Origin of the sequence: Psychrobacter glacincola (assembly GCF_965118485.1) — a bacterium.
GTDB lineage: Bacteria > Pseudomonadota > Gammaproteobacteria > Pseudomonadales > Moraxellaceae > Psychrobacter > Psychrobacter glacincola_D.
This window is the reverse complement of record NZ_CBCPJH010000007.1, coordinates 57,672-115,342: the sequence shown is the minus strand read 5'-3', so window position 1 is coordinate 115,342 and position 57,671 is coordinate 57,672. Positions and strand designations below refer to the sequence as shown.

At 41.6% G+C, this 57,671-nt stretch carries 47 protein-coding genes and 1 pseudogene (2 of these 48 cut by a window edge); 25 read left to right on the top strand and 23 right to left on the bottom strand.

Going from position 1 to position 57,671, the window contains the following annotated elements:
- The 3 genes from ACMHKH_RS04070 to radC form a co-directional block, all read right to left on the bottom strand.
- A protein-coding gene (locus tag ACMHKH_RS04070) for a dicarboxylate/amino acid:cation symporter (RefSeq protein WP_413519383.1) crosses the window boundary here: on the bottom strand, positions 1–614 show its beginning. 760 nt of this gene lie to the left of the window's left edge; 614 of the gene's 1,374 nt are visible here — the first part of the coding sequence; the start codon lies at positions 612–614; the stop codon falls past the left edge of the window.
- A gap of 410 nt (positions 615–1,024) precedes the next feature.
- On the bottom strand, positions 1,025–3,952 hold the full coding sequence (locus ACMHKH_RS04065) for an acyl-CoA dehydrogenase (RefSeq protein WP_413519382.1): 2,928 nt from the start codon (positions 3,950–3,952) through the stop codon (positions 1,025–1,027).
- Between the two features lie 301 nt (positions 3,953–4,253).
- The gene (radC, locus tag ACMHKH_RS04060) at positions 4,254–4,937 is read right to left on the bottom strand and encodes a RadC family protein (RefSeq protein WP_413519381.1); all 684 of its coding nucleotides are present in this window, start codon (positions 4,935–4,937) and stop codon (positions 4,254–4,256) included.
- Between the two features lie 127 nt (positions 4,938–5,064).
- Between radC and coaBC the strand changes: the two genes are divergently transcribed.
- Both coaBC and ACMHKH_RS04050 read left to right on the top strand, forming a co-directional pair.
- The gene (gene coaBC, locus ACMHKH_RS04055) at positions 5,065–6,447 is read left to right on the top strand and encodes a bifunctional phosphopantothenoylcysteine decarboxylase/phosphopantothenate--cysteine ligase CoaBC (protein ID WP_413519380.1); all 1,383 of its coding nucleotides are present in this window, start codon (positions 5,065–5,067) and stop codon (positions 6,445–6,447) included.
- Positions 6,448–6,552: 105 nt separating this feature from the next.
- Positions 6,553–7,335 (top strand): sulfite exporter TauE/SafE family protein, encoded by a 783-nt coding sequence (locus ACMHKH_RS04050; RefSeq protein ID WP_413519379.1) that lies wholly within the window; start codon positions 6,553–6,555, stop codon positions 7,333–7,335.
- Positions 7,336–7,360: 25 nt separating this feature from the next.
- On the opposite strand, the gene ACMHKH_RS04045 is transcribed toward ACMHKH_RS04050, so the two are convergent.
- The 3 genes from ACMHKH_RS04045 to ACMHKH_RS04035 all read right to left on the bottom strand — a co-directional run bounded on the left by ACMHKH_RS04045 (position 7,361) and on the right by ACMHKH_RS04035 (position 10,468).
- Positions 7,361–8,302, bottom strand: coding sequence for a histone deacetylase (locus ACMHKH_RS04045; RefSeq protein ID WP_413519378.1), 942 nt, complete (start codon positions 8,300–8,302; stop codon positions 7,361–7,363).
- A 121-nt stretch (positions 8,303–8,423) separates the two neighbouring features.
- Positions 8,424–9,302 (bottom strand): hypothetical protein, encoded by an 879-nt coding sequence (locus tag ACMHKH_RS04040; protein ID WP_413519377.1) that lies wholly within the window; start codon positions 9,300–9,302, stop codon positions 8,424–8,426.
- 71 nt (positions 9,303–9,373) lie between these two features.
- A complete protein-coding gene (locus ACMHKH_RS04035) occupies positions 9,374–10,468 on the bottom strand; it encodes a hypothetical protein (RefSeq protein ID WP_413519376.1) in 1,095 nt (364 codons plus the stop codon).
- 76 nt (positions 10,469–10,544) lie between these two features.
- On the opposite strand from ACMHKH_RS04035, the gene ccmA reads away from it, so the two are divergent.
- From ccmA to ccmE, 5 genes are all read left to right on the top strand, one after another.
- A complete protein-coding gene (ccmA, locus tag ACMHKH_RS04030; RefSeq protein WP_413519375.1) occupies positions 10,545–11,174 on the top strand; it encodes a heme ABC exporter ATP-binding protein CcmA in 630 nt (209 codons plus the stop codon).
- A gap of 139 nt (positions 11,175–11,313) precedes the next feature.
- Complete coding sequence (locus ACMHKH_RS04025; protein ID WP_413519403.1) at positions 11,314–11,970, top strand: heme exporter protein CcmB; 657 nt, start codon at positions 11,314–11,316, stop codon at positions 11,968–11,970.
- A gap of 208 nt (positions 11,971–12,178) precedes the next feature.
- On the top strand, positions 12,179–12,967 hold the full coding sequence (ccmC, locus tag ACMHKH_RS04020; protein ID WP_413519374.1) for a heme ABC transporter permease CcmC: 789 nt from the start codon (positions 12,179–12,181) through the stop codon (positions 12,965–12,967).
- A 32-nt stretch (positions 12,968–12,999) separates the two neighbouring features.
- Positions 13,000–13,224, top strand: coding sequence for a heme exporter protein CcmD (gene ccmD / locus ACMHKH_RS04015; RefSeq protein ID WP_413519373.1), 225 nt, complete (start codon positions 13,000–13,002; stop codon positions 13,222–13,224).
- Positions 13,225–13,465: 241 nt separating this feature from the next.
- Complete coding sequence (gene ccmE / locus ACMHKH_RS04010) at positions 13,466–13,966, top strand: cytochrome c maturation protein CcmE (RefSeq protein ID WP_413519372.1); 501 nt, start codon at positions 13,466–13,468, stop codon at positions 13,964–13,966.
- A gap of 116 nt (positions 13,967–14,082) precedes the next feature.
- On the opposite strand, the gene ACMHKH_RS04005 is transcribed toward ccmE, so the two are convergent.
- From ACMHKH_RS04005 to ACMHKH_RS03975, 7 genes are all read right to left on the bottom strand, one after another.
- Positions 14,083–14,931: an aldo/keto reductase gene (locus ACMHKH_RS04005; protein WP_413519371.1), complete on the bottom strand. Its 849-nt coding sequence runs from the start codon at positions 14,929–14,931 to the stop codon at positions 14,083–14,085.
- 356 nt (positions 14,932–15,287) lie between these two features.
- Positions 15,288–16,253, bottom strand: coding sequence for a MetQ/NlpA family ABC transporter substrate-binding protein (locus ACMHKH_RS04000; RefSeq protein WP_413519370.1), 966 nt, complete (start codon positions 16,251–16,253; stop codon positions 15,288–15,290).
- Positions 16,254–16,516: 263 nt separating this feature from the next.
- Positions 16,517–17,203 carry a methionine ABC transporter permease gene (locus tag ACMHKH_RS03995; protein ID WP_413519369.1) on the bottom strand — a complete coding sequence of 229 codons (687 nt, stop codon included), beginning with the start codon at positions 17,201–17,203 and terminating at the stop codon, positions 16,517–16,519.
- Positions 17,204–17,222: 19 nt separating this feature from the next.
- Positions 17,223–17,993: a methionine ABC transporter ATP-binding protein gene (locus tag ACMHKH_RS03990; RefSeq protein WP_413519368.1), complete on the bottom strand. Its 771-nt coding sequence runs from the start codon at positions 17,991–17,993 to the stop codon at positions 17,223–17,225.
- Between the two features lie 330 nt (positions 17,994–18,323).
- A complete protein-coding gene (locus tag ACMHKH_RS03985) occupies positions 18,324–20,399 on the bottom strand; it encodes an ATP-binding protein (RefSeq protein WP_413519367.1) in 2,076 nt (691 codons plus the stop codon).
- Between the two features lie 168 nt (positions 20,400–20,567).
- Positions 20,568–21,290, bottom strand: a complete 723-nt coding sequence (locus ACMHKH_RS03980; RefSeq protein WP_201561987.1) for a response regulator transcription factor — start codon at positions 21,288–21,290, stop codon at positions 20,568–20,570.
- 273 nt (positions 21,291–21,563) lie between these two features.
- The gene (locus ACMHKH_RS03975; protein ID WP_413519366.1) at positions 21,564–22,658 is read right to left on the bottom strand and encodes an HlyD family efflux transporter periplasmic adaptor subunit; all 1,095 of its coding nucleotides are present in this window, start codon (positions 22,656–22,658) and stop codon (positions 21,564–21,566) included.
- A gap of 741 nt (positions 22,659–23,399) precedes the next feature.
- Between ACMHKH_RS03975 and pilG the strand changes: the two genes are divergently transcribed.
- The 9 genes and pseudogenes from pilG to ACMHKH_RS03930 all read left to right on the top strand — a co-directional run bounded on the left by pilG (position 23,400) and on the right by ACMHKH_RS03930 (position 36,629).
- Complete coding sequence (gene pilG, locus ACMHKH_RS03970; protein ID WP_011514416.1) at positions 23,400–23,777, top strand: twitching motility response regulator PilG; 378 nt, start codon at positions 23,400–23,402, stop codon at positions 23,775–23,777.
- A gap of 157 nt (positions 23,778–23,934) precedes the next feature.
- The gene (locus tag ACMHKH_RS03965) at positions 23,935–24,297 is read left to right on the top strand and encodes a response regulator (RefSeq protein ID WP_413519365.1); all 363 of its coding nucleotides are present in this window, start codon (positions 23,935–23,937) and stop codon (positions 24,295–24,297) included.
- A gap of 3 nt (positions 24,298–24,300) precedes the next feature.
- On the top strand, positions 24,301–24,834 hold the full coding sequence (locus ACMHKH_RS03960; RefSeq protein ID WP_413519364.1) for a chemotaxis protein CheW: 534 nt from the start codon (positions 24,301–24,303) through the stop codon (positions 24,832–24,834).
- Positions 24,835–25,377: 543 nt separating this feature from the next.
- A pseudogene (locus tag ACMHKH_RS03955) lies at positions 25,378–26,376 on the top strand (methyl-accepting chemotaxis protein); the annotation flags it as partial.
- A 184-nt stretch (positions 26,377–26,560) separates the two neighbouring features.
- Positions 26,561–27,562 carry a CheR family methyltransferase gene (locus ACMHKH_RS03950; protein WP_413519363.1) on the top strand — a complete coding sequence of 334 codons (1,002 nt, stop codon included), beginning with the start codon at positions 26,561–26,563 and terminating at the stop codon, positions 27,560–27,562.
- A gap of 30 nt (positions 27,563–27,592) precedes the next feature.
- Positions 27,593–34,513, top strand: a complete 6,921-nt coding sequence (locus ACMHKH_RS03945) for an Hpt domain-containing protein (protein ID WP_413519362.1) — start codon at positions 27,593–27,595, stop codon at positions 34,511–34,513.
- The gene (locus ACMHKH_RS03940) at positions 34,503–35,516 is read left to right on the top strand and encodes a chemotaxis protein CheB (RefSeq protein WP_413519361.1); all 1,014 of its coding nucleotides are present in this window, start codon (positions 34,503–34,505) and stop codon (positions 35,514–35,516) included. The genes ACMHKH_RS03945 and ACMHKH_RS03940 overlap by 11 nt, the downstream gene beginning before the upstream one ends.
- Positions 35,513–36,016 carry a hypothetical protein gene (locus tag ACMHKH_RS03935; RefSeq protein WP_413519360.1) on the top strand — a complete coding sequence of 168 codons (504 nt, stop codon included), beginning with the start codon at positions 35,513–35,515 and terminating at the stop codon, positions 36,014–36,016. The genes ACMHKH_RS03940 and ACMHKH_RS03935 overlap by 4 nt, the downstream gene beginning before the upstream one ends.
- A gap of 85 nt (positions 36,017–36,101) precedes the next feature.
- On the top strand, positions 36,102–36,629 hold the full coding sequence (locus tag ACMHKH_RS03930) for a cytochrome b (RefSeq protein ID WP_413519359.1): 528 nt from the start codon (positions 36,102–36,104) through the stop codon (positions 36,627–36,629).
- An 89-nt stretch (positions 36,630–36,718) separates the two neighbouring features.
- Here ACMHKH_RS03930 and minE read toward each other — a convergent pair whose 3' ends face one another.
- The 5 genes from minE to ACMHKH_RS03905 form a co-directional block, all read right to left on the bottom strand.
- Entirely contained in the window at positions 36,719–37,009 is a 291-nt protein-coding gene (gene minE / locus ACMHKH_RS03925) for a cell division topological specificity factor MinE (protein ID WP_413519358.1), read from the bottom strand.
- Between the two features lie 2 nt (positions 37,010–37,011).
- Positions 37,012–37,824, bottom strand: coding sequence for a septum site-determining protein MinD (gene minD, locus ACMHKH_RS03920; RefSeq protein ID WP_413519357.1), 813 nt, complete (start codon positions 37,822–37,824; stop codon positions 37,012–37,014).
- Between the two features lie 367 nt (positions 37,825–38,191).
- The gene (minC, locus tag ACMHKH_RS03915; RefSeq protein ID WP_413519356.1) at positions 38,192–39,070 is read right to left on the bottom strand and encodes a septum site-determining protein MinC; all 879 of its coding nucleotides are present in this window, start codon (positions 39,068–39,070) and stop codon (positions 38,192–38,194) included.
- A gap of 104 nt (positions 39,071–39,174) precedes the next feature.
- Positions 39,175–40,302: a hypothetical protein gene (locus tag ACMHKH_RS03910; protein ID WP_413519355.1), complete on the bottom strand. Its 1,128-nt coding sequence runs from the start codon at positions 40,300–40,302 to the stop codon at positions 39,175–39,177.
- 171 nt (positions 40,303–40,473) lie between these two features.
- A complete protein-coding gene (locus ACMHKH_RS03905) occupies positions 40,474–41,442 on the bottom strand; it encodes an acyltransferase (protein WP_413519354.1) in 969 nt (322 codons plus the stop codon).
- Positions 41,443–41,775: 333 nt separating this feature from the next.
- Between ACMHKH_RS03905 and ACMHKH_RS03900 the strand changes: the two genes are divergently transcribed.
- From ACMHKH_RS03900 to ACMHKH_RS03870, 7 genes are all read left to right on the top strand, one after another.
- Positions 41,776–42,429, top strand: coding sequence for an OmpA family protein (locus tag ACMHKH_RS03900; protein WP_413519353.1), 654 nt, complete (start codon positions 41,776–41,778; stop codon positions 42,427–42,429).
- Between the two features lie 298 nt (positions 42,430–42,727).
- Positions 42,728–44,176, top strand: coding sequence for an imelysin family protein (locus tag ACMHKH_RS03895; RefSeq protein WP_413519352.1), 1,449 nt, complete (start codon positions 42,728–42,730; stop codon positions 44,174–44,176).
- A 264-nt stretch (positions 44,177–44,440) separates the two neighbouring features.
- Positions 44,441–46,144, top strand: coding sequence for a di-heme oxidoredictase family protein (locus ACMHKH_RS03890; RefSeq protein ID WP_413519351.1), 1,704 nt, complete (start codon positions 44,441–44,443; stop codon positions 46,142–46,144).
- Positions 46,145–46,264: 120 nt separating this feature from the next.
- On the top strand, positions 46,265–47,425 hold the full coding sequence (locus ACMHKH_RS03885) for an imelysin family protein (protein WP_413519350.1): 1,161 nt from the start codon (positions 46,265–46,267) through the stop codon (positions 47,423–47,425).
- A gap of 3 nt (positions 47,426–47,428) precedes the next feature.
- Positions 47,429–48,997 (top strand): DUF1513 domain-containing protein, encoded by a 1,569-nt coding sequence (locus ACMHKH_RS03880; RefSeq protein ID WP_413519349.1) that lies wholly within the window; start codon positions 47,429–47,431, stop codon positions 48,995–48,997.
- A gap of 2 nt (positions 48,998–48,999) precedes the next feature.
- Entirely contained in the window at positions 49,000–49,677 is a 678-nt protein-coding gene (locus ACMHKH_RS03875) for a M48 family metallopeptidase (RefSeq protein ID WP_413519348.1), read from the top strand.
- Positions 49,678–49,785: 108 nt separating this feature from the next.
- Positions 49,786–50,391 (top strand): methyltransferase domain-containing protein, encoded by a 606-nt coding sequence (locus tag ACMHKH_RS03870; RefSeq protein WP_413519347.1) that lies wholly within the window; start codon positions 49,786–49,788, stop codon positions 50,389–50,391.
- Here the strand turns inward: ACMHKH_RS03870 and ACMHKH_RS03865 are convergent.
- Positions 50,369–51,040 carry a hypothetical protein gene (locus tag ACMHKH_RS03865; RefSeq protein ID WP_413519346.1) on the bottom strand — a complete coding sequence of 224 codons (672 nt, stop codon included), beginning with the start codon at positions 51,038–51,040 and terminating at the stop codon, positions 50,369–50,371. The two genes, ACMHKH_RS03870 and ACMHKH_RS03865, sit on opposite strands and share 23 nt — an antisense overlap.
- Before the next feature lie 62 nt (positions 51,041–51,102).
- The gene (locus tag ACMHKH_RS03860) at positions 51,103–52,011 is read right to left on the bottom strand and encodes a hydrogen peroxide-inducible genes activator (RefSeq protein WP_413519345.1); all 909 of its coding nucleotides are present in this window, start codon (positions 52,009–52,011) and stop codon (positions 51,103–51,105) included.
- Between the two features lie 292 nt (positions 52,012–52,303).
- On the opposite strand from ACMHKH_RS03860, the gene ahpC reads away from it, so the two are divergent.
- Positions 52,304–52,870, top strand: a complete 567-nt coding sequence (ahpC, locus tag ACMHKH_RS03855) for an alkyl hydroperoxide reductase subunit C (protein WP_413519344.1) — start codon at positions 52,304–52,306, stop codon at positions 52,868–52,870.
- A gap of 163 nt (positions 52,871–53,033) precedes the next feature.
- Here the strand turns inward: ahpC and ACMHKH_RS03850 are convergent, their stop codons facing one another.
- Entirely contained in the window at positions 53,034–53,282 is a 249-nt protein-coding gene (locus tag ACMHKH_RS03850; RefSeq protein WP_413519343.1) for a YdcH family protein, read from the bottom strand.
- Between the two features lie 515 nt (positions 53,283–53,797).
- Between ACMHKH_RS03850 and ahpF the strand changes: the two genes are divergently transcribed.
- Positions 53,798–55,378 (top strand): alkyl hydroperoxide reductase subunit F, encoded by a 1,581-nt coding sequence (gene ahpF / locus ACMHKH_RS03845; RefSeq protein WP_413519342.1) that lies wholly within the window; start codon positions 53,798–53,800, stop codon positions 55,376–55,378.
- 205 nt (positions 55,379–55,583) lie between these two features.
- Here ahpF and ACMHKH_RS03840 read toward each other — a convergent pair whose 3' ends face one another.
- Positions 55,584–56,786, bottom strand: coding sequence for a reverse transcriptase domain-containing protein (locus ACMHKH_RS03840; protein WP_413519341.1), 1,203 nt, complete (start codon positions 56,784–56,786; stop codon positions 55,584–55,586).
- A gap of 648 nt (positions 56,787–57,434) precedes the next feature.
- Positions 57,435–57,671: the end of a bile acid:sodium symporter family protein gene (locus ACMHKH_RS03835; RefSeq protein WP_413519340.1), read on the bottom strand. The gene runs 621 nt beyond the window's last position; only the last 237 of its 858 coding nucleotides appear in the window; its start codon lies beyond the right edge, outside the window; its stop codon occupies positions 57,435–57,437.

Genomic DNA, 57,671 nt, shown 5'->3' with positions numbered 1-57,671 from the left:
AAGACACCATACGGCGCTAAATTCATAATGATGGTCACCATTTTTAAGATGACTTCATTAATCAGCTCTAAGCTTTGTACCAAACCTTTTGCAGGCTTACCCACCATCAGAATACTAATACCGATTAACATTGCAAAAAAGATAATCGATAGCATATCGCCATTTGCCATCGCGCTGATGGGGTTAGAGGGGATAATATTGGAGAAAACGTCAAGAAGTGGTGGTGCTGACTCTGCTTCGAATACCGCTTCGGTTTCGATTTGCATGCCTTTACCAATACCAAATAGTGAACCAAGCCCGATAGCCGTAGTAATCGCTAGTGCTGTGGTCACCATATAGATAAAGAATGTTTTGCCACCAATACGTCCCAATAGACGAATATCACCGATACCGCACACGCCACAGATAAGCGAAATCAAGACCAGTGGCACAACGAGCATTTTGAGTGAATTAACAAACAGCTTACCGATGATGGCAAAAAAACCATTGGTAATATAAGTATTAACGAAGCTACCTTCAGCGTTCAAGCCAAAGTAGTTTATAAATAGACCCAATATAATACCCAGTACCATGGCAACTATAATCTTGCCGGTCAGACCCAAATTTTTCCACATAAATTCTTTCCTTGGTGTTCATTACGTACAACAGTCACGCACAGTAATACAGGCAATAACGCCATCAATATGAGTGCAATATCGCTGTTACTATGGCTTTGGTGACGTCTATAAGTTTATTATCTGACCATCAAGCCAGATTTTGGGGACAATATAAAAGAATAGTTAGGGGTACTGCAAGAATTTTTTATGATTTAAATAGCGTGACATTACAGGATTAATATGTGTATTATTTTTAACCAATCAAAATTTTAGATAAACCAAAGTGAAAAAGATGTCAAAGACATACTAAAAAATAATATAAGTGGCTAAATAAAAAAGCGAGATGGCTCTAATGAGACCATCTCGCTTACATAAATTAATAAAGATACATGAATATAGATAGATACCGATAGTTAAACGAATCCTAGTTAGATATTGTCGTTTTCGTCACGTTGCAACCCATCTTTCCAAGTAGAGTCGCTATGTTCCATTATCTGCGTTTGCTCAGCGCTGTGAGCTTGTATATTATCAGAGCTAACCGAACCATCTTTATTTAAGCGATGGTTATAGCTCATGCGCTCGCTTAAGTGTGACTCTGCATCACGGTGACGAGGGTCAAGTGCCTGTGCTTTGGGATTTGAGTCGCCAAAATCGGTTTGTGCGCTAACTTCTTTAACCGTGTCTTGCTCGTCAACCATTTTCACATCACCATCGCTCTCATAGCCATGATTAGGATTGGCATCACCTGTTAAATCATTGTCCGTTGAATCTACGCTATCTGCTACTGGAGCGATATTGTCATGTGTTTGGTTCGTAGCTATACCATTCCTTGCATGAGCAGCATTTTTCAATTGTGCATAGTTAGTAAGCTTATTTACCGCATTCTCTAACGTATGTGGATTAATACGTTCTTGAGCTTTAGATAAATGCTCATCAAAAACATCGGTTAATAATGAATCAAAGCGCAAGGCATTGTAGCTAATTAGCTGCTCGGCTTCCTCTTCGGTAATATCACCGTTTTGACTGGCATAGACCACATGATCTTCAAAGGTCAGGCCCTCAAAGCTGTCTTTATGTTCTGCTTTTTTAAACTTCTGCCACAAGGGTTCAACGTCGAGCAGGGTTTGATAGGCGTGTTCAATACGTCCAGTGACATCATCTGGTTCAGTATTATAATACACCATGGTTTTAAGGTAATCGCGGAATGGATTGGCTTCGAAATCATCCATAAAGGTATCGCCCAATTCGCATTTCAACTCATCGCTCACTGGCGAAAAAATACGACCACTTGGGAATGTTACAAAGCTGACTAGACCGGCTGCCATACGGTTAGGGAAATTGGCAAACAAAGACATAAAGGCTTCTTGAATAGTATAAAGGCTATTTTTTAATGCGACTTCCGCATGTAAGCGTTCGGCTTTTGATTTAGTACCATATTGATAAAACTGTAAAATTGCAGTACAAATAAATAGATGTGAATGAATGTCTGCTAAGCGCCCAGAGAGCATCTCTTTGCGTTTTAAGTCCCCAGCGAGTAAGCCCAAAGACATATCCGCTGTTAAGGCAAAACCTGCGCTAAGACGGTTGATGTGCTTATAGTAAGGACGGGTAAAGCTATCGGCAAAACTTGGCGCATGATTGCTACCACCGACATAACCTGCGACAAATGCTTTTGCCCCGCGATTAAAGGTATAACCTAAGTGTTTAAAGAATAAATTATCGAACTGTTTAAGCGCGCCTTCTTTATCCTCGCTTTGCAGCAGTTGTAGTTCATCAAACAGATAAGGATGACAACGCATGGCGCCCTGACCAAAAATCATCAATGAGCGCGTCAGTATATTGGCACCCTCAACGGTAATGGAGACAGGAATGGCCTGATAAGGAGTCGCTAAAAAGTTACGAGGTCCCATTTGTACGGCGCGACCACCAACGACATCCATACCATCATTAATCACTGAACGCATGGTCTCAGTGGCATAGTATTTTGCCATGGCTGTCATAACCGATGGCGTACCACCTTGGTTTAAACCACAGGTGACCAAATGACGAAAGGCCTCTAACATATAGGTGTTACTGGCCATACGACTAGTGGCATCTTGTACGCCTTCGAATTTACCGACGGAGATTTTAAATTGTTCACGAACTTTTGCAAAAGCACCAACCGTTAAATAGGTCATTTCGCTCGCTGAAGTGGATAAAGCTGGCAACGAAATACCGCGCCCAACGCCCAAACATTCCATCAGCATACGCCAACCGCGTCCGGCATTTTCCACGCCACCGATAATATAGTCTAACGGTATAAAGACATCTGTACCATCGACCGTACCATTCATAAAAGGTGAGCCAATTGGGTTATGGCGCGGACCTGTAATGACGCCTTCATGGCTGGCAGGGACTAGCGCACAAGTGATACCGTAATCAGTCTTTTGAGGATTACCGAGCAATCCTTCTGGGTCATGCATTTGAAAGGCTAAACCAACGACCGTTGCAATAGGGGCTAACGTAATCCAACGTTTAGAGAAGTTCATACGCAGACCGAGGACCTGCTCGCCTTCATGCAACCCATAACAAACCACACCGGTATCAGGAATAGCGCCTGCGTCAGAGCCAGCTTCTGGACCGGTTAAGCCAAAGCAGGGAATTTCATCACCTTTAGCAAGACCAGGTAACCAACGTTGCTTTTGCTCATCGGTACCGTAGTGCATCAACAGCTCACCAGGACCAAGTGAATTGGGCACCATGCAAGTGACTGCTGCGGTCGGCGAGCGCGAAGCAATTTTACTCATCACGCGACTTTGAGCATAAGAGCTAAATGCTAAACCGCCGTATTCTTTCGGTATAATTAAGCCTAAAAAGCCATTAGCTTTGATAAATTGCCATGCTTCTGGTGACAATTCTTTATCTTCATGTTGGATTTGCCATTCATCAAGCATCATACATAGTGCTTCTACTTCGTTATCAATGAAGCTTTGCTCTTCTGCTGACAATTCTGGATAGGGATATTTTGCAAAAGTATCCCAATCAGGCGCACCCATAAACAGCTCTTTTTCCCACCAGCTAGTACCAGCATCAAGCGCTTCACGCTCCGTATCACTCATACTCGGCATCGCACCGCCCAATACTTTATAGACACGCTTGGTAATCAGGCTTTGACGAATAGGGTCAACGAGCAGCACTAAGCAAAGCAGCGCAAGTGATATCCCTAAAATAAGTGACCAAGGACTGATAAAGGCGGTAACAAGGACAGTAATAAGTGCAACAACACTGCCAGTGACGCGTGATAAAGACAACAAAAAGATGGCCAAGACCATGGCTAATTGAATGATGACTGCCAAAATAAATAAGCCAATGGCCATGATTGCCCCCTTTATAACGCTTTATAGAAAAGCGTCAAAATATAAGTGAATAAGAAAGTTTAAAATAACTATGATTGTTGTTTTATATTCCAACCGTTCTTTTTTATAGTAAATATTGGTTCTAAATATAGCCGCTCTAAAATAAAAACTTCATATTGGTAATAAATAAAAGCTTTCCCAAAAATAAAGTTAACTACTAATATGAAACAGTTGTTTATAACTATCAAGAGTGAAAACGCTACGCTGTGTCGATAATATGTATCAAGATTTGTGTATATAACGAAATACTATACATCAGCCGTTAGCCAAAAGGCGCTAAACAGCTTTCGGCATAAGATAAAGTCTCATTACGCCCAACAATAATGTGGTCGACCAAGGATAAATCTATGAGGTCGCAAGCTTTCTTTAGCTCATAGGTCAATAAGTTGTCTGCTGTCGATGGCGTGGCATCTGTATGCGGATGATTGTGAGCAATAATAAGCTGGCTTGCTGCGTGGCTTAACGCATGACGTAGCACATGCTTGATACAGACTGAGCAAGAAGAGATACCGCCTGTAAACAATATCTCAAAATTGATTAAATTTAATGCATTGTCCAAACAGAGTACCGCAAAGACTTCTCGCGGCTCACCACGCAGCTGAGTGCTGATATAGTCTTTGACCATTTGCGAGCGTCCGAGTGCTTTACCAGTTTTAAGCTGACTGTCTAAATAGCGCGTACCCATCTCAAGTGAGGCAAGTATCTGGGCGTATTTGGCTGGACCAATACCGTGACAGGCAAGAACCGTCTCTTGCGGTGCAGCTAAAAGTTCTGCGAGGCTACCAAACTGGTCTATCAAATGACGTGCTAGCTCGATTGCTGACTGCGACTGCGTACCTGTGCGTAAAAATATCGCTAATATTTCGGCATCAGATAAGTGAGCTGCGCCAAATTTCAGTAGTTTTTCACGCGGTCTATCATCTTCATGCCAGTCTTTGATGGCCATTGTCACTCCTTGAGAAGGGTTTGCTGCTTGATAAATAAGATAACTTCAGAAAACTCTCCCTAACTTATCGCATAATTGATACTATAAGCGCAATTTTATCTTTCAATTTTTTGTTGATGCCACGCTTATGTCAAATATCCTGCTTGCTATCACCGGCGGTATTGCCGCTTATAAATCTGCTGTATTTGCCCGCCTATTAATTAAGGCAGGCTTCGAGGTTCGCGTGATTATGACCTCAGGTGCTCAAGCTTTTATAACTCCGCTCACATTACAGGCTTTGACTGGTAATGAGGTGCATATCTCGTTACTCGATGAAAAAGCGGAAGCGGGAATGGGTCATATCGAGCTTGCCAAGTGGGCGGACCTTGTGGTCATCGCACCAGCCTCTGCCAACACTTTGGCGCGTCTAGCGATGGGTATGGCTGATGATTTACTGACGACCGTATGCCTTGCAACGACGGCACCGGTTATTATTGCACCAGCGATGAATCAGCAAATGTGGGCACATTCTGCAGTTAATTTAAATGTACAAACCTTGCGTGATATGAATTATCAAATCATTGCGCCTGCAAGTGGCGAGCAGGCGTGTGGTGATATAGGTGCAGGACGTTTGCCTGAGCCAGAAGCATTATTAGCCGAAGTGCTTTTGTTTAACGCCATGCAAACGACACCGCAGCTATTAGCAGGTAAAAGAGTGGTGATTACCGCCGGTCCAACGGTCGAAGCAATCGACCCCGTGCGTTATTTGTCCAACCACTCTACTGGTAAGATGGGTTTTGCGTTAGCGCGTGCTTGTGTTGCTGCTGGTGCAGACGTTATTTTGATTGTTGGTGGCAAAGTGGCACTACCGACACCGCTTAATGTCACGCGTATTGACGTACTGTCAGCTGCAGATATGCTACTAGTCGCGCAGCAATGTGTGACAGGTACGCATAGCGCGTTACAGTATGTGTTTGAAGACGAGAATGAGCATTCTCATAGCCATAAACATCATCATGCTGACTGTGGCTGTGATGATGAACACGGTGATGACCATACGAATTTGGCTCATGATGGCTCTGCTAGCGCTAATGAATCTTCGGCGCGTGCCGCCGATATCTTTATAGCCACAGCAGCAGTAGCAGACTATCGTACTGAGGAAGCCGCTCCGCAAAAAATCAAAAAAACCCAAGACGCTATGACCCTGAGCTTGGTCAAAAACCCTGACATCTTAGCGACGATTTCGCTTGCTCATCCAGAATTATTTGTCGTTGGTTTTGCCGCAGAAACGCAAGATGTCGAACGTTATGCTCGTGGTAAGCTGCTTTCAAAAGACCTAGATTTAATTGCTTGTAATGATGTATCTCGTGCAGATATTGGCTTTGCCAGTGATGACAATGCCATGGAAGTGTTTTTCTCAACCCGTTATGAGCACGATAGCATCACGCTTGATAAAGCTAGTAAGGATAAAATCGCCGAGCAGTTAGTCAGTATTATTGGCGAGGCAATTTGGCAACGTCACAATGCTTAATATCATTCCTAGAGCAGTTGTTAGTGTGATGGCCAATGCAATAATGACTGGTCATATAAGCATAGGTATAGAACAAGACATTAACCTTTGATTGGCAAGTCTAATATGACAGACATGATAGATGATGATAGCACGCAGACCTTATTGCTAATAGCTATCTTTGCGCTTGCGTCGCTATTGCATGGCATCAGCGGGCTAGGTGTGACCTTGGTGACTACCACCGCGCTTGCCAGTATGTATCCTTTGCCACATGCCATTGTTTTGGTTATTTTTCCCTCATTATTACTTAATGCGATGACTTGGCTGGCAGGTGGCGGCCGCACGATTTGGGAAAACTTTATTTATTATGGTAGGCGCTATTGGTTGCTTGCTTTAACCAGCTTACTTGGCAGTATGTTGGGGGCTAAATTATTGCTGTGGGTCGATAGCGCTTATATCTTGTTAGTATTGGCAGCTGTGATTGGATTTTATGTGATCAGTAGCTTGCTGGGTAAGCAAATTCGACTGCCTGCTACTAAGCCTATACTGATTCTCGTTGGGTTTAGTGCTGGCGTTATTGGCGGCGCGACCAATGCTATGTCGACTATATTGATGATGTATTTATTATCTGCCAGCAAAGATAAGAACACCATCGCTAAAGTCGGCAACATGTGCTATTTCTTGGGTAAAATTGCTCAAATAATTGTCCTGCGCGAGCCTATTATGGCGCTTAGTAGTGGGGAATGGCAACTGATTGCTTTATTTAGTGTCTTGTCTATCGCGATGCTTTTAGTCGGTATTCGCTTACGCCGTTATTTACCGCAAGCACGCTTTCGTCATCTTATTTTAGTGATTCTAACGGTGCTTGGTATACGTGTAGGCTGGCAAGGTATCAGCGCTTTTTTATAACCTAGCTAGCTTGGCAACTGGTTTTTTAGTTTGTATCTTGTACCGCTCTCGATTGAGATGACTCATCAAAAAATATCTGTTGCGCCAGTCGAAAGGTATTGCAATGCGCTTCAACCACATCGTTGATATCTTCTGAATAACCGCCGCCCATGACGATAGCGATTGGAATCTGTGCATTCTTTGCTTGGCGTAGTACATATTCGTCCCGCGCCTTACAGCCTGCAATTGTCAGTCCAAGCTTTCCTAGTTTATCAGTTGCTAGAACATCTACTGCAGACTGATAAAAAATTATATCAGGTGCAAAGTCCGCTATCAGTCTTGGTAGAGTTTGCGTTAAAATCTGTAAATATTTCTCATCATCGGTATCATTATCTAGCTCAATGTCCAAATCTGATATTTGCTTGCGAAATGGATAGTTCTTTGCGCCATGCATACTAAAGACAAAAACCCGTGGCTCATCTGTCATGATACTGGCATTACCATTACCTTGATGGACGTCCAAATCAACGACCAAAATCCTTTTTGCTTGTCCGCGATTTAATAATAAGTTGCTCGCGACACAGACATCATTAAAGACGCAAAACCCCTCACCATGGTCAGCAAAGGCGTGATGAGTGCCTCCTGCGACATTCATAGCAACGCCATATTGCTGTGCAAAAAGCGCGCATTCATAAGTAGCGTGAGCAATATAGCGCCCACGTTCTACCAGCTCAGGCGTCATCTCAAAGCCGATCGCTCGCACTTCTTTTCGTGGTAGCGTTTGGGTCTTAAGCTGATACCAATAGTCCGCAGTGTGCGTCGTTAAAATTTCATCTTCGCTTAAGCGTTTTGGCGCAAAAAAGTTATCAGCACTGATGGTTCCTTCTGCTAATAGGCGCTCAGGAATCATGGTATATTTTTGCATTGGGAAGCGATGTTTTTCGGGTACTGAATAACGGAAAATGTCAGAGTAGGCGATTTTTAGCATAGTGTTTCTAATATTGTATTGTTACTTTTATAAAAAATAAATTGTTGAAAAAGGTGTTTTAAAGCAAACTAGACGCTTGTTTTATAAGACATCAAGCACAGCTATTAATAGTAGTGCCTTCCTACTGAACAAACTGAGTGGGTAAAAAGAAGGTTCGTGAGTCTACTTGTTGGCGTAACTGTGACAGTAGATCTGGTAATTCTTCCGCTGGGTCTTGGTTATTAACCAAATCACTAAATATCTCATGAGCAACTGTTGTCATGGCAATGACACTTTGCAATAAATGCTCAAGTATATCGTCATCAAGCCCGACCGCTTCGATATCAATGGCGTTTTTATAACGTATTTCGCCATCATCAACATCCATCTCTAAATTGCCTATCATCATGTCGTAGTTAATTTGAGTAATCAATAACATAGCGGCACTTTGATGACTCTCTGGTATCAAAAATGGCAAGATACCATAGACTGCTAGCAGCTTATTCCTCTCTTGTACTCGAAACAGATAACCACAATCGAGTTGCTTATTACGCATTCTTAAAGACAAATAGTGTGATTTTTGGCTGTCTCTTATTTTGGGTTGATAATGATTATAGGGCCAGTCTTTATCGTCGAAATATTGTTTTAGAAAATCGACAATGAGCATGTCGCTCTCACTCTTTTGCGCTGCAATATGCTCAAAACCCTCACCAAAAGCTATTTCAGTCTCAATAGGCTCATTCATATCATTGTCGTTATCGGCAGAATTTGCCTCTTCGTAAGACTCATTTTTAGTGCTGAGAGTGCTATCAGTATTGCTAGGGTCAATATTTTTACTATCAGTATTCAGTTTATCAGTTGCGACTTGTGTAGCGTTCACCTGACTATTAGTCTCATTATCAAAATCAGCGATTGGTAAATGCTTAGACGATTTAATCTTATCGATAACAGAGCGTACAGTTGACCTTGTCAGCAGCTGTTTGATTTTTTGCCCTAAGCTGAATTTGTGACGTTGACTCATAGATAGTATGCTAACCAATAAATGAATAATAAGAGTTAATAAAAAATACGCATAAACAAGTAGTTAAAAAATTACTGGTCGTTAAAATTAAAAATGTTTTTGATATTGGGCTGGCTATAAAACTCTTGTAGCATTTCATGCAGATGCGCCGTCAACCATTGGCTTTCAAGGGCATCATATACGATAGGTAAGAGCGCCGTATTTAATTGCGTCATTACCTGTTCATCAATATATAAGCTTGCTGCTACGCAAGCAATAGTATCGGATTGATGATTGCGATACCAAGTATCAACGCTCGCCGCCACTAAGTTATGCAAATAGGGTGATAGGCGCAGTCGGTTATAGCTTTGTTGGATACTGGCTTCGATATGCTCAATGCTGCTATCGTTCGGCTCATCCCGTAAATAGGTTTGGATCTCGCTAATCGGTTGCTCTTTAATTCGTGCCCAACCTGTTATGAGTAAGCGTGCGACTTCTTCATTTGATAAGTGTTCTTGCGCGTTGGCTTCTGCTCGATGTGCCAAATCTTTAATATTGCGATGTAGATACGCCTGCAGTTTTTCATCAAGGTTTCTGTTGGTTGCTTTTTCAAACGAGCTGCGCCCAAGCTTCATGAGTTTACCAACACCGCCTGCTTTGTCTAGTGTAGTTTCCATGAAATCATTGATGGCATGATAAAGCGTTTGGGTCAGTAAATCTGCGAAAGTTTCGTTACCGACCAGCGTATGAATCAATATATTGCGCTGCTGCTCATGACTGCCAATATAGCTGGCAAGAATCTCAACTTGTGTGTCATCGACCAGTTCCGATAAAGGGACATTGTCATTGACTGGATGATAGATAATAGTATGCAAGATATCGCGGATATCGCTACGCACTACCTCGCTTAGTGGGTGATTCAATAGCCAGTCATTAATCAGATGCTGCAAGTTCTCGGCACTGACATACTTACTGAGTGGCTGATCGGCAAACCAGTGCCAGGCTTCGAAACTAAGCGGTTCGGCTTGCTTACGTAACCATTGCTGCATAAAAGTGACTTGCGCATCGATTAAGCTGTTTATGGTTAACATGTGCTGGTCTGAGTTTTGGATATCTTTTGAAGTCTGCATAGGTTTTGAGGTCATAGTAATCGACAATTTGTTATACTGTGTGGTTGTGGTAAGCATAAAGTATTATGCCATGAACATCGTCTTTGTTTGTGATGAATATTGACTGTTGCTTAATAAATAATGAGAGGTTTCGATGACGGCTCTGAATACCGCCTTACTTGCGCTTGATGAGCTGACCGTTCAGCGTGGTGAAACGCCTTTATGTGAAGGGGTGACGCTCAATTTACCTGCAGGCAGTATTTGCCATTTAGTTGGTGCTAATGGTACTGGTAAGACGACGTTACTCATGCAACTGGCTGGATTATTGCCGGTGCTAACAGGCGAGACTTACTATCAAGGGTCAGTCAGTTTACCTATTCAGCCTTTGTATGTCTCGCATCAATTGGGTATTCATCCTAATCTGACCGTTGCTCAAAACCTGACCTTTTTGCTCAATTTATATGGTATCTCGCCAAACGCTGCTGATATTGATAACGCCCTTACTTGGGTAGGGTTACAAGGCTTTGAAACCATCAGCTCAAGTCATTTATCTGCCGGTCAAACTCGGCGAATTACTCTTGCACGCTTATATTTATTGACGCCTGAAGTAACGCCATTATGGTTACTTGATGAGCCATTTACCGCGCTTGATGTCGATATGGTTGCACGCATGGAAGACAGATTACGTGATTTTGCCCATGAAGGCGGTGCGATACTAATGACCAGTCACCAAGCGGTGGGTGTTGCCAATAAAGTGCTCGATTTATCCGATTACATGGTATAAACGCTATCAGTATCATTGTCAGTATAAATGCGACAAGCATCAGTGGAAGAGTTAATAAATGACAGAGTCCCATACTCAGGTACAAACCGTGAATACCAGCTCAAATGCTAATACAGCTACTGTGCGTGGCATCAGTTTTATGCAGCTTTGGCGCCGTGAATGGCAAGTCAAGCAGCAAGGGGCAGTGCAGTGGTTGTATCCACTGATATTGTTTTTAGTCATTATTACCTTATTTCCGCTAGCGGTTGGTAGTGAGCCTGCATTATTGCAACGCCTTGGTGTATCGGCGGTATGGATTGCCGCTTTATTATCATTGGTAATGGGTGTCGATGGTTTATTCAAGCCCGCGCTTGATAATGGCACCTTAGCACAATTGGTCGTCGCTAAAGCCTCGCTGCCCTTATGGGTGCTGATTCGTTTGGTGATTCATTGGATTTTTAGTAGCGGTATTGTGGCAGCATTAAGTTTGCTCGCTGTACCTTTATTTCAGCTAAGCTGGTTTGAGGCGTGGATATTGATGGCATCGATTGTAGCCGGCAGCCCGATTCTACTAATGCTATCAGCGGTTGCGAGTAGTTTGACGCTATCATTAAAGAATGGCGCGGTTCTCGTGCCTTTAATCGCTTTGCCAATGCAGTTGCCGGTATTGATTTTTGCCACCGGTGCGGTCGATTTATTTGCCACGGGTCTTAACGGCTTGCCTATTTTGGCGTTGTTGCTGGCAGGCAGTATTATTTCAGTTTTAGTGATGCCATGGGTGATTGCCCTGACGCTAAAAATGTCGTGGCTCAATTAACAAATCATAATGGCAGATTGTTCATTCTGTTATTAAAGCCTTTTATATTAACAACATGATGAAAACGAGCAACTTTGCTATAATAGGCTATTAAACAAACAGTCACGTGTAGATTCTATCCAGCGTTTAACGCCAGTAGGTTAGCAGATAGTTTTATGAATCATGCGTTTTACTCGATAACCACCAGCTGCGCAATAGGTTTATGTCCATGCCCAACCTGAATAATGTCTCATCTCCTAGCCTGTGGCAACGCATTTGGCAAGTTTTCTTGACCACAGTGGGCACCAAGGAGTTCTTTCGTATCTTCTCGCCTTGGGTCAAGTGGCTGGCGATACTGGCGAGCCTTTGCCTGCTTATAGGCAGTGTTTGGGGTTTGGCTTTTGCGCCGCCCGATTATTTGCAAGGTAACAGCTACCGTATTATCTTTATCCATGTACCAGCGGCGAGTCTAGCTATTTCAATCTATTTCTCCTTAGCGGTACTTGGAGTTATTTATTTAGTCTGGAAAATTAAGACAGCAAGCCTTGTGGCGCAAGCACTTGCCCCTCTAGGGTTTTTATTGTGCGTCATTAGCTTGCTGACGGGTTCTATTTGGGCGAAACCGACTTGGGGTACCTATTGGGTTTGGGATGCACGCTTAACGTCGATGCTGATTTTAGCGTTTTTATATGCGGGTGTCATGGCATTGTTTGCCGCTTTCGAACACACCGCCAATCGTGGTAAGGCGGCGGCTATTTTATCCATCGTAGGTGCTGTCAACCTACCTATTATCAAGTATTCAGTACAGTGGTGGAATACCTTACATCAAGGCTCGACTTTTACTTTAACTGCCGCACCAAAAATGTCAGCAGATATGTGGATGCCATTGTTATTGATGATTATCGGTAGCTATTTACTAGTCGCAACATTAGCGATTTATCGTACGAACACGCTAATTTTGTATCGTGATCAAGGTAAAGCGTGGGTGAAAGAATACATTCGCGGGCAAGCCAAATAAACGTCGACAAACCAAATAATGGTTAGGAAAATATGATGCAACCTTACTTTTATAGCGTTTCTGAATTTATCGCCATGGGTGAGCATGGTGTTTTTGTTTGGTCATGCTGGGCAATTACTATTGGCATGATGCTGGTTTTTATCCTATATAGCCGTCGTCAACGACAAGCTTTGATAAAACAACTCACTATTCAACAAGCTCGTCAAGCACAGCGCGGCGCTAAAACGCCTAATCCAGCCACCAAGCAATCGTCTTAGAAAAATATTTTAATATCATATCTTTAGCCCATAATAAGCCCTACAATCACTGACAAATATATGACCTTGTCAGTGATTGTAGGGCTTATTGATTTATACAAAAAATGCTATCATATAGCTATTAGAAGAGTACGATTAGAAAGACATTATTAGAACGTTTTTCTAATGGTAGTTTGTTTAATATTTTCTGTTTTATAGCGTGACTGTATGTAAAACAGTGATTCATGAATGAGGTAGTAGTATGAACGCAGTTCGTCGCAAAAAACTGATGTGGGTTATGTTTACGCTTGCAGGGGCAGCGATAGCCGTAGTGTTGGTTATTTATGCAATTGGACAACAGACCGACTATTACTTTGACGCTACCGCCATTGCAAAAGGCGAAGCGCCGCAAGACAAACGTATTCGTGCAGGTGGCATGGTAGTAGCAGGCAGCGTAAAGCGAGCAGAAGACAATCCATTAAATGTTGAATTTGCTATTACGGACTTTGAATCGACAGTGCCAGTGACTTATCAAGGTATTTTGCCAGATTTGTTTGCTGAAAATTCAGGGGTAGTGGCTACAGGTAAAATGCAAGGCAATACCTTTGTCGCAGGCGAAGTATTAGCAAAGCATGACGAAAACTATATGCCACCAGAGGTGGCTAAATCGATGAAAGAAAATAATCGTAGCGGTGCCGTACCATCTTCTGAGCAGTACAATCCTGCTGAAAAGATTCATGAAACTAAGACATTGCAACAGTAGGGTTTCTCAATAGATCAGAGTTAAGTAGTAAAATTAGCACTTAAGTAATGAGAATTATAAAAAAGCCAGTGATATCTAATCACTGGCTTTTTTTATTCAGTATGCTCTAATAATTATTAATCATCCCATTCAGGCGAATAATCTGGATGCTTAATTTTACGTCCATCAGCACGAGCTAAGCCGCTTATTTTCTCAATCTCATCAGCACTCAATTGTACATTGATCGCATCTAAGTTACCTTGGAGGTGGTCAGGGTTGGACGTCTTTGGAATAGCAATACGATGTTTATCGGACAAAATCCAGGCTAATGATACTTGAGCTGGGGTGATACCATGGTGGTCAGCGATTTCTTTCATAACTTCATTATCGAATACATCACCGCGTGCAAGTGGCGAATAGGCTTCTAATAAAATATGATAGTTATTTAAAAAGGTCTGCAAGGTGTTTTGCTTGATAAAAGGATGAAACTCGACTTGGTTGACGACTATAGGCATGTCAGCGTATTTTCTGGCTTCAATGATATTGGCGATATTAAAGTTAGAAACACCAATATTACGAGTTAGCCCTTGTTTTTGTAGCTCACATAACGCAGGAATGGTTTCTGATAAAGGTACACGGTCATCAGGCCAGTGTAATAGTAGTAAATCAACGTAATCAGTATCTAAGTTTTCTAAAGAGCGTTTAGCTGCGGCAACAAGCTTTTCTGGCTCAAACTTCATGTCATCAGGAAATATTTTTGTGGTTAAAAAGAACTTATCGCGAGCTACGCCTGATTGCTTGATACCTTGACCGACTTCCTTCTCATTACCATAAGCTTGGGCAGTATCGATATGCTCGTAGCCCATTTTTAATCCCTGACTGACGACGTCAATACAGTCTTGTCCCGTTGATTGCCAAGTACCAAGTCCAAGCACGGGAATGTTTGCTTGTCCTGCTGTACGGATATTATAAGTTTTAGCCCGCATAAGATTTTCCTTGTTATTGATATTTTATGGATTTTAAAAGCAGTTATTTTAAAAATAGCTAATAGTAAAAATAGCCGTCGTTTATCTAACTGATGTTTGGCTTATTATTTAACTGGGTCGCTATTAGCTCATCTACTATAGAAAAAAGGCGAGATAAGTGAAAGGGCAGGTGACGCTTTCCTACAAAGGGCAAACAGGCTGTAACGTGATTTTGATTATTGTTTGCTTATCATTGCTAAACTACACGCCAAAAAAAGCCCACTATTGATAAATAATGGGCTTTTATTTTTACTCAAAACGACTTGTTTATTTAAATAAGTTGTCTCAAGTTTAACCTCTTGTCATGACTATGTTAATTATTTAGCAGCTTCTACAGGTGCTGCTTTAGCAGCAGTATCTGTGTGAGCGCTATGGTCAGCACCCCAGATTTTTGGATATTTATAACCAGGGAAAGTCTCATGAGCATATTTTTTAAAGGCATCTGAGTTATAAGCGTTGGTCACGTCTTTGACCCATTTTTTATCTTTATCAGCAGTTTTGACGGCAGACCAGTTCACATAAGCAAAGCTTGGCTCTTGAAATAGCGCCTCTGTCAGCTTGATGCCTGAATCGGTCGCGTAGTTACCGTTAATGATGGCAAAGTCTACTTCGTCACGCGCACGAGGTAACTGCGCAGCTTCCAATTCAACGATTTTGATATCGTATTTGCTGTTGTCAGCGATATCAGCTTTTGAGGCAGTCAATGGATCAATATTGTCTTTTAGCGTAATCCAGCTAAGCTCATTCATCATTACTAACGCACGGGCAAAGTTACTTGGATCATTCGGTGCAGAAACACTCATGCCTTTAAAGGCTTCATCGATTTTGGTTTTCTTACCTGAGTAAACACCAAGTGGCGCTGTTGGTACTTGGAAAACTTCGACCAAATCAAGATTATTTTCTTTTTTGAATGTATCTAGGTAAGGCTTATGTTGGAAAATATTGATATCTAAATCGCCATCTGCTAACGCAACGTTTGGACGAACATAATCGGTAAACGTTACTAGCTCAACTTCATAACCTTGTGCTTCAAGCGAACCTTTTACTTGGTTGCGCACCATATCAGCGAAATCGCCTTCAGTCGTACCAATGATAATTTTACTGTGTTCTGGATCGATATCACTGGTCGCAGTGGTTTCGGTAGTTTCGGTTGCGCCTTCAGTCACTGGCTCTTTAGTGGCTTCTGGTGCTGATGAATTATTGCAACCGACTAATACTAGACCTGATACGCCAACGGCCGCAAATGCCGTCGCTACTTGACGACTGATATCTGTTAACTTCATGGAACTTCCTTAATAGAGATAGGGATAAAGGGATAGAATACTGAGATCAAAACGGGATTAAAAGACTGCATTAAAAAAGCAACATTATGAATAGTAATGCTGCTAAGTTAACGAGTGTTAAGATAGTATCAAAATTAAAGGGAATCGGTTACAAAGTCAAGTATTCGCTTAGGATGAATCGGCATTAAACCTTGAGTATTAAGCATATCCAGCATTATGAAATGATTAATATCTCATTTTAATTAGCCAAGAAATAATGGTTTTTAACGCTTATCCAATCGAGTTGCTATCCAGTTACCTAATGCTTGAATGCCAATCACCATAATGGATAGCATAATGACGATAAATACCATGACTTCAGTTTGATAGCGATAGTAACCATAGCGAATCGCTAAGTCACCTAAACCGCCACCGCCAATCATACCAGCGGCTGCTGAAAAAGACAGTAAGCTGATGCAAAGGATGGTCACGGATAACACCAAACCAGAGCGTGCTTCGTTCAGTAATACTTTGATGATCGTAAAGGGGCGTGCGCCCATCGATTCGGTCGCTTCAATAATACCGCGCGGCACTTCACGTAAGTTTTGCTCGACCAAACGTGCAAAATAAAATGAACCAGCAATTGCCAGTACCAACGAGGCAGCGATAGGTCCAATACCCGTACCGACAATGGCTTTGGTAAAGGGACTCATTGCAATCATCAAAATCACAAACGGGAAAGCGCGCATAAAGTTGGTGATGGCGCCAAGCACACCATAAAGGGTTTTATTCTGCAAAAACTGCCGATCACTGGATAAAAATAAGAAAACGCCAAACAGACCGCCGATAAGAATGGCGACTGTGGTTGAGATACCCAGCATAATAAAAGTATCTAAAAACGCCTGCCAAATCTCTTTACGCAGCACGAGTAGCTTGTCTATCGAGGCGGATAATTCTACACCGGTTATCATGTTTATCTCTCCTGCCTCACTAGTCTTCGTGGACTAAGCCTTTGCCAATTGGGGTGGTGGCCTGAATGAGACCGTCGCGTATGTCTGCGACTTCGAGTAATTGTCCTTGATGTAACAATGCTGCGCGGTCACACAGTCTGCGAATGACGCTCATTTCATGGGTTACAATGACGATGGTGACGCCAAGCTGTTCATTGATATCACGTAAGCAGGTTAATAAACTGCGAGTGGTGGCAGGGTCGAGTGCACTGGTCGGCTCATCGGCAAGCAGCACTTTTGGGCTTGGCGCAATCGCACGGGCAATACCAACACGCTGTTTTTGTCCACCTGATAACTGCGCAGGATAGTGACCGGCGCGGTCGGTTAAATCAACGATTTCTAGACAATCCATAACCCGCTTATGAATATCGGCGCGAGAGTAGCCTGCAACTGTTAAGTTAAAAGCGACATTATCAAACACGGTACGGTTGGACATTAAGTTAAATTGCTGGAAAATCATACCAATATTATGACGGGCAATACGCAAGTCACTGGCAGACAAGGTAGTCAAATCGACACCATCAACAATCACTTGTCCAGAATCAGGACGCTCAAGCAAATTAATCAGGCGTAAAAGCGTTGATTTACCCGCACCTGAATAGCCCATCAAGCCAAAAATCTCGCCTTGCTTGACGTTTAATGAGGTCGGTTCGACAGCCGTAAACCAATGTGGCTTGCCGTCTTTATCTTTTATAGACCGGTCACTCAAAAAACTCTTGGTCACATCGTTTAAGACAATCATGTCACTCATGGAAGGCTCAAAATTTAATAAAGGTTTTAGTGGTTATAAAGTAGTTTTTTCTTTCGCTGCTTATGGAATACTCGACAGCTGAGTTAAAAACCACATTTGATAACCCCAGAATAAGGGGCGCTAATATAGCATATTATGCAAGGTTTTTGATACAGGCATTGGTGATTGACTTCGAACTTAGCTTAGTCAATATCAAGATATACATAATAGAGTAGGTAGGATATTAATTAGATATATTTTTCTAACTTATTGAGTGCTATACCCGCCAAAACCTTATAGGTCTTATGATATAGCACTGCTAAAATTTCTTTATGATATAAGCGCATAAAATCAGTCACGATTATCATGATGATAGTGAGGATCAAGTTTGACAGGTAGCACTACCAAAAACCGTGTATGACCATTGATGGTATCGGTAGTGATTCGTCCTTGATGGGCGGTGACAATTTGTGAAACTAATGATAAACCAAGACCTGAGCCTTTATTTTTTTGCTGCAAACGCACAAAGGGACTAAATACTTCTTCGCGTTTATTTTCAGGAATACCGTCACCTTCATCAACCACTGCCAACACCACATATTTGGGCAGTGGACGTGTTGGTTCCGTTTTGGTTTTTTTGAGATGTTTGCTAAATAAGCTTTCTTTACGCGTGATATTTGAAGTTTCAGAGTTTTCTTTATTGCTCTCTTTAAGATTGTCTTTAGCAGTTTCTATAGTACTGTTAATGGCGTTGCTACCAAGAGTTTCTTCAATATCAGAGTTGGTATTTTCTAAAAATTTTGGCTTTTCAGGTACTAGACGCCATATGACTTTCTTTAGTTTATCGGTTAAATCTGAGGTAAAACTTTGATAATTAGCAAGCAGTGAAGACTGATTCATTGTTTCAAAGGTATCGCTTGTACTAGCAGGCTGTAATGGGTTTAAAGCGCTACTATTGTCATTATCGTGATTTATAACATTGTCAACATCAGTACTAATATCCGCATCTATTATGACGTTTTCACCATTTCTGAAAATAGACGGCGCTGGCAATAGCGCAGCAGTATGATTACTATCTACTTTTAGCTTTGGATGAGCGCCGATGCTTGCATCATCAAGATCTGGTGAATCATTATCTTGATGCGCATGATGTTCAAGTTGATGTATATCCTGAGAGGTATCTTCATAAGAATCAAAATCTGAGCTGTTATAGTCGGCAAAACTACTACATAATACGGTCTGCAGTAAAAAATCTGGGATATTTTCAGCTTCTTCAAGGGTTTGCACGCCATACAACAGTACAGTAACCGGTGGCTTACCATGCAGCATAGCATTGGTTAAGAGGTTACGAATTAAATGGGTGAGCATCGATGACTGACCATCAATCACGATATGCTCACCAATCAACGTCGCTTCAGGATAATGTTGGCGCTCTTGATTTACCAAGTCATATAAGTCTAAATGTTCAACCTGCTGTAGAGCATGACCAGCATCTAAGCGGCTGACTAATAAAATACTCTCAACCAAATCATTAAGACCTGAGAGGTCACGATTAATAGCTTGGGCACGCTTATCAAATTTAGCTTTGGTGTCACTTGGTAGTCCGCTAGTGAGCATATCCATCATCTCAATCTGTAAGCGAATACGGGTGATGGGTGTACGCAGCTCGTGTGATGCGTGTGCTAATAATAAGTTATTGGCATCGATAAGGTGTTCAATCTTTTGTGCTGCTTGGTTAAAGCCGCGTGCAAGTGAGGCAATTTCATCATTACCACGGGCGTTGACTCGTACGGTAAAGTCGCCATCGCCAAGCTGAGCCATTTGTTGGCTCATCTGATTGATACGCCACGTGATGGTACGAGCAATCCACCAAAGTACACCTGCCATAATAAGAAGCAATAATAGCGTACCGGTAAATAAATTGAGTGCCGCAGATAGTACTGGTTTTTTAGGTGGCAAGCGTGATTCATACAGTAACGTATAGCCTGTACTACTATAAACTTGAGCTTGCTTAGTGGGTGAAGTTTCTGCAAAAGAGGGGAAAACGCGTGCAAATAAAGAAGGCGGGGCAGGAAGCTCTAATGGCAGATCGCTGTTGTCGGTTTGCATCAGCAAGCGACCTTCACCGTCGTATAAGCCCATCTTTGCTTGCAGTGATTCATCAAAGATATCAAAACTTTTTTTGACCACCGCCAGCATAAAACGTGACTGTAACCGATTTTCTTTGCTAACTGCGATATTTAGCTCATGTAAAAAAGGGTCTATTTGTCCCAAAATTTGCGTCGCTAAAACCTCTGAGCGGATACCAGCATCTTTATCATGTACCAGCTGCGTCAGTAATACCATCGCAACAGCAAACAAGATAAGTGCCAACATCACACTGGCAAATAACTTGGCAAATACGGAACGAAAACCCAATTGCTGCATTAAATCATCTCTATTATCAAATTATTAGCACGGTATCTTTTTTTAATTGAATCAATTATATGGTTTTATCAGGTCAAACATAAAAGGGGTTATCATACGTATGATACCCCTTTTAATGCACGTTTTTAAATCTGTTGGACTGTTTATTTACTGAGAGTACGCGACTAATTATACTTGGTCAGTAGCAAACTGATAGCCAACCCCGCGTACGGTAATGATACGCTTTGGCTGACGTGGGTTGTCTTCAATCAACGCACGTAGGCGTGAGATATGTACGTCAATAGCCCGATCAATATTGTCCGAGCTGTCATCATTTGGCATAGCTTGCCATAATTGCTCACGGTTCAATACTTTGCCAGAATGAGTGGCAAAGTAATGCAGCAGCTGGAACTGATGCGTAGTTAGGCGTACTGGCAGATCATCAATGGTAACTTCATGGCTGTCAGGGAATACGCTTAAACGACCAAAAGTTAAGCTGTCAGACTGACTATCTGCTTGATTTGGCTGCTCATGGCGACGGATAACCGCTCGAATACGGGCGAGTAGTTCACGTGGCTCAAAAGGTTTAGAGATATAATCATCGGCGCCCATTTCAAGACCCAATACACGGTCTGTGGTATCGCCTTTTGCCGTCAACATAATAATCGGCACTTTATTGGTCATGTTGTTTTTATTGCCACGTATCTTTTGGCAAACCTGCATACCGTCCATATCGGGTAGCATCAGATCAAGCACCACTAAATCAATATCACGCTCTTTAGTGTCCAATAAATCAAGACCTTCTTGACCAAGTCCTGCATGATGGACATCATAATAATTCATGGTCAAATAATCACTGATTAACTCGGCTAAATCTGGATCATCTTCAATTAACAGAATCTGCTTACTCATAATGTTTCCTTTAGTTGTTGTTATATTTGGTCTATATGCTACTCTTTTTATTTTAAAAAAGAGAAGTCCGCCCTTAGTTTTCAAGTATTTCAAACTGCTTTATGACAAGCATCTGAAATATAAGTCGTGCTCTTATAATATTTAATAAGAAATTGCTGATAATGGAGCGCAATCAATACTATTTATACTACGCTATATTGCCTAAAGAGGATGTTATTAAACAAGGCGTGCTTTGTTAATGTTTCTACATAATGTAACTGTATGACTCTGTCGTTAAGATACCGCTACTTTTTTACCTTTAGATTCAATAGGTAAGTTCGCAAGACAAATTAAACTGTCATTAGTGATACCGGCAATTAAATACTGTTTGGTTAATGGATCGTACTCAATAACTTCAATAGGCTGGTAAATCAGGCGCTGATCCTGTCCTATAATCCAAATATTGGCACTCAAAGAGCGCAAAGGTTTATAAGGTGGCACTTGGATCTGGGTCAAATCGACATTATGCAAAGCATTTTTTGGAACAATCGTACCAACCTCTATCTGTCCGTAATCAACTCTACCAGTAACTTGCATATCGGGTACTATTTGATTGCGGCTGACTTCATTATTGACCACATTTACATACACCAATAGCTGTATCGGTTGTTTTATCGCTTGCACTTTACTAACTTGACCGGTGAATGTATCCACTCTGTCTTCGGCAGTAAAGTTAACCGTTTGACCGACAGATATTTGTGACTCCGCTTCAACAGGTAACGTTGAGACAAAATGCAATTGCGTCTCGTCACTTAACTTTAATAACGGTGTCTGAGCATCTACTAGTTGACCGACTTGTACGGATAGGTTTTTTACCCGTCCTGAAAAACTGGCACGTAGTGTTATCAGGTTATTAATAGTATTCGTTTCGGTTGCAGGGCTATTAGAACTATCGATATTATTCAAACTATCCAATTTATCTGAATCCATCGTTTTACTTGACGGCGTTTGAGTTTGAACAGTCAGTAAAGGCGTGCCTTTTTTAACCCATTGATTTTCACTGACCAGTATTTTCTCTACCTTTATTGGCTGAACTGCGACAAGGCTAATTTGCTTGATAGGTTCAATACGACCTTGCAGACCAAGACTTGGTTGATAGCGGGTTGGCTTGACACTTAAAATATGATCGCGTGTGATGGTGACACTATCGGCACTAATAAGCGGTATCTCGACCGTTTCATTATCTTTATTGGTTACCGCTTCAGTAGGAGAGTTTGGTTGACAGCCAATAAAAAGCAAGGCGCTTAATAGGTAGCTGCTTTTTTTTAATGGCGTAACCTGTAATAATATAGAACGTATAAAACGCTTCGAGCATATAGAAAACTGCATACCAATCACCCTTATAAACGATTTTTTTATTATATAGCGAATTGGGGATAGGTGTAATAATTACGCCCTATTTACTCTATAGCTTATTAATAATAAATACATAAATCTTCTTTATATTCCTTTAAGCATAATGAAGCTCAAGAGACTAATTTCAAAAAGTAATTTGAACATAAATCTACTAATTGCTGGAAAAGGATTGTTAACTGTGCTAAAACGAACATAACAAAATATATTGATACATTTTTATTACAAAGCTAAATTTTTCAGTAAGATGAAGGCGAATTCTATATAATGTCTATAATCACGCAAATCTAATTTACTAATCATACTATTTATTTACATTGTGGTTTAAGGGCTTAGTTTTGGAGCGATAGATTCTTCACGAGAATGAAAATTGAATGGTTTCTAGCGTAAGCATTATTGACTGCAACTGCGTATTTGCAAACCAGCTATCTGGTGTCTTTTATCACGAAATCTGCCTACATTAATAAATGACTGTACGGTATGGGTGAGTGCTGACAATATAGCTATAATAATGCGGTAAAAAAACTTAGTATAACGCTCATTTTACTAAGATAGTTCAGCATAAAGTGCGTATAGTGACCCATAGCAATGCCATGCTTTACGAGCCATTGCAATAGATATGAATCACTCACTATTATAGGTAGCAATTATTTTAGCCTAAAGGTTTGTATCGATTAATAGCATGATGAATAAATAGTCGTTAATAGGATAATGAGAATGGAAAATAATTTTGATGGTTTAAAAGTGATGGTAATTGATGACTCAAAAACCATTCGCCGTACTGCAGAAACCTTGTTACAAAAAGCTGGCTGTGAAGTAGTAACAGCTATTGATGGGTTTGATGCCTTGGCTAAGATTGTGGATCACAATCCGGATATTATTTTTGTGGATATCATGATGCCACGCTTGGATGGTTATCAGACTTGTGCATTGATAAAAAACAATCCCGATTATGCCAGTAAGCCGGTGATTATGTTGTCGTCTAAAGATGGTTTGTTTGATAAAGCCCGTGGACGTATTGTCGGTTCTGACGAGTATCTGACCAAGCCCTTTAGTAAAGATGAGCTTTTTGAGGCGATTAATCAGTATCGCTAATAATAATCATAATCAACGAAACCATTAAGGCTCTTAGATATATCATTAGCTGGTTTTTATCGTCAGCATTATGTATTTAGTTCAGTATAAGATATTGCTGCAAGCGGTTTTTTAACACTATATCCTAGCGGATCTCATCAAAAATAAAGGAATAACTATGACTACTGTATTAGTCATTGACGATTCGCCCTCTGAAATGGCGAAATTTCGTGACATGCTTTCTAAAAATAATTATCAAGTATTGGAAGCTATCAACGGCGAACAAGGCTGCCAAATGGCGATAGAACATCTGCCAGACGTCATTTTGATGGATGTAGTAATGCCTGAGATGAATGGCTTTCAGGCAACGCGTAAAATTACTCGTGGCAAAACGACCGCTCATATTCCTATTATTATGATCAGCACTAAAAATCAAGAAACCGATCGGGTGTGGGGCAAGCGTCAAGGCGCAAAAGAGTATATTACTAAGCCGATTGATGAAAGCGGTTTGGTTCAGATTATCCGTAAAGTAATGGAGTAGCCTGTGGCATCCAGAGGGTTTATTGAGCTGCTGCGTATAGCAGATTTGGCACGTTCACGTAAAAGTGGACGCCGCCGCGGTGGACAAGAGTTTGACTGGCAAGGGGTGGTATTTGAGATTGGTGGTCAACGTATGGTTGCGCCAATGGGTCAAATAGCTGAAGTATTATCCATGCCAGAATATACCAGCGTGCCTTTAGTAAAGCCTTGGATGCTTGGTATCGCCAATATTCGTGGGCGTTTATTGCCGTTAACGGATATGTCTCGATTTTTGCAAGCGCCGAGTCGCTTAGCGCAAATGAGTCAGCGTAAGGTGATGGTAATTGACCACGATAATGTGTTTTCAGGACTGATTGTTGATCAAGTGCTTGGGATCGAGCAGTTTACGGAAGACCAGTATCGCCCAGAAGCTATTGAGCCAATTTCGCCATTTGCCCCTTATAACCATGGCAAGTTTGTAAAAGACGAACAAGACTGGTATGTTTTTATGCCAAGCTTGCTGGCACAGGATCTACAGTATACCGATGCTGCAATATAGCTGTCGCTCATAAACGTTAACGTTAATGTTTGACAGGCGATTTTTTGTCAAAAGACAACAGAAAAATAATAGCTGACATGATCCGGTGGTTTGTCAGCATTCATATAGGCTTTGCGAATCACTGTTGTTTTGATGACAATATGATTTCAGAGTCAGTCACGATAAGACTTTGACTATTGTTTGAAAGGAATAGCTACGATGAGTGATGTTATAAACAACCCTGTAACTAATGTAAATAAAGCCACGACAAACCCAGACAGTCAATGGAAGCTATTACTAGGCGTTTGCGCTCTAGTGACTATGGGTGCTCTGTTGACGTTAATCAATGCTATATCATCGGTCAGTGAATATTTAACGGATTTTAATCAATCCGTCATAATACCAGTGGTTGTCTTTGTACTCAGTGTACTGGGTATCTTTTTCGCTTTTTACCAGTTGCTCCAGCAGCGCGGTGGATCGGAACGATCATTGATCGAAAAAGAAACCTTACGTCGTCGTCAAGAAGCAGAATCTGAGTCTGAGCGTGCGCGCCAAATTCAAGAAGAAAACGAGCGTAACCAGATTGCGATTTTACGTCTCTTGGATGAATTAGGCGACTTAGCAGACGGTGATTTAACAGTTAACGCGACCGTATCAGAAGACTTCACTGGTGCCATTGCTGACTCCGTGAACTTCGCAATTGACCAATTACGCCAGTTGGTATTGGTTATTAATAGTACGGCGGATCGCGTATCGCAGTCATCAGAGCAAACACAGATGAATGCGGTTGAGCTTGCTGAGGCATCTGAACACCAAGCACAAGAAATTGCTGGTGTATCTGCAGCGATTAACGAGATGACAGTATCTATTGACCAAGTTTCAAACAACGCTGCAGAATCTGCAACCGTTGCTCAGCGTTCGGTTGCCATCTCTTATAATGGGGCAGAAGTAGTACAACGCTCTATTGAAGGTATGAACGTCATCCGTGATCAGATTCAAGAAACCTCAAAACGTATCAAACGCCTTGGTGAATCTTCACAGGAAATTGGTGATATCGTTGGGTTGATTAATGATATTGCTGACCAGACCAACGTTTTGGCATTAAACGCGGCAATTCAGGCATCGATGGCTGGCGAAGCAGGTCGAGGCTTTGCGGTCGTTGCCGACGAGGTTCAGCGTCTTGCTGAGCGTTCAGCCAATGCAACCAAGCAGATTGAAACGCTGGTAAAAACCATTCAGGCAGATACCAGTGAAGCGGTGATGTCGATGGAATCAACGACGTCTGAGGTAGTACGTGGTGCGCGTTTGGCAAAAGATGCGGGTGAAGCGCTAGAAGAAGTACAGTCGGTTTCTAATACATTGGCAGATCTGATTCAAAACATCTCAAACGCTGCATTACAACAGGCAGAGTCAGCAGGCCATATTTCTCATACGATGAATATCATTCAAGATATTACCTCGCAAACTTCGTCTGGTACGATGGCAACCGCGCGCTCTATTGGTGAATTGAGTGAAATGGCTGCTGCACTACAAGAATCGGTCACCGGCTTTAAAATATCGGATGATGATGAGCAGTTAGATCATCATAGTATGGACAATGAGTATCTAAATATCGATGAGAGAGTCGCTGCTAGCAGTTAACAATCAGCACTAGTGTTTATGATTCTTTCTATTGCGATGTTAACCAAATGGTTGCTTGAGATGAGACATTATCCAATTTTGAGCAACAGCATTAATAGCAGGTCACATGAATCATCATATTCAAAAAGATAGTCATAGTGCTTGTATGGCAGAGCTTGTATCAGTACAAGCTTTGCGGCAAGACGACGCTTTTAATAATAGGCAGTGGCAGCGATATGTAGAATGTGAAATTGGTTTCATTTTACCCAGCATTCAAAGTAACTGGCTTGAAAACGCGGTTACGCAGACGGCATTGGCTTATGGCTTGACTACTGCTCAATTATGGCAGCAGCTGCCGCATAACAATGCACTGCGTCAGCAATTGCTTGATAAAGTACTGATTCATGAAAGTCGATTTTTCCGTCATCTGCCATCTATAGATTTTGTCACCGAATATGCCTTACAGCATCAACGCCAGCCGCTAATTGATGGCGGTGTTAGTAGTCATAATGGCAATCATGATAGTAATGAAAATAATGGTATTGAGCCTAGTGAGCTGTTTCGTATTTGGAGCGTAGGCTGCGCAACAGGACAAGAGGTTTGGTCGCTTGCAATGAGCTTGGCTTCAAAGCAGCTAAGCCATTATGAGATATTGGGTACTGATGTGAGTGAGCAGGCAATGGCAACCGCGCGCTTAGGTCGTTATAGCGCTAGAGAGCAATCATTAATCCCATCGCCTTGTCAGCAGTTTGTGCAACCATTACTACCAAAAACCATTGCTAAAACAGTAAATATTCATGGCGCTAGTGCAAGTAAAAATGTGGTAAATAATAGCCATGCTGACTGGCAGATTATGCATACATTAAAATCTCAGGTTCGTTTTGCTTTACATAATATTATGGATAAAAAAACGCCGACGCCCTATTTACAACAGGTGATCGTGTGCCAGAATATGCTGCTATATTTTCGTAAGTTTGATCAGCGCGATATTTTGGCGCGATTATCAGAACAATGCGCTTTAGGCGGTTATATTATATTGGCTCCAGGTGAGGCGTTATTTTGGCGCCCTTCAAATATGCGCCGTATTGCGCACCCACAGATTAATGCGTGGCAAAAAATCAGTGCCTAAATTGGCGCCCACAAGAGTTAGGATAAATCTATGAAAAACCAGCCCAATGATATGGTGACGCTCGAGTGGTTATTGCCACTGTTTAATCAGCAGTTATCACAGGTAGCTGATGGCTGGCAACTAGATGTAGGATACGCTGATGATGAGCAAATGGTGCAGCATTATCATGAGATTGGTGGTGCGCTGACCATGATTAACCTGCCTTCTTTGGCAAGTTTAGCGAACAAACTTAGTTTATTGACAGGCGCAAATACTGCTGGTGCTTTGCATTCAGATGACAATTCCAATGTCAGTACCACTTTGGTTGCTGAAAAATTGCGAATCGGCCAGGTTGCTCATAGATTGCTACAGCGTGAACTAAGTTACTATGCGCGTACTGGTAGCCAACATACCATTTTAATCAACAAAACATTAACTGAGCTGATGCAAGTTCTAGCTCAGTTTGGGATAGTGACAGATCATCTTACAGACAGCGTTTCATCAGCTAACTCTCTAGCAGGCTTAGCTGATTATGATGATATTGAAATTACCATACCAGTAGGTATGGCAATGTCAGATTTAGACAATGAGCAGCATCAACAGCTGTTATTGGTTTGGCGTCAGCAATCTCAAAAATTGCTCGCTGCCAATACAAATAGTCCTGCTATTTTAGCGCCATTAGAGAAAGTCAGCCATTATTTATGGCAAACTGCGCAAGAGACGGATCTGCAGCGTTTATGGTATTTAGCCGAGCTATGGCTGCATGATCTTGGGCAAAATGATAACCCACTACCTAAAAATTATGCAGGGTTATTAGCTCAGCTTGATCAAGTGATAGATGGTCGTCAGCATCAGCGTGAGTTATCAGATAACAAACTTAAGCAGCTCATTAGCAGTATTTATATCGAGTTAAGCGGTCTTATCCATAACAGTGATAATGCACAATCTCTTTTGAATGGCAGTGCGCAAACAGAGGCTGAAACGCGTTTCTTGCATCGTATGTTGAATGAGATTGAGACAATTATTTTTACGCTTGATAAACCTCAGGCGCTATTAAAGCCGTTGGTAAAAATAAGTAACCAACTAGAAGATCGCGGCTGGACCTTATTTGGCTCACAACTTCGCTCAATCGCTGATGATATAAAGCAAAGCTTGTCATCACAGCAAAATTTCGATCAACAACATTGGCAGTTCGAGCGTCAGCTGCAAGAATTATATAGTGCAATCTACAATACAGAACAAGTTATTGCTACCAAAATAGGTAGCGCTGCATCATTTACGATTTCAGGTGACAGTGATTACAATTTGCAGTCACAAAGTAATTTATATAGTAATACTGATGAGATAGATTTGCGCGAGCTGCGTATTGCTGTTGAAGAAGTGAAGCAGGATTTCCATAATTATATACAGCGCCAACAACTGGATTTATTACCAAATCAGGCAGATTTTTCCAGTATGAGCCATACTTTTAACAGTATGGGACTGCCTTTAGTTGGTGACGTAACTGATAAAATAGCTGATATATTTACACAGATAAGTACGCATAAAATTGAAGTACTTAGCTGGGATATTACTCAAGCACTGGCAGAGAGTTTAACCTCCATCGAGCTACTGCTTGATTATATTGCACAGCAGTTTTTTGATCGGTCCTTACTAGACAAAGCAAATGATTATATTGCTACGGCAACCAATCTACTTGATACGCATATTTATGCCCCTGAAACAATCAATGATACTTTTCTAAGTCAAAAACCTGTAGCCAATGATGTACTACGCTATGACGACAGCGGTGAGATTGCACCGATTATTGCCTCGCCTTCTAATAGTCATGTATTGACTGATGCAGTATCGAATAATGAAAATGTGATTGTAAAAGAGGGCAGCGACGCTTTACTAAAAGTGCGTCAACAGCTGCAACCTGACAACTTCGAGATCGATGAAGATATTAGAGAGATATTTATCGAAGAAGTTGGTGAAGTAGTTACTGATTTAGAGGACTTTTTACCAATATGGCAGCAAGACGCGCAGGATTTGACACCATTAACTGAGTTGCGCCGTGGTTTTCATACCTTGAAAGGCTCAGGACGGATGGTTGGTGCTTTTAGCATCAGTGAGATGGCATGGTCTATTGAAAATCTACTTAATCGTTTGTTAGATAAAACATTACCAGTGACAGATGATGTGGTTACTTTGGTGACAGAAACCATAAAGCGCTTACCTGCTATGCTTATAGATTTTATAGCTCAGAAGCCACCGAGCTTTGATCCGGCTATTACGCTTTTACAAAGCCAAAATTTAATGACTCAGCAACCGCTTAACGCAGGTTTAGCAGTAGAACCTACGTCATCAACAGCTGATATTGAACAAGTTGACTCTATATCAGAGCATGACATCCTTGATCATAATTTACGCTTGCAAGCTATCAGCTCAGTTGTCGAACCAACAGCCACTTTAGATTCATTGGAGAGTGTAGAGCTACCTTCGGTATTGCAGCCATTTATATTAGAAGCAGAAGTGCTAACCGCAGATGCAAGCGATGCTGACCCTGATATCAAAGAAATATTTTTAGAAGAGGCAAATGAAGTCTTAGAAGAGATTGTTCCTCTATATAAGCATTGGCAGCTTTCTCCTGCAGATTTAAGTGGACTGACGGACATTCGCCGCGGGTTCCATACCCTAAAAGGCTCAGGTCGTATGGTCGGCGCTCATTATAGCGCTGAGCTGGCATGGTCTATCGAAAACATGCTAAATCGTATTTTGGATAAAAGTATTGCGGTCTCAAACGATATACAGCAGCTGATTGGCGATGTATTGAAGGTATATCCTAAGCTATTGATTACTTTCGAGCGTGAAAGCCAAGACTATCCGGTGATGCTACCGTTGTGGGTTGCCTGTGCTAATGCCTACAGTAAGCAATTAGGTAGTGAATTCAGCTACCGTGAACTATATAGTCAATTGTCACAGCCTTCTGAAAATACACAACGGCACTTTGATGAAGATAGCAATATTCAAGGTTTGGTAAGTGAGAAAGCTATTGATCATACCTTGCAGACCATTCATTCGGTAAACGAAAAAATGGCAGAAGCTCCAGTTATCTTAATACCTCAAAGTGAAGAAGAGCAAGCATTTTTTGATATCTTTATTGAAGAGGCTGAAGAATTATTAGAGAGTGTTAATGACTTTGTACGCCATCATCAAGATGAGTCCTATGTTGATGTGAGTGATGAGATTGTAAGAGCGTTCCATACCTTGCGTGCCGCTTCGGGCTCCACTGCTTTGCTTGCTATTAGCGATGTAAGTGCGACCATTGAGCAAAGTTTAGAGCTTCTGCAGCAGCAAGATACACCAATGAATGCGGGTCATCTTAATGCATTGGCTCAATCTGTTACGCTGATCAATGGCTATCTCGATAGCTATAAACAACAGGCTCAGCAACAAGGCACGTTAGTAGAAGATATGCAAAACGAGCAAGATATAGCCTCGTTGCAGGCACTGCTTGGTGAAACAGATAGTGATAATGATGCAAATATCGACGATATACCAACCATTAACGATTTGTTAGATGGTAATATCGATGAGCTATTAGATGCAGAATGGCAATTAGAGGAGGCGCTTAGTCATGCAGAGTCTGAGCATATTCAAAGCTATATTGCTAAGCAGCTGTCGCAAATTAATGATCTAACTGACAAGGCACAAGCTTTTCCGAAATTCGTCTCTATCCTTAGCGCTATACAAAATGCTTATCAGCATTTGAGTACGCAGCCTAGTCAATCGGTGAGTACAGATGTCCAAGCGATTTTATTGGCAGGTCATGCACAATTAATTGGCTTGTTTGATGCGCTCGCTGGCAGTACGTCATTAAAAATAGATGAGCAAGTACTTGAGCAGTTAGAGAGTATTACGCGAGCTAGCACACTTCAAGATACCATTGTTCAAGCTAGCGCCATGCAAAATAGTATCGCTCAAGACAATCATCAAAGTGATGAGACTGTTATTAATGAAGAACAGGCGGCTGTGCAAAGTATTGCTGCGCCTGAGCTAGAACTTGAAACGATTGATACTGATATTGAGCTGCTAGAAATTTTCTTAGAAGAAGCGCAAGAGCTTGATGATGCACTGGTTGAGAGTTTTAGTAAATGGCGCACAGACATCAGTCATATCAATACATTAAAGGTACTCCAACGTCATCTGCATACCATTAAAGGTGGTGCACGTATGGCAGGTATCCGCAGTATTGGTGACTTGACGCATGAAGCAGAGAGTGTTTATGAAGCGTTTGTAGAGCTTAAACGTGAGCCAACTGCGCAGTGGCTTGAGATTATGCAAGTGGTACAAGATACCTTGTCGCTGCAGGTTGCACATATTGTACGCTATCAAAAATCTTTTTTTGCGCCTGAGCTGATAGAGCAATTACAGAAGTTCTTAAAAGCACAATTATTGCCACAAACGGTACAGCTTATTGTACCTAAGCCAAAAAATCATGCAGCGGCTACTCCGCAAGTCTTTGTCAATGAATACAATCAACGTGTGGCAAACGCGCCAGAAACCTTAAGTTTAGATAGAATCATCAAACAATCATGGGCGCATGGTCTACCTGATCCTGATATTTTAGAGGTGTTCTTAGAAGAAGCTGAAGCGCTTACCAACCGTAATGAATATCTGCAGTTATTCTTAAGTGATACCGGTGACATGGTAGCGCTACAAGCCCTACAGCGTGATTTACATACCCTAAAAGGCGGCGCCCGTATGGTCACGGCCAGCGGTATCGCTGACCTTGCTCATGAAATGGAATCGGTTTATACAGACTTTGTCGATCGCCGTCGTCCGGCGACTAAAAGGGTGTTAGAACTATTAATTGCTTGTCATGATTGGCTTGCAGACGCGGTGTTTATTCTCGCACAACAGGTCAATCCACCAACACCTGGCCTATTGATTGAGGCATTACAGCAATTTAGTAAAAACCCTGATAGCTTAAAGCAGATACCAAAAGAGACCCTGCAGCCTCAGCGTGACGCCATTTTAATTGCCAAAGAAAAGCAAGAAACCACCTATATTCAAAAAGACATCAGCGCCATGCCGCTGATGATTAACGATACTAATGAGCAAGAGCAGAACGCCAATAATAACGAGATGATTCGTATCTCAGGCGGTTTGATTGAGCATATGATTAATCTGTCTGGCGAGTCAGCGATTAACCGTGCTCGTATCGATATGGGTGTCAGTAGTTTGACCAATAGTATTGAAGAGATGGGAACCACTGTACAGCGCTTAGCGGATCAGTTACGCCGAATGGAGATTGAGCTTGAGGCACAAATTCTATCGCAGATTGATGAAGAGTTAGTCAATCATGAAGGCTTTGACCCGCTGGAGATGGATCAGTATTCCTCTTTAAACCAGCTGTCAAAATCTTTGACAGAATCGGCATCGGATTTGGTCGATATTAACCATACTTTATTAGAAAAAACGCGTGACAGTGAAAGTCTGCTGCTACAGCTATCACGGACACAAACTGAGCTGCAAGATGGCTTGATGAATTCACGTATGGTACCTTTTACGCGCTTGACGCCAAGGCTTGAGCGTATCGTGCGCCAAACAGCAAATGAGCTAAATAAGTCGGTTGAGCTAAAAATTATCAATGCTGATGATGAGATGGATAGAACCATCCTAGAACGTATCACGTCGCCGCTTGAGCATATGTTACGTAATGCCGTTGACCATGGTATCGAAACGACTGCCGCAAGGGTTGCCGCCGGTAAAGAACGAAGCGGTCAAATCACGCTTGAAGTATTGCGAGAAGGTAGTGAAATCGTCATCTTGCTAAACGACGATGGACAAGGTATTGATGTCGAAGCGGTACGTGATAAAGCCATCTCACAAGGCTTGATTGCTGCCAACGATAGCAGTCTAAGCGATCTTGATATCATGCAATATATCTTTAATGCCGGTCTTAGTACCAGCAAACAAGTCACGCAGATATCAGGGCGCGGCGTTGGTATGGACGTTGTGATTAGTGAGATTCGTCAGCTAGGTGGCGCAGTATCCGTGTTATCCGAGCTTGGTAAAGGCTCAAGTTTTACCATACGTGTTCCTCTTACTGTTGCAGTTTCTGACGCTTTGGTTGTTCGAGCTGCTGATCGCTACTATGCTATACCTTTAGTGCAGATTGAACGTGTCGTCCGTATCAATCCAGAAAAAATCTATGATTATTATCAATCAGGTGCGGCGACCCTCAATGTTGAAGATACCGATTATCGTGTACGCTATTTAAATGAGATTTTATCGGGTAATAAGCTTAATGAGCTGGTGGTTAATACCAATACTAGCGTGCCGCTTATTATTATCAAAAACCGTAGTGGTCAGAATATGGCGCTACAGGTCGATCAGATAGCAGGCTCACGTATTGAAGTCGTGGTAAAACCTTTGGGGCAACAGTTCTCGAGCTTATCCGGTATCTCAGCAGCGACTATTATGGGCGACGGTTCGGTGATGCTGATTCTAGACTTGATAGCCTTGATGCGTAACGCCGCTTTGGTGAAAGACGTCAAGCAACCCAAAGTTAGTAAACAAAGAAGTCTTGGCTCTAATGGCACGATTTTGGTGGTCGATGACTCAGTGACAGTCCGTAAAGTAACCTCGAGATTCTTGGAGCGCCAAGGTTTCACTGTTGCGCTTGCTAAAGATGGTATCGATGCCATTGAGATACTACAAGAGATGACCCCAGACTTAATGCTTCTCGATATTGAAATGCCGCGTATGGACGGTTTTGAAGTTGCGACCCAAGTCAGACATAATAGACGATTAAAGCATCTGCCTATTATCATGATTACCTCACGTACTGGCGAAAAGCATCGTGAGCGTGCTTTTGAGATTGGAGTAAATGACTATATGGGCAAACCTTTCCAAGAAAAGCAGTTGCTTGAGAAGATTGAAAGCTTATTGGCTAAAAAGGTCAGCCTAACACATGATGGCTAATGTACTTGCCTTGGCGCAAAAAGATAGAAGTGAAATAAGAGTGCTAGTGGTAGCAGAAGACCATCAGCAGCGAATGGCGTTCTCTGATACGGTGCGCAGTTGTGGTTTTTATCTGGTTGATTGCGTCACGCCAGCGCAGTTGCAAGATAAGTTTGATGGTTATGAGGCCGCTATTGATATCTGGTTGATAGATAGTGACTATGATGAGCATGTGGCAGCGGCTACTGCTACCTCTAAATCTGCAGCGGTATTGGTTGGATTTAGTCAGGCACCTTATCTTAATGAGGCGAAGCAGTATGCTAAATGGCAACGTAAACTAAAGCGTAAGCTGGCGCAAATGTTGGCGCTACCAACCCTTGTTGATACTACTCTGTATAAAGATGAGGTAAGAGATTGGCACTATGTGGTGTTCTTAGGGGCATCTATGGGCGGTCCTAGTGCAGTCAAAGAATTCTTAGATCATTTATCACCTACGTTGCCCGTAAGTATTTTGTTAGCACATCATTTTAATCAAAATATGATCAGTACTTTGCCGCGTATATTAAATCGCCATAATGACTGGGGCTGTCAGGTAATTGCCTCTTCGCAGCGTTTGCGCGCCGGTCAATGTTTGATTGCCCCTATTGATAAACAGATCGTTTGTGATTCAGCTGGGCGCATTATTTTATTGGATCAGGCTTGGGAAGGTGACTATAAACCGGCTATCGGTCAGATTCTTAAAAATACCAGCGATGTTTATGGCAGCGAGCTGATTAATATTATCTTTTCTGGTATGGGCAACGACGGTACGCAGTATTTAGATTTAATTCAAGATAACGACAGTCAATTATGGGCGCAAGACCCTCTATTATGTGCTTGCCCCAGTCAACCACAAGCCGTCATTGACTCAGGATATTGTACCTTTATTGGCAGTCCGCAAGCTTTGGCAGAAAATCTGACCGCCTATATTGCTGACAGAGCGGCACACGACAATCCACATTCATTTATTGTGAGCGAATTATGAAACAGATATTAAAGCATTCATTTGAGGCAGTAAGTTTACTGACCACCAATAATGGTATGCTCGATGTGACGATTGTTTCTGCTTTTGATCAACCTGATTGGATTATTCCCAGTAGCTTAATTTTGAGTGTGGATGATTATAGCGAGTATGTAGCCATGTATGAGTGGGAGCAGCAGCAAGTCGCTGTATTCCACCTGCTACCACATCATCAAACGCCAGATAAGATGGTGGTGTTAGAAGGGAATACCTCAGCACATCGTATTGCTTTACAGACCTCCGGTGAGCTGCGTCAATTGCAGGCACGTATTTCTGAAGTCAAAGATATTGAGTTGCCTGTGCATTTTATTGAGCCAAATAGCAATATCGATACGGTTTATGAACGTGTGCAAGAAGATGTTGTGCTATCCTATATTTTTCAAGCAGTGACGATCGATGATACGCTATATCTTGTGCCTGATTTAGATAAAATTGCGCATCAATTGGTAGATTTAGACGGCTAGTTTGCTCAGTAGATATTCACTGTCTATATCTATGTTTGAGCGGTCATTAAGCAATCAGTAGCGATAGAGGTAACACAGTAAATCTATGAAACATACTCATTCAAGCCTGACAAAGTGGTCCATTAGCAGTCGTATTTTTCACTGGATCAGTGCGATTTTATTGCTCGTTACTTGGCTCATGATATTTTTGTATGACAACCTTGATACTAAGCTTTATATAGGGCTACATAAAGCCTTTGGTATTAGCCTGCTACTTTGGATGATAGCGCGGGTCATTAACCGCGTTTTTACCGAAGCGCCGCCTGCCGCAGCGATGCCAAAGTGGCAAATGCTATTATCACAGTTATCGCATTTTGCTCTCTATGCTTTGCTAATAGCTATGCCTATTGCAGGGTTAATGATGTCTCTATACGGCGGTCGACCGGTTGATGTATTCGGCTTGTTTCAGATTCCAGTATTTGTGACTCCCGATAGAGGGCTAGCGCGCCTCTATAATGACTGGCATACAGACATTATTTGGCCCATCATTCTGACCTTTACTGCGCTTCATATCGGTGCCGCTTTATATCATCAGTTTATAAAAAAAGACAATCTGATGTCACGTATGAAATAGTAAAACATAGATAATTAGAAATAGTCATAAAAAAGCCCCGAGTATCATACTCAGGGCTTTTTTTAGTGATTAGAATACTTATTATAAAGTTACTTTTTATGCTCAGGTAAACTGATATTCATCTCAAGTACATCGAGGCTGTCTTCAGAGCGATGATTGATATTCACATCATCAATCTGTACGCCATTGACATACTTATTTACTACTTCTAATATCTCACGCTTCATTTTTTCGATACGGTCAGGAGTTAAGCGATTGCTCAAACGGTTTTCGCTAGCAACAATAACCTTTAGACGTTCCGTTGCCATATTGGCACTGCCTAAGTTATTGTTGTCATCCGTGCCAAATAGGCTGCTCCAAAATCCTTTTTTCTTACTCATTATTAACCTCCAAACCAGCGCTGTAAGAGACTCTTTTTCTTCACATCAATATGACGTAGCGGACGCTCTTCACCTAAGAAGCGCGCGACAATATCGTCATAACATTGACCAGCAACAGAGTCAGTATAATGAATCACAGGCTCGCCGTGGTTAGACGCTTCAAGCACTGAATGACTTTCAGGTACAACACCTAGTAATGGAACTTTTAAGATGTCATTTGAGATGGTTTCAATGTCCATCATCTCATTGGCAGCTGCGCGTTCGGCATTATAACGTGTGATGATAAGGTGCTCACGTACATTACCTTGGTTTTCTTCTACTTTTTTGGTCTGACTTTGTAATATACCAATGATGCGATCTGAGTCACGTACTGATGAAATCTCAGGGTTGGTGACGATGATGGCTTCATCCGCATGATACATCGCTAGCTGCGCGCCGCGTTCTATACCGGCAGGGGAGTCGCAAATAATATAGTCGAATTGTTTAGACAGCTCGTCCATAACTTCTGCCACACCCTCGTCCGTCAACGCATCTTTATCACGCGTTTGACTGGCAGGCAAAATATATAGATTCTCAAGCTGCTTATCTTTGACAAGCGCTTGCGATAAGCGTGCGTTGCCATTGATAACGTCGACAAAGTCATAAACAATTCGATTTTCGCAGCCCATAATCAAGTCTAGATTACGCAAGCCTACATCAAAATCGATAACAACTGTCTTATAGCCACGTAATGCTAAACCGGCGGCAAAAGACGCACTGGTCGTGGTTTTGCCCACGCCGCCTTTACCCGAAGTGATTACAACAATCTTCGCCACAATGGCACACTCCTATGAATTGATTTATGAGTTGATGAAATAGTTATTATATAAAACAGCATATAACAATTAGTATATACGCTGGTCGTCCATATACTTCATATGCACTCTCTGCGAGCCTAAGCCTAGCATAAATATAGCAAAACTTATAGCAAGTCCCTATCAAAGCCTAAAATCTAAAGCCTAAAAACGACTCACATATAGGATCAGCTTTGGTTAGTGATATAGACGTCTGCAGGTGTGGTAAATAGTGGCAGAGCCACAGATTCATCATAGCGCAGTTTTGTTAAATAAACTTACTACAATATAAATTAGATCGTCTCATAATATATTAATACTTTAAAAGTAAGCATATTTATATAAATGACTAGGATTTGATGCCTTTATTTACTTTAGATTCATCAATGATTGTAAATATCAAACCTTGACCTTCTAAAAACCGCACTTCGACTGCTTTATCAATCACATGCTCAGGCAGATTGTCACGTAAGCAATAGGTACCGGCAACCGACACCAAAGAAGGGTTAAAGACTTGGCAGAAGATGCGTGCATCCTTATCACCTGTTGCACCGGCAACCAAGCGCCCTTGGGCACGACCGTAAACATGTAAATTATTATCAGTGATGGCTTCAGCGCCGCTATTGACACTATTGGTTAAAATCAAATCGCCACCAACATGATTAAGGCTTTGCCCCGAACGCAGCATTTGGTCATAGATGAGGCTGGTAATATGCTGAACGCTGATAAGCGTTTCTGCAGGTAAAACAGCTTCATTTGTTGTGCTCATTTCAACCGCTTGATTACTAACTGTTGAATCGGCGTTATCAGTAGTCGTATTTGAGTTGCTTTCAGTAGTTGGCGTAGTGGCGGCAGTTTGGCTTAATTGCGTAACCGCTTTTTTACTAGGTAAAATGCGCTCAATACGTTTGCCATCAGCAGGGAATATCGCCAAGCGTAACTCACGTGCTTGGGCGTCAAGTAGCCCTGTTACCACACCGATAGGTTGCAAACCCCAAGACCAAAGTAGCTCTACCAATGCCGATAAATCTTGCTCAACCTCACTGTCGATGAGGACAGGGATATTACTGTTTTTATTGCTCAGCGTGGTTTGCAATTGGGCAGTAATCGCTGCCACATCATCCGTGCTAAATTGCAAACGTGAAAAGGTGAGCATTTTGCCAAAAAAGGCTAGTGCAGGCGTGGCTGATGCGGCATTAGTCTGGTTGTCATTGTCTGCAATGGTCATAATCTACATCCTCAAAAGGTGGTCATGGTGCGCTATTCATTGATAATTTTATGATCAAATCATTATTTTAAAGATTCATATATTAAAGGGTCTTATCCAAATTTTTATAGCTTCAGTAAGTCTTGATGCTTCCACTGTTGGACTTTTATTTGGGCTTCAAACTCAGTCAAACCATCATCAATAATACTGGCAATTAAGTGGTCTAGTGCCGGATTGTTGGTATCAATTTGCGCAATACCACTGGCAATAGCGACCATCAACGCATCGATACGTTCAGCATCTAACAGGCGCTCATTAAGCGCATATACCACGTTTTCACCAATATTATGTCCGACATGCTGTAGCTGTGATTCAATTAAGCTACCAGCAATCGGTATCATGCGCAGATAGCGGCGCAGCTCTGTTGTATTGGCAAGCCCTTCTTGGATTGCGTTGCCCATCTCACTAGCGAGGATAGCACCGCCACCTGCAGACTCGGTCAGCGCTTTTAGCTTTGGCGCTAGCTCTTGACGCAATAGAGACAGTATCGCGGCTTCAATCTCATCACGATTGCGTGCGATGGTCGATTCGATAAACGACTTTTGTCTTTGGGGGTCGGTAAGCTGTTGACGAAAGGTTTGAATGGTGGTCAAAATGACGCGGTCAGACAACTCTTCCAGCACTAGATCGATATAAAAGTTGATTCTATTGATCCATGGTTGCGGCAATACTTGATAGCCCAACTGATATAAGCGTCGTCCGATAATGACTGCACGGAATAACCGTAGCGCGCGCAATTGTGGGAAACAGCCTAATACTTCGTACCAGTGTACAAAAGGGAAAAAGAACCAGCGATAATAGATTTTTTCTTTGATAGCAATTGCCCAGCGGAGCAGTAACTCTGCAATCAAAAACAAGGTAAAAAAGCCACCCGCGCTACGCAATGAGTCATGGATGTGATTTTGATACCAGTACAACTGATTATCAATTCCAAGCCAACTTGCTGCGTCACTACTAAAAGTACTCATCAAAATAGCATCAGTACTGATTAACAATAAATCAATACTGATAGCGATAATCATCACGATATCATAAGTGAGCTTTAAACGATTTGGCTTGGGACGGTTTGGTCCTAAAAACGGAGAATCTGATAAGCCTGTTGATAATTCTGAGCGTACTGAGGATTGATTGGGTCTGGACTGATTTGGTGACGTTGACTCTATAAGCGGGCTAGTGGAAGAAGAGGCGGGCACAGTCAGTCCTTATAAATGGCAGCAATCATTAACGGCAATACGCCAGTCATGACTAAATAAAAATTGTTTTAATGGTTATCCACATTATCAATGAATAACGCCAAAAAACAAGCCATCAACCATTATAATTTAGTATTTTACCCATTATCTTTTTTAACTATTGCTATATTTTTAATCTGTTTCACCATTAGTCTTAGGATTGCTCTCAAAGTCAGCCAACATAGTGCTGATACGCTGATCTTTTTGTTGCCAGATTTTTTCAACCCAATCGAACATTTGTGATTTGATTGCTTCGTCATTTTCGTAGCCACCATTTTTGATACCGATAAACAAATCATCCGGTATATCAATATAGCGCACATCAACACCCAGACGTTTGATATTACCTTTCCACAAATCACCATAGGTTGGCACGCCATCAGGATAGACGATGGTCATATCCAAGATACCATCGATATCTTCGCCTAAGGCGCTGATTGCCAGTGATAAACCGCCGGCACGTGGTTTTAATAAATGGGTATAGGGTGAATGTTGCTTATCATGCTTAATTTGAGTAAAGCGTGTGCCTTCTAAATAGTTTAATAGCGTAAAGGGTTTGTCTTTTAATAGTGCACAAGCACGCTTAGCTTCTTCGATATCTTTACCTTTAAGTGCAGGGTTTTTGGCAACTGCTTCTTTAGAATGACGACGCATCATAGGGAAGTCTAAAAAATAAAAAGCCTGACCAACAATAGGAATATAAATCAGCTCAAACTTAGTAAAAAACCGCGTAAGAGGTAAGCGTTTTTCGCTGATGTACTGCACGATACTGGTATCAACCCAAGATTGATGGTTGCTGACCAGCAGGTATTTGCCATTCACATGTACGTCATCGGGCAGACTAATGCGCCAATCTTTGCGCGGTAGTAAATTGTCTATTAAGGCATTGTTACTACTAATCCAGTGATTGGTGATTTTAATCACTGTCTTATCTGCGATAGGCGCGCCTGTGATGATTTTCCCTACACCCATCAGCCATAATGGGATGCTACCACCGAAGCTATTGGCAGCGATGACGCCCGTTGCTGTGGCTAGCGACACCGCTTTACCTAATGTAGGTGCGCGTTTGTGTAGTTTTTGCATGGTGGCGTTTAGGCTCATAACCAATCCCTTTGTATAAATATTATAAATAGATGACTAAATGATTTCGGATGATTTTAGCAGAAAAAAATAGAGTGTACGCTTGTAAACGTGACTTGTGGTAGCAAACTATTCGAGCTAGTAAGGGCGATTCTACAAACATCTATGCACTTCTTGTACATAGATGTGACAAAATATTACACAGAATTAGAATGGGTTTGCCATAATATTGACAGTGTAGATAAACAACTAAACGATGTTGCTAAGTGATTATTAAGTGATATTAGTCATGAGCAATTTTCATAAAAAGCACCACTTATCTATTATTTTATTTAAAACTTATGAGGAAATATTATGCGTAATACTTTAATGGTTGCAGCACTAGCATCAGGTTTGGCACTTACTGGCTGTGCAACTGATCCTAACACTGGACAACAACGTCTTAATAAATCTGCTATCGGCGCTTTAGCTGGTGCGGCAGGAGGCGCAGCTATCTCTAAAGCAACTGGTGGCGATAAAACGGGTCGTGATGCGGCTATCGGTGGTGTACTTGGTGCTGGCGTTGGTTATTACATGGAGCGTCAAGCTCGTCAGCTTGAGCAGCAAATGGCTGGTACAGGTGTGACAGTTAAGCCTAATGCGAATGGTAATATTGATCTAGTTATGCCTGGTAGTATCACGTTCTCGTTTGATGATGCAACTTTGAATAACTCATTTAAGCCGACTCTAGATAAACTAGCATCAACTATGAATGAGTATAACCAAAACACCATCACTATCGCTGGTCATACAGATAGCAAAGGCGCTGATGCGTATAACATGAAGTTATCACGCGACCGTGCTTATGCTGTAGCGAACTACTTAAGCGCACGCGGTGTTGCCTCTAACCGTATCAACGTCGTCGCTTATGGCGAGTCTCGCCCTGTTGCTGATAACAACTCTGAGTATGGCCGTCAGCAAAACCGTCGTGTTGAGCTAACCGTTAATGCGCCAAACAGCGTTCGTTAATTTTAAATAATACTTTAATCGTAAATATTAAGGTAGATAATAAAAAGGTCAGCGTAAAGCTGGCCTTTTTTTTGCTTAAATTTTGTCCATCATTATTAAATTATATTTGATAATCGTTATCAATAACATTATAATTCCCATGCGTTGATGAGGCTAATTAATAACATCTTTGCTATATCTCAATATAGGGTTGCTATTGATTTTCCAATATACCTTTTAATAACTGCTATTTTTTTACTTATATCGATGTTACAGCTTTACTTTACCTTTTATTTTATTAAAGCCCTCAAGGATCCATATGAATATCACGACAGTGACAAGCCGTAAAATTTTACCGACTACTTTAGCTGCTGCACTGACGGGGATATTGATGCTATCAGGTTGTAGTAAACCAGCTGATGAAAAATCGGCGACTGATACGACAGCGGAAACCACCAAAAAGGTGGACAGTAAAACCTCATCCGCTGCTAGCCAAGCCCATATGGATCGTTTACTTATTAGCTATGCAGATATGGCGCATGCTGCTTATAAAGATTCTTTAGAGACAGCAAAGCTTTTACAGAGCGCTGTCAATACTTATGTAGAAACCCCGACGCAAGCTAATTTAGATGCTGCAAAAGCCGCTTATAAAGTCGCGCGCCAACCATACTCGCAGACTGAAGTATTTAGATTTGATGAAGGTTTTGTCACTGCCAATGAGCAGCGTAAAATTGGCAGCACGGACAGCTGGGAGGGGCAGGTAAATGCTTGGCCTTTAGATGAAGCCTTGATTGACTACGTAAGCGCTGACTATGAAGGCGAGTACAATAGTAAAGACAACATCATTAATAGCGATAGCATTAGTGTTGGTAGTATCAAGCAAGATACCAGTACCATCACCTCTGAGCTGCTCGCAGAGATGAATGAGATTGGCGGTAGTGAATCCAATGTGACCACAGGCTACCATGCTATTGAGTTTATGCTATGGGGTCAAGATACCAATGGCGTCGCTGAAGGTGCTGGCAACCGCCCGTTCAGTGACTACCTCACGACAGATGGTCAATGCACTAGCGGCGAGAGTGTCAATCCTGAGGCTAGTATCTGTGAGCGCCGCGGACAGTATTTAAAAGCAGCAACTCAACTACTGGTTGATGATTTGACCGCGATGGAAGCGCAGTGGCAACCTGACAGTGAAAATACCTTGCGTAGCGACATGATGGCACGTAAGGATAGCAACAGTCTGCGCCAAATTATGTATCAAATGGGCAGCTTAGCGCTTGGGGAGCTTGCTTCTCAGCGCATCCAGGTAGCGTTCGTCACTGGCTCTACTGAAGATGAGCATGAGTGCTTTAGTGACTTGACACACTTAAGCTACGCCAATAACGCTCGTGGTATCCAAAATGTCTTTAATGGCAGCTACAAAACAGTCGCGGGCAAAACAGTAGGTGGTTATGGGCTCAAAAACTATCTTGTCGATACAGGCAACACTGAAGCGGCGGATAAGTTAGCGGCTGACTTTGCACGAGTAGAAGCTGCCTTTAATGTCATTGTTGAAAAAGGCGAAAAAGAAAATATCAAGATTGATCAGATGATTGCTACCGTAGGACAGGCGAGTAAACAGGGTGTGACGGCTGAAGAGCAAAACAAGCGTCGTGGCTGGATTGAAAGCAGTATTACTAGCTTGCAAGAGCTGACGGCTGGTATTGAAAATGCCGCAAAAGCGGTTGGTATTGACAATTTAGATGCAGATGCAGGCTCGCAGTTTTAATTAGTCGCACATCTATTATCTTAACAGTTCGCTTTCTAGTAATCGATAATGCCTAATGAGTCGTTATCAGTGAATGAGAATTATTTTCATAAGAAAGTAATTTAGGTATAATAAACACGTTGTCAATTTTGCTTGATAACGTGTTTTTTCATAGTGTATTAAAATAGCCCTATAAGTCAGTGTGTAGCTGCGACTTATCGACTAGCAATAAAAAACTTTATAGCATGCGATTTTAATGGTTCTACATTAGAACTAAGGTACTCTATGCACGTCAACAATGGTTTTACCCGCAAAGCACTCTCCATATTTCATTCATCTTTTATCTCCCAGTTCAAAAATGTGTCTGTCGGCATGTCTGTGCCGTTTACATTATCACTGGCGTTAGCAAGTGCTTTGTCACTCAGTGCCTGTCAGCCAGTCAAAGACACGGATGATAATGCCGCTAATAAAGAACGCCAACATTCAGAAAGCATGCAATCTGAGACAGTGACGCCTGAGCGCGTTCAGACGATTGAGTCTCTAGCTGGCGTGCCTATGCAACAGTTGGCAAGCTTTGATGCGCAAGAGATTAAGCAAGGCGGTGATACTGGAATTAGTATTACCAGCAGTGAGAGCTACTCCAAACCTTCATCAAATATCACCGCCTCTCGTAAAGGCAATTTTTTTATTGGCAATGCTTTTTTCCGTCAGCCGTGGGTGATTGCGCCTGCCAGTACTGACAGCCGTGACGGTCTTGGGGCATTATTTAATGTCGCTGCCTGCCAGTCATGTCATGTAAAAGATGGTCGTGGCCATGCTCCCATGACTGCTGATGACGATGCTGATAGTTTATTGATTCGTTTGGCGATGCCAGCCACAACAGATGAGCAGCGTCAGCAGCTAAAGGATTCCCTCATAGAGAAAGTTGCCCATCCTATGTACGGTGGACAATTACAAGACCGTGGTATTCAGGGCGTGCCGGCAGAAGCAAGGATAGCCGTGCAGTGGGCAGATAAGCCTATGACCTTTGCTGATGGGCATGTCGAAACCTTACGCGCGCCAACTTTTCATTTGACCAATCCAGGCTATGGCGCATTTGATGATGAGCTTATGGTATCGCCACGCATTGCTTTACCTATGATTGGACTTGGGCTGCTTGAGCAAATTCCTGATGCAGATATTAAAAAACAAGCCGCCAGTATTAATAAAAACAGTGCTAATAAAAATAGCGATGGTATCAGCGGCAAATTTAACATGGCGATGGATCCGCAAACGGGTAAAGTTGCTTTAGGAAGATTTGGTTGGAAAGCTGGCCAAACCAAACTCATTACCCAAAATCAAAGTGCCTTTAATGAAGATATGGGCTTAACTTCAAATATCCGTCCTAATGAATCGTGCATGCCAATGCAAACGGCTTGTGTGAAGGCGGCAACAGGTGCTGATGAGCAAGGCAATGGTAAGCCTGCGGTTGAAGTAAGTGATGAGGTGGCAAAGTTTATCGAGTTTTATACCCGGAATTTGGCAGTGCCGCATCGCCGTAATGCTGATGATAAGCTGGTACTGGCGGGTAAAAAACGCTTTTATGATATGGGCTGTCAAAGCTGTCATACACCAAGATATCAGCTACCAAAAACTGCTGATGATCACCTTGAGCAGCATGGACAAATAATTTATCCTTATACAGATTTGCTGTTACATGACATGGGCGATGACCTTGCTGATCGTACCATCGCTGGCAAACTACCATCAAAAGACTTGCAAGTTGAATTTTTGGCTAACTCTTATGAGTGGCGTACGCCTGCTTTATGGGGCATTGGTCTGGCGCAAAGCGTTGATTCACAAGCAACATTTTTACATGATGGCCGTGCTCGTACCCTGATGGAAGCGGTATTATGGCATGGCGGAGAAGCTAAAAAACAGCAGCAACAAGTCCTGAAGCTCGATAAGCAAGGACGTGCTGAGTTGAATGCATTTTTAAAATCATTATAAGAGCCGGATTATTGATTGGGTTTTAATGATTGAATAAACAGGTGTTAATAAGGTTATTCATCTTATTAAATTATAGATATAACGATTTAAATAATTATTTATAACATTACCGAGAAATTTATGAAAATAAACCATGCTTTAGCAATGGCGCTATCAGCATTAAGTGCTGGAATACTCATCAGCTGCGTGAAACCTGCTGATGAAACTAAAACACCAAATTTAGACAGCCAAAAAGTGGCGCAAGATAGTGCTGAACCTAAAAGTAGCGAAGGCTCAGCCATTAACGATAGCGATGGTACAGGTAAGGTTGTTGCTGTAGATATTAGCGCTGAAACGGAAAAAACTTATCTGACTCATGTTGCAAATGATATCGTCATTCCTGCCTATGCTGAAGCGGCGAAACAAAGTGATATGTTGCATGATTTGGCTCAAAAGCATTGTCAAAAAGCGCCAGTTAGTGGTGATGAGTTGCAAGCGCTGCGTGACCAGTGGCTAGTATTGGCGCAAGCGTGGGCAAGTGCTGAGATGATTAACTTCGGTCCTGCGACTGCCAGTATGAGCAATCTATATATCAATTATTATCCAGACGAACGCGGTCTGATACACAAGGGCGTTGCAGACCTTATCACCGCCAATCCAAAACTGACCGCCGAGCAGTTGACCAATGAAAGCGCCATTGTCCAAGGTGTACCAGGATTAGAAGAAGTGCTGTATGCCAACGACAGTTTGGATGCTGGTCAGTGCGCTTATATCATCAGCGCAAGTAGTGCTTTGAGTACACGCTTAAAAGATATTGAGAAAAACTGGCAGCAAAATTCAACTGATTTATTGGCGATTGATAAAACGGCTGAAAGCGACCAAGGATTGAACCAATGGTTTAATTCGCTACTATCATTGCTTGAAACTATGAAGACCAATGCTATTGAGCAACCATTAGGTTTGAGTGGTAAAGCGAAAGGTCATCTACCAGCCGCTACAGCTGGACAAAGCCGCGCTATAATTAATGCTAAATTGGCTATATTAAATCAAGCCCTGACGGACCCAGTACTCACCGCCATTTTAGGTAGTAATAATGAGAATGACGTGGCGGACAATCTATCGACTGCGCTCGCTGATACCACCACCTTATTGGCACAAATGCCAGAAGATCTAGCCACTGCCGACAAAGCCACGCAGCAAGAGCTATTTGATCATCTTACTAGCGTTACGCGCTTAATTAAGCGTCAATTGATTCCGGCACTTGGTCTTCGTGTCGGCTTTAACAGTAACGACGGTGATTAAATAATGGCTATTATCAAAGCGAGTCAAAAGGCCTCAGTGAATAAAAATAATAGGGAGTCGTATGAGCTAAAAGCAAAACCGTTTAGCCATGAGCTGCTGACGACCTCACTGCTGACAGCGCTTGGTACAGTGACACTCGTCGGCATCCATCATCGTTATCGTAAGCAGCATCGAACTGATGCGCGCTTACAAGATTATGTAAGCGGTATTTATGCTCAATTGAATGCTTTGCAACCAGCTAATGATTTGAAATCATCGCTCATAAGTTTCCGTTATGCTTGTCAGCAGGCAACTGCCACTTGGCAACAAGCGTACCACATGCCAACTAATGATAAGCAGACTGGTAGCAATGGTTTGACTACCAATGCTTTTAGCGCAATACATACCACAACGCTGTTAGCGCGACCAGTGTACTGGGTTAGTGGCGTGGCTTCTATGCCAAAAGATATCTCATTGCTACATGAGAATAATGAAAATGATTTTGGCGTGGTTGGTATCGATGCGCACAGAGACGTCGTTTGGCAAACTACGATGCCTGAGCGCGTTCATGATATTGTGTTGCAACCTGTGGTTAGTGATAAAGTTAATACGGTCGACAATCATCTTAACCATCATCAAAGTCGTGACGTTATCGTGCTGGGTCGCCGTCCAAGTGAAAGTTTTTGGGTGCTCGATAGCGCAACAGGACAAGTGAAGTTTGCGCTTAAAGCAGCAGACAATCGCCATTTTTATGGTCATGCCTGCTATAGCTTAGATGGCTCAACATTATATGTGACTGAGAATGAGACGCTAAGTTTAGTCGGTAAAATCGGTATTTACGATGTTCATAGTGAGTATGAAAAAATAGCAGAATTTGACTCGTACGGCATTGGTCCGCATGAGCTGATTATGCATTCCGATGGCGAGACGTTGGTGATTGCTAATGGTGGTATAAAAACTGAGCAAGCGTCACGTGAAGAGCTTAATCTTGATACCATGCGCCCATCATTGGTTTACCTAAACCGCCATGATGGGTCATTGCTTGAGCAGGTCTTCCCTGAACACAATCAGATGAGCGTACGTCATTTAGCCATACATAACGATGGCACAGTACTGATTGGCATTCAGTTTCAGGGTGAAAGACATATTAATGTGCCATTAGTATTGACGCATAAGCGTGGTGATACCAGTTTTCAACCCTTGTCGATGCCTAACGATAAATGGCAACGTTTTCATCAATATATCGCTAGTGTGGCAATTGATAGTGAACGTAACTTATTATGTGTGACCACGCCGATTGGCGGCTGTGCGGCAATATTTGATCTCACTACTTATCAGCTGATTGATGCTGTTAGTCTACTAGATTGTGCCGGTGCAGCAGTTTGTTCGAGTAAGATCGACAATGATATTAATAACCATAGTGAATCTGAGAAATCAGGCTTCATGGTTAGTGATGGGCAAGGTCAATTGACCAGATTATGCATCAATCATTCAAAAACAGTAGCCTCGAATATGGCAGCTAAAAAGTATATTGTCACTAAAGACAGCAAGCGCCATACGATGTCTTTTGATAACCACATGCAAGCGCTTTAAAAATGAGCTTGTCACCTGAAAATATCTCACATAGTGCCCCTTTATTAAAGAGCGCCATTCAGCAGTTATCAGAGGCGGGTATAGCGCTACAGGTAACAAAAAAACACGTCAAAAATGTTAATTTCCGCTTAAAGCCCTACACATTGCTAGTGTCTGTTCCTAATTTTATTAGTTCCGCACAAATGGCGCAGTCTATTGCTCAGCGAGTGCCGTGGGCGATCGAAAACCATGGGCAAGTATTGGAACAATACAAGCGTAAACAAAGCAATGTAAACACGTCTTCCACTGCTGATAACCACATCTTACTATGGGGCATCACGCAACCGTTCACTTTGAACCACGATGAAAAAATAGCCTATTATCGACAGCAACTCGCTGCCGTAATACCTTCGTTATTTGCTAAATGGCAGCCCATTGTCGGTGTGACAGCCAATGAGATACGCCTGAAAAAAATGCATACGCGCTGGGGTAGTTGCAACACCCGAGCGCGACGAATTTGGTTATCCATTTATCTGCCTGCCTATCCTATTGAATGTACCGAATACGTCATTGTTCATGAGCTGTGTCATTTGCACCATGCCAATCATAGCGCAGCGTTTTGGCAAACGGTAACGACTGCGATGCCTGATTATCAGCGTTGGCATAGTATGCTGGCAGGTAAAACAGATCAGTTAGATTAAAAATAGGACATAAATAGTGTCAATAGCTTTAACAAGCCTGATATGATAGATAATAATGATACAAATCATGTCATTTAATAAGTAAAGTTGGATACACAAGGATGTCACATGGAAAAGGTTAATCAAGCAGATTTTTGGCAGCAGCGTTATGAGCAAGACAGTATCGGTTGGGATATGGGTCAGGTATCACCGCCGCTAAAAGCTTATATTGACCAATTGCCTGAAGCAGCTAAAGGTCAGGCTATTTTAGTACCGGGGGCGGGCAATGCTTATGAGGTTGGCTATTTATATGAGCAAGGCTTTACTAATGTGACTTTGGTTGATTTTGCCCCTGCGCCGATTGAAGCGTTTGCTGGGCGTTATCCTGACTTTCCCGCAGCGCATTTAATTTGTGCAGACTTTTTTGAGATATCGCCTGAGCAATATCAGTTTGATTGGGTGCTTGAGCAGACATTTTTTTGTGCGATAAATCCTGCGTGCCGAGATGAGTATGTGCAGCAAATGGCAAAATTGCTTAAGCCTAAAGGTAAACTGATAGGATTGCTATTTGATAAAGACTTTGGGCGAAACGAGCCGCCTTTCGGTGGTAGTTCAGATGAATACCGCCAGCGTTTTGCACCATACTTCGATATTGAGATTATGGCGTCTAGCTATAACTCACATCCAGCGCGGCAAGGTAGTGAGCTGTTTATCAAGATGCGCGTAAAAGAGTAATCTCACGCTTGATATTGTTTCGTGCTTGCTCTTCTAAACACGCATGATAATACTCGGTCAGATACAATGTTGGGTGCGCGAGTAATTTCTCCAAAACAACAATGCGCCCAGCACGATAATCTTCTTTTGCTATATGTGCGTATTCTTTATGCACAGCTTGCGCGTACTGTTGATACTCAGACCAAGGCGCACCTAAAGTACTTAAATCCATATCCAATAAATAAGCGGCATCGCTGTCTTTATTTGGATCTGTCCATTCATTAAGCTGATGCGTGGCCGTCATCATAATAAGTGCATAAATATGTTGGCATTGCTCATCACTCAGATAGCATCTTAACGCTGTTAGTGCATATTCTGCACTTTTCAATTCGTTATCTGATCGTGTTGGTTGATATATTACATCATGATAATAAAGTGCCAACGCGATAATATGTGGCTCGTGAAGAGCATGTCGTATCTGCTCAAATTGTGTAAATAACTGCTGAATATGTTTTAAGGTATGATAAGCGCGCTGTGGTTCGTTGTAATAAATGACGATATTCCGCCAAAGCGCTTTTGCTTCTACTGGCGTGATATCGATATTAACAGCGGATAAGTGCGTCGTGAAATGCTTACCCAGCTCAGCCTCTACCTGTGACAAACCAGCCATGTTTAACCTATATTTTTATGGATTTCTATTATTGATAATGCCTTAAGCTTCACTCGGTCGCCTCAGTTTTTCTGAGCAGCCTCTTCAAACGCTTGCTTAAAGAGCTTACCTAGCAAATTGACATCATCAACACGGGCATAGTTCAGACGGGTGACAAAAGCAATATGACGATGCGGACCTTTTTCTGCCAGTGGCACTGCGACTGCATTTTGATTTTGTAGATGCAGCTGATTCAGTGCCATTTCTGGTACTAAAGTTGTACCCATATTAGCAAGTGCCATTTGAATAAGGGTATTTAAGCTGGCATCTGAAAAGCTGGATTTCATTTGCGCACGGTCGAAATGACAAACCGATAACGTCTGATCAGTCAGGCAATGTCCTTCGCCAAGTAGCATAAGATTAGCCGTTGCTAGCTCGTCAGAATCAATGGTTTCGAGCTTGGCATGCACATCGTCCTTTGGAAATACAGCAAAGAAATCTTCCGCCCAAAACTCAAAACTATGCAAACCATCTACCGCATAAGGCAGCGCAATAATAGCGGTATCAATATGACCGTAGCGCACTTGTTCAAGTAAGCGTTCGGTTTGCTGCTCAACGATGGTCATACGAAATTCTGGATAGTGGGCTCGCAATGCAGGCAACACTTTTGGTAGTAAATATGGCGCAATCGTTGGAATAATACCGACGGTCATAGGGTAGGCAAGCGGTGACTGATGGCTATGCGCGCGCGTGGTTAAATCATTGACTTCCGAAAATACGCGCTGCGCCCGTACTAAGATATCTTCACCGATAGGCGTAATCAATACTTGCTTATTGTTACGCTCAAAAATCTGGGTATCGAGCTGCTTTTCTAATTCTGCGATACCAAGGCTTAGTGCTGATTGTGAGATATTACAGTCTTCCGCTGCGCGTTTAAAATGACGGTGTTTGGCAACGGCTAAGGCAAACTCAAGTTGACGTAAGGTAATCATAAAACCTCTCTATTAATAGCTATTTAAGTCAATTGGTTGTGTTTATTTATTTTGTGCATTTATCCAATGAGATGTAGTTACTTACGCATAGTGCACTGATGATAAAAAGCAGAGAGAATAGTTTAACAAGTTTAATAAAACAAAACATCACATTAAAAACTTTTAACTGGATTAACCATAGAATTCGCGTATAGTTTATCAGGTAGCCCAGATACTAAAAGGGTTAGTAGATACAAACCTATAAATAAATTTTCATTAACTTAACATCAATCAATCAAAAAAGGAGCCACTCATGGCGTCTATTATCAATCAAGAAATCCCAGAATTTTCAGCAGAAGCGTTTGTAAATGGTGAATTTAAAACCATCACTTCTGAAGACGTAAAAGGCAACTGGGCGATTTTCCTATTTTACCCAGCCGACTTTACCTTCGTTTGCCCAACTGAACTTGAAGATATGGCATCTCATTATGAAGAGCTAAAAGGTTTAGGCGTAGAAGTGTACTCAGTATCAACGGATACCCATTTCACTCATAAAGCATGGCATGATTCTTCAGAAGCTATTGGTAAAGTACAATACCCAATGATTGGTGATCCTACTGGTCGTATCACTCGTGGCTTTAACGTCATGATTGAAGAAGCTGGTCTTGCTGAGCGCGGTACATTCTTAGTAGATCCTGACGGCTTGATTCAAGTAGCTGAGATTCATGCTGGCGGTATCGGCCGTAGTGCAAAAGATATGCTACGTAAAGTAAAAGCAGCACAGTATGTTCGTGAAAACGACGGCGAAGTTTGCCCAGCAGCTTGGGAAGCTGGTCAAGCGACGTTAAAACCAAGTCTTGATCTAGTTGGTAAAATCTAAGCAATTATTGATTGGACTAAGATTTTAGTATTATTTAAAGCTGTATTTGCTGAGTGATAATACTAAATTAAATGTTAAAAAGAGACCCCGTTAACTTATGCTAACGGGGTCTTTTTATATGTATGAATTTTTATCATACTCATACATTTGAAACAGCAAACGTTTAGGCGTGAGATTGTAGTTTGTTTTTATCAATTATTTTATAAATCTCATCTTTTAGATATAGTTTTCGCCGTTTCATTTGTTCTATTTCTTCATCGCGACTGGCGTGCGTGACCAAGTCTTTATCTAGCTGATTGATCTGCTGGTCTAACTGAGTATGCTCATCGAAGATAGTCGCAAAGTGACTGTCTTTTTGCTTAAGCTCAGCAATGATATCTTTGTTGTCTTGCCATGTATCAGTCTTTCTCATCTTGTCATCCTTGTTATGAAGCGCAAGCTTGCCATAAGCATCGGCGCATTGTCGTTAAGATTGCTGTGATGAATTGCTATGATTATGAGACTTACATTTTATGCAACCAAATCGTTATTTAACTCAATAGCGATAAGGCTTAATGCCAGCAGCAATGACATTTAATCAACACGTAATCAATACGCTTAAAAGCCAATCTGCTATTAGACGGATAAGATTCTTTCTTATTCGACTCACTCGATTGTAGCGAAAAAATTTAGCAGATACTATGGCTATCATCAATTATCCTTTACTAATAGTTTTAAAATTAAATAAAAATAACTATTTATGATTTATTTTACAAAACATAAGGTTTGAGTTTATCGGCTTGCTCAGAACGCTCAAACCCTTGATAATAGACCAATCAAAGGTTGTAGGCGACATGATTAATCGTATTGTTGCGATATGACTTTCTAAAATTTAAGTACGTTGCATAAGTGCTGACGTTACATATTCGATAATAATGAGGAACAATTATGATAGACCAAAGCTTATTAGATGCCGTTAAGAGCTATAGTGAAAATATGACTCGTCCAATTACCTTTGTATTAGGAAGCGGCGAACATAATAAACGTGCCGAGCTGATTGATTTTTTGACCAAAATTGCGGGTACGACAGATAAAATTAATTTTGATAGCACCGCAACCGACGACAACTTACCAAGTCCGATTAGTTTTAAAGTAGTCAGTCATGTTGATGGTGCTTTGACGGATACCGGTATCGTGTTTAGTGGTATTCCAGGTGGTCATGAATTTACCTCGTTGATATTAGCAATTTTGCAAGCCGGTGGTCATACGTTAAAGTTAGACGAAGGTATTCAAAAGCTGATTAAACGTTTTAATAAACCGCTGCAGTTTCAGACTTATGTATCACTATCTTGCCATAGCTGCCCAGATGTTGTGCAGGCGCTAAACCAATTTGCATTACTAAACGATGATATCAGCAATGAGATGATCGATGGTGCCTTGTTCCAAGAGCAAGTCGATGCTAATAATATCCAAGGCGTACCAGCAGTATTTTTAAACGGCAAACCTTTTGCTAATGGTAAAATTGATACCGCTAAGCTGATTGAAAAGTTGCAAGAGCAATATCCTGACTTGTTAAGTGAAGGCAGTGTGGACGACGCTGAGCAGTTAGAGCAGCAAGATGTGACCATCATTGGCGCGGGCCCTGCTGGCGTAGCGGCGGCGATTTATACCGCGCGTAAAGGTTTAAAAGTAACCATGGTTGCTGATCGTATCGGTGGTCAGGTGAAAGACACGCAAGATATCGAAAACTTAATCTCTGTGCCTTTAACGACAGGTGGCGAGCTATCTGCAAACTTTGAAAAGCATTTGCGCGAATATGATATCACTCTCAAAGAGCACGTCAGTGTCAAAGAGATTAGTGAGACTGCTGATGAAAACTATCGCATTCATCTAAATACCGGTGAGACGTTTGAAACGCGCAGTATTATCTTAGCGACTGGTGCTCAGTGGCGTAAGCTTTGTGTTACTGGTGAAGAAGAAAATATCGGTAAAGGTGTGGCTTTCTGTGCGCACTGTGACGGTCCGTTCTTTAAGGGTAAAGATATCGCCGTCGTCGGTGGTGGTAACTCAGGTATGGAAGCCGCCATTGACTTAGCAGGTATCGTGAAGCACGTGACTGTACTTGAGTTTGCCGATGATTTGAAAGCAGATCAGGTATTGATTAATAAAGCCAAAGAAAAGGCAAATATTGACATCATCACCAGTGCAGCGACCCAAGAGATTAAAGCGGCTGATGGTAAAGTATCGTCTATTGTTTATCAGGATCGTAGTAGCAACGAAAATAAAGAGCTTGATGTATCTGCTGTGTTCGTCCAAATTGGCTTAATATCCAACAGTGATTTTGTCAAAGGCTTCGTCGATTTAAACCGCTTTGGTGAAATTGAGATTGATGAGCGCTGCCGTACGGATCGCAAAGGTATCTTTGCTTGTGGTGACGTGACTACTGTACCCTTTAAGCAGATTAATATTGCGATGGGTGAGGGTTCAAAAGCGGCATTATCCGCGTTTGAATACTTGGTTATGCAGTAAGTTATGTAGCGCTAGATTTAGAGTAAAAAGCCACCTCATCTGAGGTGGCTTTTTGTATATAAGTTATCACTTAGATTTGTCAATTTCTTTATGTAAGTTTTTCCAATGATTTTTAATTTGTGAGTCAATTTTACTGTAGCTGTCCATTATTTTATGGGCATTTTTAGCATAGGTTATATAGTTGCCCCAGTTTATGGCATACTTGTCAGTCAGGTTGCCATTGATTTGTAGTACCTTGCTCACGTTTATATTTTATGCAGCGTTTAGCGCCAATATATGAGTACCTTTTATATAGTCTTTTTCTGAAAACTTCACCTCTTGTATCGTTATTTATCTTGCTGCTATAAAATCCGCTTCTCCGCACACCTTTTTTCATTTTTCGATAATAGTTGGCTAGAGAGCTTGTCTTTAGGCGTACATACTTACCGTCAAAACTGAAACCGAGATACTCAAAATTTCTGTTGATACTATTTGGCGTTATTCGGCTATTAAATTCTTGCTTGCAAATAATTCTACCGTTACAGAAGGAGAAGTGAAAAACTTGAGTTTTGTCCTTATGAATTTTTAGTGATATATCTTTAATTTTATTTTCGAAAAGCTGAATAATACGTGATTTATGTTCTATCGAACAGATGACAACCATGTCGCCAGAGTAACGCCGATAAAGCCCACCAATTTTCGATATTTCATCATAAACTGCTTCATCAAAGCCTAGCATATATATGTTTGCTAATGTTGCACTGATAGCAGAACCTTGACAAATGCCATCTGTTACAAGCGTGCTGCCAATTCGTTTACTCGACCTTATTAGCCCTTTCTTTCGAATGGTGTGTATATCTTGCATTTTACAATAGGCAATAGCATTTTTATTATATAAATGCTCAATTCGCTTTATGGATTTATCCGTAACTTTTCCGTCATTTTTTCTGATTAAGATATTGTCTTTGAATAAATTGAAAAGATGCTTTTCTTCGACATAAGAAAATCTAGTGATATTCTTAAACACGTTATAATGGTCTTTTGGTAGGTAATCTACATCAAGGACTTCACACCATTTATTTTTAAGAACGGTATGGTTTAAGCTAGGAAAGAAGTTCTTAATATCAAAAGCTATAGCAACAATACCATTGTCGTAATCTATATTGTTTTTAATATATTCAAAAACTTCGTCTGCGAAGTAGATATTATTTTTCTTAGGAGGTTTTTGAGTGCGGTCAGGTTCTAGTTTTTTTGGTGTCTTTCGGTAAGCAGTAACTACCTTGGTTAGATTTCTATCTTCTAATATATCTTCATACTTTACGTTTAGTACGTGAGAGTAGTAGGCATAAATATTTGAGTCTAGATTATTCGCATAATAGATATCTCTATCTTTTGTACTCTTGTCAGTGCGTTTTCCATTATTTATCAATTTTCCATCATTGTCATACTCTTTTCTATAACGATATCGTAGATATGACTTTATGAATGAATGGAGCGAAGCCATGGACAGCTATTTTATCTCTATTTTTTATATAATGGTCTGTCGACGATTTTCAGAAGGTAGTCCAATATGAGGATATCTTTTAATTTTATACCAGCTATCTAGGTCTTCTTCATTTTTCATATATTTATAATTTATATTAGAAGTGAGGGAACGGGGCTAGCATTTTTGCGCTTAGAGCGATTAATAAAAACGTGATAAAACTGTCCTACCGTTACCATAGGAGGTAACACCCCTTTTATTGGAAATAATTACTTTCATGCATACGGAAATTGTCACTATGATGCTTCAATATGTTGTTACACTAATCGTACATAATCTATGTGCTAACTGCTCACAATATGATACTTGCTTAACTAAGCAGCTTTCTACTTAGCGGCGACCTTTGCAGGTACCTAGTTATAGAACCAAACTTAAATTAATTGCTTTTTCCCTCACAATATTGAATTTAGCACACCCCTGATTTATTGTAAAATTATTTACTAAAGAAATGCAGCTCAATGTGTTTAAGGAAACAAATAGAAAATGCCCATCCAATATTTGGACGGGCATTTTCTATTTTTGCATCCACTATAATCAGTTCTTATTCCTAATAAGCGCAATCACTGGCAGCGCAATCACGTACATTAACACGCCATATAAGGCAGCGGGCAGAGCGATGACCGGTAATGTACTGACGCCCATAATGATGGGTGCTAGGGTAATTGCGGTCGTACTGTTTTGAATACTGGTTTCAATGGCGATAGTTTTGGTATCAAACCAGCTTAACTTTAACGCCTTTGCCGTCAAAATACTGACTATAAATAAGGTAAT

What these genes read in the sequence shown, in the direction of transcription:
- ACMHKH_RS04065 (WP_413519382.1), bottom strand. Translation starts at nt 3,952, where the DNA reads ATGGCCATTGGCTTATTTATTTTGGCAGTCATCATTCAATTAGCCATG.
- radC (WP_413519381.1), bottom strand. Translation starts at nt 4,937, where the DNA reads ATGGCCATCAAAGACTGGCATGAAGATGATAGACCGCGTGAAAAACTA.
- coaBC (WP_413519380.1), top strand. Translation starts at nt 5,065, where the DNA reads ATGTCAAATATCCTGCTTGCTATCACCGGCGGTATTGCCGCTTATAAA.
- ACMHKH_RS04050 (WP_413519379.1), top strand. Translation starts at nt 6,553, where the DNA reads ATGACAGACATGATAGATGATGATAGCACGCAGACCTTATTGCTAATA.
- ACMHKH_RS04045 (WP_413519378.1), bottom strand. Translation starts at nt 8,302, where the DNA reads ATGCTAAAAATCGCCTACTCTGACATTTTCCGTTATTCAGTACCCGAA.
- ACMHKH_RS04040 (WP_413519377.1), bottom strand. Translation starts at nt 9,302, where the DNA reads ATGAGTCAACGTCACAAATTCAGCTTAGGGCAAAAAATCAAACAGCTG.
- ACMHKH_RS04035 (WP_413519376.1), bottom strand. Translation starts at nt 10,468, where the DNA reads ATGCTTACCACAACCACACAGTATAACAAATTGTCGATTACTATGACC.
- ccmA (WP_413519375.1), top strand. Translation starts at nt 10,545, where the DNA reads ATGACGGCTCTGAATACCGCCTTACTTGCGCTTGATGAGCTGACCGTT.
- ACMHKH_RS04025 (WP_413519403.1), top strand. Translation starts at nt 11,314, where the DNA reads ATGCAGCTTTGGCGCCGTGAATGGCAAGTCAAGCAGCAAGGGGCAGTG.
- ccmC (WP_413519374.1), top strand. Translation starts at nt 12,179, where the DNA reads ATGCCCAACCTGAATAATGTCTCATCTCCTAGCCTGTGGCAACGCATT.
- ccmD (WP_413519373.1), top strand. Translation starts at nt 13,000, where the DNA reads ATGATGCAACCTTACTTTTATAGCGTTTCTGAATTTATCGCCATGGGT.
- ccmE (WP_413519372.1), top strand. Translation starts at nt 13,466, where the DNA reads ATGAACGCAGTTCGTCGCAAAAAACTGATGTGGGTTATGTTTACGCTT.
- ACMHKH_RS04005 (WP_413519371.1), bottom strand. Translation starts at nt 14,931, where the DNA reads ATGCGGGCTAAAACTTATAATATCCGTACAGCAGGACAAGCAAACATT.
- ACMHKH_RS04000 (WP_413519370.1), bottom strand. Translation starts at nt 16,253, where the DNA reads ATGAAGTTAACAGATATCAGTCGTCAAGTAGCGACGGCATTTGCGGCC.
- ACMHKH_RS03995 (WP_413519369.1), bottom strand. Translation starts at nt 17,203, where the DNA reads ATGATAACCGGTGTAGAATTATCCGCCTCGATAGACAAGCTACTCGTG.
- ACMHKH_RS03990 (WP_413519368.1), bottom strand. Translation starts at nt 17,993, where the DNA reads ATGAGTGACATGATTGTCTTAAACGATGTGACCAAGAGTTTTTTGAGT.
- ACMHKH_RS03985 (WP_413519367.1), bottom strand. Translation starts at nt 20,399, where the DNA reads ATGCAGCAATTGGGTTTTCGTTCCGTATTTGCCAAGTTATTTGCCAGT.
- ACMHKH_RS03980 (WP_201561987.1), bottom strand. Translation starts at nt 21,290, where the DNA reads ATGAGTAAGCAGATTCTGTTAATTGAAGATGATCCAGATTTAGCCGAG.
- ACMHKH_RS03975 (WP_413519366.1), bottom strand. Translation starts at nt 22,658, where the DNA reads ATGCAGTTTTCTATATGCTCGAAGCGTTTTATACGTTCTATATTATTA.
- pilG (WP_011514416.1), top strand. Translation starts at nt 23,400, where the DNA reads ATGGAAAATAATTTTGATGGTTTAAAAGTGATGGTAATTGATGACTCA.
- ACMHKH_RS03965 (WP_413519365.1), top strand. Translation starts at nt 23,935, where the DNA reads ATGACTACTGTATTAGTCATTGACGATTCGCCCTCTGAAATGGCGAAA.
- ACMHKH_RS03950 (WP_413519363.1), top strand. Translation starts at nt 26,561, where the DNA reads ATGAATCATCATATTCAAAAAGATAGTCATAGTGCTTGTATGGCAGAG.
- ACMHKH_RS03945 (WP_413519362.1), top strand. Translation starts at nt 27,593, where the DNA reads ATGAAAAACCAGCCCAATGATATGGTGACGCTCGAGTGGTTATTGCCA.
- ACMHKH_RS03940 (WP_413519361.1), top strand. Translation starts at nt 34,503, where the DNA reads ATGATGGCTAATGTACTTGCCTTGGCGCAAAAAGATAGAAGTGAAATA.
- ACMHKH_RS03935 (WP_413519360.1), top strand. Translation starts at nt 35,513, where the DNA reads ATGAAACAGATATTAAAGCATTCATTTGAGGCAGTAAGTTTACTGACC.
- ACMHKH_RS03930 (WP_413519359.1), top strand. Translation starts at nt 36,102, where the DNA reads ATGAAACATACTCATTCAAGCCTGACAAAGTGGTCCATTAGCAGTCGT.
- minE (WP_413519358.1), bottom strand. Translation starts at nt 37,009, where the DNA reads ATGAGTAAGAAAAAAGGATTTTGGAGCAGCCTATTTGGCACGGATGAC.
- minC (WP_413519356.1), bottom strand. Translation starts at nt 39,070, where the DNA reads ATGACCATTGCAGACAATGACAACCAGACTAATGCCGCATCAGCCACG.
- ACMHKH_RS03905 (WP_413519354.1), bottom strand. Translation starts at nt 41,442, where the DNA reads ATGAGCCTAAACGCCACCATGCAAAAACTACACAAACGCGCACCTACA.
- ACMHKH_RS03900 (WP_413519353.1), top strand. Translation starts at nt 41,776, where the DNA reads ATGCGTAATACTTTAATGGTTGCAGCACTAGCATCAGGTTTGGCACTT.
- ACMHKH_RS03895 (WP_413519352.1), top strand. Translation starts at nt 42,728, where the DNA reads ATGAATATCACGACAGTGACAAGCCGTAAAATTTTACCGACTACTTTA.
- ACMHKH_RS03890 (WP_413519351.1), top strand. Translation starts at nt 44,441, where the DNA reads ATGCACGTCAACAATGGTTTTACCCGCAAAGCACTCTCCATATTTCAT.
- ACMHKH_RS03885 (WP_413519350.1), top strand. Translation starts at nt 46,265, where the DNA reads ATGAAAATAAACCATGCTTTAGCAATGGCGCTATCAGCATTAAGTGCT.
- ACMHKH_RS03880 (WP_413519349.1), top strand. Translation starts at nt 47,429, where the DNA reads ATGGCTATTATCAAAGCGAGTCAAAAGGCCTCAGTGAATAAAAATAAT.
- ACMHKH_RS03875 (WP_413519348.1), top strand. Translation starts at nt 49,000, where the DNA reads ATGAGCTTGTCACCTGAAAATATCTCACATAGTGCCCCTTTATTAAAG.
- ACMHKH_RS03870 (WP_413519347.1), top strand. Translation starts at nt 49,786, where the DNA reads ATGGAAAAGGTTAATCAAGCAGATTTTTGGCAGCAGCGTTATGAGCAA.
- ACMHKH_RS03865 (WP_413519346.1), bottom strand. Translation starts at nt 51,040, where the DNA reads ATGGCTGGTTTGTCACAGGTAGAGGCTGAGCTGGGTAAGCATTTCACG.
- ACMHKH_RS03860 (WP_413519345.1), bottom strand. Translation starts at nt 52,011, where the DNA reads ATGATTACCTTACGTCAACTTGAGTTTGCCTTAGCCGTTGCCAAACAC.
- ahpC (WP_413519344.1), top strand. Translation starts at nt 52,304, where the DNA reads ATGGCGTCTATTATCAATCAAGAAATCCCAGAATTTTCAGCAGAAGCG.
- ACMHKH_RS03850 (WP_413519343.1), bottom strand. Translation starts at nt 53,282, where the DNA reads ATGAGAAAGACTGATACATGGCAAGACAACAAAGATATCATTGCTGAG.
- ahpF (WP_413519342.1), top strand. Translation starts at nt 53,798, where the DNA reads ATGATAGACCAAAGCTTATTAGATGCCGTTAAGAGCTATAGTGAAAAT.